General features: G+C 71.5%; 30 protein-coding genes, 2 tRNA genes, 1 pseudogene and 1 riboswitch. Of the genes and pseudogenes, 15 read left to right on the top strand and 18 right to left on the bottom strand.

All coding sequences use genetic code 11. The annotated features are described in order from the left end of the window. Positions 1-425 precede the first annotated feature (425 nt). Positions 426-971 (bottom strand): MarR family winged helix-turn-helix transcriptional regulator, encoded by a 546-nt coding sequence (locus tag ACZ7NC_RS17315; RefSeq protein ID WP_471489058.1) that lies wholly within the window; start codon positions 969-971, stop codon positions 426-428. A 134-nt stretch (positions 972-1105) separates the two neighbouring features. On the opposite strand from ACZ7NC_RS17315, the gene ACZ7NC_RS17310 reads away from it, so the two are divergent. After that, on the top strand, positions 1106-2374 hold the full coding sequence (locus ACZ7NC_RS17310) for an MFS transporter (RefSeq protein WP_471489083.1): 1269 nt from the start codon (positions 1106-1108) through the stop codon (positions 2372-2374). 93 nt (positions 2375-2467) lie between these two features. Here ACZ7NC_RS17310 and ACZ7NC_RS17305 read toward each other — a convergent pair whose 3' ends face one another. Both ACZ7NC_RS17305 and ACZ7NC_RS17300 read right to left on the bottom strand, forming a co-directional pair. Then, entirely contained in the window at positions 2468-4126 is a 1659-nt protein-coding gene (locus ACZ7NC_RS17305; protein ID WP_471489056.1) for an ATP-binding SpoIIE family protein phosphatase, read from the bottom strand. A 247-nt stretch (positions 4127-4373) separates the two neighbouring features. Next, complete coding sequence (locus ACZ7NC_RS17300; RefSeq protein ID WP_471489054.1) at positions 4374-5753, bottom strand: NAD(P)/FAD-dependent oxidoreductase; 1380 nt, start codon at positions 5751-5753, stop codon at positions 4374-4376. 385 nt (positions 5754-6138) lie between these two features. Here ACZ7NC_RS17300 and ACZ7NC_RS17295 point away from each other — a divergent pair, with 385 nt between their 5' ends. Together ACZ7NC_RS17295 and ACZ7NC_RS17290 are read left to right on the top strand one after the other, a co-directional pair. Next, a complete protein-coding gene (locus tag ACZ7NC_RS17295; protein ID WP_471489052.1) occupies positions 6139-6915 on the top strand; it encodes a TetR/AcrR family transcriptional regulator in 777 nt (258 codons plus the stop codon). A gap of 353 nt (positions 6916-7268) precedes the next feature. Next, positions 7269-9287 carry a sigma-70 family RNA polymerase sigma factor gene (locus ACZ7NC_RS17290; protein WP_471489050.1) on the top strand — a complete coding sequence of 673 codons (2019 nt, stop codon included), beginning with the start codon at positions 7269-7271 and terminating at the stop codon, positions 9285-9287. Between the two features lie 56 nt (positions 9288-9343). On the opposite strand, the gene ACZ7NC_RS17285 is transcribed toward ACZ7NC_RS17290, so the two are convergent. Continuing rightward, positions 9344-12694 (bottom strand): ATP-binding protein, encoded by a 3351-nt coding sequence (locus tag ACZ7NC_RS17285; protein ID WP_471489048.1) that lies wholly within the window; start codon positions 12692-12694, stop codon positions 9344-9346. 642 nt (positions 12695-13336) lie between these two features. Next, positions 13337-15430, bottom strand: coding sequence for an asparagine synthase-related protein (locus ACZ7NC_RS17280; RefSeq protein ID WP_471489046.1), 2094 nt, complete (start codon positions 15428-15430; stop codon positions 13337-13339). Positions 15431-16188: 758 nt separating this feature from the next. On the opposite strand from ACZ7NC_RS17280, the gene ACZ7NC_RS17275 reads away from it, so the two are divergent. Further along, complete coding sequence (locus ACZ7NC_RS17275; RefSeq protein WP_471489044.1) at positions 16189-17613, top strand: MFS transporter; 1425 nt, start codon at positions 16189-16191, stop codon at positions 17611-17613. Positions 17614-17694: 81 nt separating this feature from the next. Here the strand turns inward: ACZ7NC_RS17275 and ACZ7NC_RS17270 are convergent, their stop codons facing one another. Then, a complete protein-coding gene (locus ACZ7NC_RS17270; protein WP_471489042.1) occupies positions 17695-17847 on the bottom strand; it encodes a hypothetical protein in 153 nt (50 codons plus the stop codon). Between the two features lie 174 nt (positions 17848-18021). Between ACZ7NC_RS17270 and lhgO the strand changes: the two genes are divergently transcribed. From lhgO to ACZ7NC_RS17255, 3 genes are all read left to right on the top strand, one after another. Further along, the gene (gene lhgO / locus ACZ7NC_RS17265) at positions 18022-19230 is read left to right on the top strand and encodes an L-2-hydroxyglutarate oxidase (protein WP_471489040.1); all 1209 of its coding nucleotides are present in this window, start codon (positions 18022-18024) and stop codon (positions 19228-19230) included. A 165-nt stretch (positions 19231-19395) separates the two neighbouring features. Further along, complete coding sequence (gene trmB, locus ACZ7NC_RS17260; protein WP_471489038.1) at positions 19396-20247, top strand: tRNA (guanosine(46)-N7)-methyltransferase TrmB; 852 nt, start codon at positions 19396-19398, stop codon at positions 20245-20247. Between the two features lie 100 nt (positions 20248-20347). Then, a complete protein-coding gene (locus tag ACZ7NC_RS17255; RefSeq protein ID WP_471489036.1) occupies positions 20348-21736 on the top strand; it encodes a PrsW family intramembrane metalloprotease in 1389 nt (462 codons plus the stop codon). 28 nt (positions 21737-21764) lie between these two features. Here ACZ7NC_RS17255 and ACZ7NC_RS17250 read toward each other — a convergent pair whose 3' ends face one another. The 4 genes from ACZ7NC_RS17250 to ACZ7NC_RS17235 all read right to left on the bottom strand — a co-directional run bounded on the left by ACZ7NC_RS17250 (position 21765) and on the right by ACZ7NC_RS17235 (position 25823). Next, positions 21765-22709: an aldo/keto reductase gene (locus ACZ7NC_RS17250; RefSeq protein WP_471489034.1), complete on the bottom strand. Its 945-nt coding sequence runs from the start codon at positions 22707-22709 to the stop codon at positions 21765-21767. A gap of 203 nt (positions 22710-22912) precedes the next feature. Beyond that, positions 22913-23941 carry a M23 family metallopeptidase gene (locus tag ACZ7NC_RS17245; protein ID WP_471489032.1) on the bottom strand — a complete coding sequence of 343 codons (1029 nt, stop codon included), beginning with the start codon at positions 23939-23941 and terminating at the stop codon, positions 22913-22915. Positions 23942-23952: 11 nt separating this feature from the next. Next, a riboswitch (cyclic di-AMP (ydaO/yuaA leader) is annotated at positions 23953-24110 on the bottom strand. A gap of 371 nt (positions 24111-24481) precedes the next feature. Beyond that, positions 24482-24555, bottom strand: a tRNA-Met gene (locus tag ACZ7NC_RS17240). Positions 24556-24689: 134 nt separating this feature from the next. Beyond that, the gene (locus ACZ7NC_RS17235) at positions 24690-25823 is read right to left on the bottom strand and encodes a dihydrofolate reductase family protein (RefSeq protein ID WP_471489031.1); all 1134 of its coding nucleotides are present in this window, start codon (positions 25821-25823) and stop codon (positions 24690-24692) included. Positions 25824-25902: 79 nt separating this feature from the next. Between ACZ7NC_RS17235 and ACZ7NC_RS17230 the strand changes: the two genes are divergently transcribed. After that, complete coding sequence (locus tag ACZ7NC_RS17230) at positions 25903-26418, top strand: MarR family winged helix-turn-helix transcriptional regulator (RefSeq protein ID WP_471489029.1); 516 nt, start codon at positions 25903-25905, stop codon at positions 26416-26418. A gap of 110 nt (positions 26419-26528) precedes the next feature. Continuing rightward, the gene (locus ACZ7NC_RS17225) at positions 26529-27173 is read left to right on the top strand and encodes a GTP cyclohydrolase II (protein ID WP_471489027.1); all 645 of its coding nucleotides are present in this window, start codon (positions 26529-26531) and stop codon (positions 27171-27173) included. Positions 27174-27324: 151 nt separating this feature from the next. On the opposite strand, the gene ACZ7NC_RS17220 is transcribed toward ACZ7NC_RS17225, so the two are convergent. Next, positions 27325-27669, bottom strand: coding sequence for a hypothetical protein (locus tag ACZ7NC_RS17220; protein WP_471489025.1), 345 nt, complete (start codon positions 27667-27669; stop codon positions 27325-27327). 612 nt (positions 27670-28281) lie between these two features. Between ACZ7NC_RS17220 and ACZ7NC_RS17215 the strand changes: the two genes are divergently transcribed. Next, entirely contained in the window at positions 28282-28608 is a 327-nt protein-coding gene (locus ACZ7NC_RS17215) for a DUF5994 family protein (RefSeq protein ID WP_471489023.1), read from the top strand. Between the two features lie 82 nt (positions 28609-28690). On the opposite strand, the gene ACZ7NC_RS17210 is transcribed toward ACZ7NC_RS17215, so the two are convergent. Then, a complete protein-coding gene (locus ACZ7NC_RS17210; RefSeq protein WP_471489021.1) occupies positions 28691-29917 on the bottom strand; it encodes a PP2C family protein-serine/threonine phosphatase in 1227 nt (408 codons plus the stop codon). Positions 29918-30832: 915 nt separating this feature from the next. On the opposite strand from ACZ7NC_RS17210, the gene ACZ7NC_RS17205 reads away from it, so the two are divergent. Further along, positions 30833-31249: a DUF5994 family protein gene (locus tag ACZ7NC_RS17205; protein WP_471489019.1), complete on the top strand. Its 417-nt coding sequence runs from the start codon at positions 30833-30835 to the stop codon at positions 31247-31249. Positions 31250-31385: 136 nt separating this feature from the next. Here ACZ7NC_RS17205 and ACZ7NC_RS17200 read toward each other — a convergent pair whose 3' ends face one another. After that, on the bottom strand, positions 31386-31850 hold the full coding sequence (locus ACZ7NC_RS17200; protein WP_471489017.1) for a DUF5994 family protein: 465 nt from the start codon (positions 31848-31850) through the stop codon (positions 31386-31388). A 103-nt stretch (positions 31851-31953) separates the two neighbouring features. After that, the gene (locus ACZ7NC_RS17195) at positions 31954-32961 is read right to left on the bottom strand and encodes an STAS domain-containing protein (protein WP_471489015.1); all 1008 of its coding nucleotides are present in this window, start codon (positions 32959-32961) and stop codon (positions 31954-31956) included. A gap of 618 nt (positions 32962-33579) precedes the next feature. Here ACZ7NC_RS17195 and ACZ7NC_RS17190 point away from each other — a divergent pair. From ACZ7NC_RS17190 to ACZ7NC_RS17175, 4 genes are all read left to right on the top strand, one after another. Continuing rightward, complete coding sequence (locus ACZ7NC_RS17190; RefSeq protein WP_471489013.1) at positions 33580-33978, top strand: PepSY domain-containing protein; 399 nt, start codon at positions 33580-33582, stop codon at positions 33976-33978. Positions 33979-34007: 29 nt separating this feature from the next. Further along, complete coding sequence (locus tag ACZ7NC_RS17185; RefSeq protein WP_471489011.1) at positions 34008-34643, top strand: hypothetical protein; 636 nt, start codon at positions 34008-34010, stop codon at positions 34641-34643. Between the two features lie 135 nt (positions 34644-34778). Further along, positions 34779-35507 carry a response regulator transcription factor gene (locus tag ACZ7NC_RS17180; RefSeq protein ID WP_471489009.1) on the top strand — a complete coding sequence of 243 codons (729 nt, stop codon included), beginning with the start codon at positions 34779-34781 and terminating at the stop codon, positions 35505-35507. Further along, positions 35504-36940 (top strand): sensor histidine kinase, encoded by a 1437-nt coding sequence (locus ACZ7NC_RS17175; RefSeq protein ID WP_471489007.1) that lies wholly within the window; start codon positions 35504-35506, stop codon positions 36938-36940. The genes ACZ7NC_RS17180 and ACZ7NC_RS17175 overlap by 4 nt, the downstream gene beginning before the upstream one ends. A 253-nt stretch (positions 36941-37193) precedes the next feature. On the opposite strand, the gene ACZ7NC_RS17170 is transcribed toward ACZ7NC_RS17175, so the two are convergent. The 4 genes and pseudogenes from ACZ7NC_RS17170 to ACZ7NC_RS17155 form a co-directional block, all read right to left on the bottom strand. Then, positions 37194-37266 (bottom strand) — tRNA-Lys (locus ACZ7NC_RS17170). A 130-nt stretch (positions 37267-37396) separates the two neighbouring features. Beyond that, positions 37397-38947: an amino acid permease gene (locus tag ACZ7NC_RS17165; RefSeq protein ID WP_471489005.1), complete on the bottom strand. Its 1551-nt coding sequence runs from the start codon at positions 38945-38947 to the stop codon at positions 37397-37399. A gap of 48 nt (positions 38948-38995) precedes the next feature. After that, positions 38996-41086: an FG-GAP repeat domain-containing protein gene (locus ACZ7NC_RS17160; protein ID WP_471489003.1), complete on the bottom strand. Its 2091-nt coding sequence runs from the start codon at positions 41084-41086 to the stop codon at positions 38996-38998. A gap of 224 nt (positions 41087-41310) precedes the next feature. Further along, positions 41311-41657, bottom strand: a pseudogene (locus ACZ7NC_RS17155) (DEAD/DEAH box helicase); the annotation flags it as partial.

The raw sequence follows: 41657 nt of genomic DNA, 5'->3' as shown, positions 1-41657 counted from the left end.
TCGGTCTTGCGTTTCCGACTCTATCAGATCCTTTTCCGATCCGATTTCCTCGGTGCTTTCCAGGTTCCCGCTCTCGCGTTTCCCTTTCCGGCGGTCCCGACTTTATCAGATCCTTTCGGGCCTGACCCCCAGTCAGCGGGGCTTGTCCTCGCGGCCGTTGGGCCGTTCCGACGTCTCAAACCTTAGCGGATCCTCTCGGCGATTCCCAATCGGGCTGCCGAGCCCCAATTCGAATTGAATTCGGGCATGCCGAAATCAACCCGGTTGGGAGATCGTGCTGGTGGTTTGGGTTGCCGCTCTCGCGGCGGGAGTTGCTGTCGCAGAACCGTTACGGCTCGGCGGCAACCCGAAGAACTTTACGGATCGGGGAAGGGGCTGTCAAGCACCCTCTGTCAAGATCTTTTCCCGAGGCGCCTGAGCTTGCGTCAGTCCAGATCGCTGAGGCGCCCGCCGGCGTCCGGCTGGGCGTGTTCCACCCTACGGAGCAGGCGGGTGAGGACATCGCCGAGGGTGGTGCGCTCTGTCGGCGAGAGGTCCTGGAGCAGGTCCTCCTCGAAGACCGACGCGAGCCGCATCGCCTCGAGCCACTTCTCGCGGCCCCCAGCGGTCAGCTCCACGATCACGCGGACGCGGTTGGACTCGTCGCGCTCCCGGGTCACCAGACCCTCGGCGACCATCCGGTCGATGCGGTGGGTCATGGCGGCCGGGGTGAGACCGAGGCGCTTGGCGAGGTCGCTGGGGCCCATGCGGTACGGGGCGCCGGAGAGGACGAGGGCCTTGAGGACTTCCCAGTCGGCGTTGCTGATGCCGAGGGCGGCGGTCTGGCGGCCGTAGGCGACGTTCATGCGTCGGTTCAGGCGGGACAGCGCCGAGACGATCTTCTCGACCTGGGGGTCGAGGTCCTGGAACTCGCGCTGGTAGGCGGCGATCTGTTCCTCGAGTGTCGGTTCGCTGATGCCGGGGTCACCCATGGGCCGAGTATGGCACGGGCTTGCTTGGCGTTGAAGTCCTTCCATGTGTACTCTTTAGCTTCGAAGTTTAGCTTTGAAGTCTTCAGGTCTGCATAAGAGGAGAGGTGAACGTGACCAGGGCGATGGGCGTAGCGATGCGCCGGATCCACGTGGGCAATGCACTCAGCGCGTTCGGGCTCGGTTTCACCGTCCCCTACCTGTACGTCTATGTGGCGCAGGTGCGGGGACTGGGTGCCATGACGGCGGGGCTCGTGCTCGCCGTCTTCGCCGTGGCCGCGCTGGTCGTGCTGCCGTTCGCCGGGCGAGCGATCGTCCGGCGGGGCCCGCTCCCGGTGCTGCTCACCGCCCTGGTCACCGCCGCGCTCGGCGCACTGAGCCTGGGGCTCGCGGGGAATGCGGCGGCCGTACTGCTGTCGGCGGTGGCGCTCGGGGCGGGGCAGGCCGTGATGCAGCCGGCGCTCGCGACGATGATCGTTGACTGCTCGACCACGGAGACCCGGTCGCGGGCGTTCGCGATGCAGTTCTTTCTGCAGAACCTCGGGCTCGGGGTCGGCGGGCTGATCGGTGGGCATCTCGTGGACGCCTCGAGTGTCTCGTCGTTCACTCTGCTGTTCGCGATCGAGGCGGCGATGTTCCTGCTGCTCGTCGTGGTGATGTCGACGGTGCGGGTGCCGCATGCGCCGCGGATGGACGGGGCGCCGGGGGAGATTTCGGCGAAGGGGAGCTGGAAGCAGCTGCTCGGGAACCGGGCGATGGTGCAGCTGTGTGTGCTGGGCTTTGTGCTGTTCTTCGCCTGCTACGGGCAGTTCGAGTCGGGGCTCAGTGCGTACGGGGTCGAGGCCGCCGGGGTCTCCACCTCGGGGCTGGGGACCGCGCTGGCCGCGAACACCGCGATGATCGTGGTGGCGCAGTTCGCCGTGCTGCGGTTCGTGGAGCGGCGGAGGCGGACTCGGGTGATCGCGGCCGTGGGGTTGATCTGGGCCGTGGCTTGGGTTGCGGCGGGGTACGCCGGGCTGGGGCACGGGAGTCAGGAGATGGCCACGGCGGCCTTCATCTCCACTTATGCGCTGTTCGGGCTGGGTGAGGCGATGTTGTCGCCCACCGTTGCTCCGCTGGTGGCGGATCTGGCGCCGAGTGGGATGGCTGGGCAGTACAACTCCGCGTTCGCCCTGGTGAAGCAGTTGGCGTTGGCTGTTGGGCCGGCTGTGGGTGGGCCCATGGGGGCGTCGCTGCATGGGCCGTATGTCGTGATGTTTCTGCTGTTCTCGCTGGGGATCACGTATCTCGCGTTGCGGTTGGGGCGGCAGCTCAGTGCGGTGCAGGATCGGCCGTGGGTGGGGAGGAGTCGGGTGGTGGCGCAGGGGGCGGCCACGGGTGCGGGGCAGTCTCAGGCGCGCGCCTGAGTTTTCGCCCCGCCACCGGCGCTGAAGGGCCTCGTCCTCAAACGCCGGACGGGCTGGAGGGTGCCGGTCGGCGCTGAGAGGCGGCCGGGTGCTTCAGTGGCCCGTTCCCTTCGGTAGTGCGAACTCGCACCACACCGCCTTGCCGCCTCCGGGGGTTCTGCGTGAGCCCCATGCGGAGGCGATCGTGGCGACGATGGCGATTCCTCGGCCCGATTCGTCGGCCGGTTCGGCTCGGCGGCGGCGTGGGAGATGGTCGTCGCCGTCGGTGACCTCGACGATCAGGCGGCGATCGGTGCGGCGGAGGCGCAGGCGCATGGGTGGGGTGCCGTGCTGGAGGGAGTTGGCGACCAGTTCGCTGGTCGCCAGGACGCCCAGGTCGTGCAGGTCTGTGGGGAAGCGCCAGCTCGTCAGGACGCCTGAGGCGAAGGCACGCGCGCGTGGGGCCGCCTCCACGCCGCCGAGGAGCTCCAGGGCGGCGTTGCGGAAGAGGTCGCTGTCGGGGCCCGTGCGGGCCGGGTGCTGGAGGACCAGGACCGCGACGTCGTCGTCGTGGTCCGCGGTGACGCCCGCGCTGCGGACCAGGCGGTCGCAGATGACCTGGGGCGTGCCGGTCGCGCCGGCCAGGGCGCGTTCGAGGGAGGCGATTCCCTCGTCCAGGTCCTCGTCCCGGCGTTCCACCAGGCCGTCGGTGTACAGGACCGCCGTGGAACCGGGGCTCAGGGCGATGGAGCCGGACGCGTGAATCCAGCCGCCGGTGCCGAGGGGCGGGCCGGTGGGTTCGTCGGCGCGTTGGACGTCGCCGTTCTCGTCTCGGACCAGGATCGGGAGGTGGCCGGCGGAGGCGTACACCAGGCGGCCCTCGTTCGGGTCGTGGACGGCGTAGACGCAGGTGGCGATCTGGTTGGCGTCGATCTCCGTGGCCAGGCCGTCGAGGAGTTGCAGTACCTCGTGCGGGGGGAGGTCCAGGCGGGCGTAGGCCCTCACCGCCGTACGGAGTTGGCCCATCACCGCCGCCGCGCGTACTCCTCTGCCCATGACGTCGCCGATGACCAGGGCCGTGCGGCCGCCGCCGAGGGTGATCACGTCGTACCAGTCGCCGCCGACCGCGGCCTCGGTGCCGCCGGGGTGGTAGGTGGCGGCGATGCGCAGGTCGTCCGGTTCTTCGAGCTCCTGGGGGAGGAGGGAGCGCTGGAGGGTGACGGCCGTTTCGCGCTGGCGGCGTTCGCTTGCGCGCAGGCGTTCGGCCGCTTCCGCGTGGTCGGTGACGTCGGTGGCGAAGACGAGGACCCCGCCGTCGCCCTCGGCCACGGGGCTGCAGGTGAAGGTGTAGGAGCGGCCGTCGGGGGTCTTGCGGGACTTGAGGGTGCGGGGCTTGCCGCTGCGCAGGACCTGGTCCAGGAGGGGGAGCAGGCCCAGTTCGGCCAGTTCGGGCAGGGCCTCGCGGGCCGGTTCCCCCGGGGGGCGTGCGCCGAAGGCGGTCGCGTAGGCGTCGTTGACGTAGGCGAGGCGGTGGTCGGTGCCGTGGACGAGGGCGACCAGGCCCGGGACACGGTCGAGGACCTCGCGGACCGGCAGCTCGTCCACGGCGGGGATCGGACCCGCCCCGTCGGTGAGTTGTTCGACGCGGGCCGCGGGGACGGGGCTCGGGCTCTCTCCCCGGCGGTCCTGGGCGACCGCCGCCGCGGTTTCGGTCCGCGCTGCGGCGCGGCGCTGCGTTCCGGGGAGCCGGGCGCTCCAGCGCGTGAAGTTCACGAATCCTTGCCTCGTGTCGTCGTCTTCGGCCAGCTCCGGACCCGGCCGGAGATCTGAGGGGCGGCGGCACCCCGGGGTTGCGGCGGTGTGGGGAGAGCCTCGTGGGTGGAAGGGCGGGCCGGTGCCCGTCCAGGTTCGTCCAAGGGTCGTCCAGGGTCGGGATCGGTTCGGGATCAGTCTGGCAGTGCGGCCGACCTGGCCGACACCCGTCAGACGCCTGCCCTGTCGATGGAGTTCCTGGGTCCGGTCAGGACGACCCCTTCGTGTCGTCTCCCGGGTTGAGGTGATGCTTTCCACCGGCCGCGAGTTCGAACTCCGCTCGGGGATGTTCGAGTGAACCGAGGGAGACGACCTCCCTCTTGAACAGCCCCGACAGTGTCCATTCGGCCAGGACACGGGCCTTGCGGTTGAAGGTCGGGACCCTGCTGAGGTGGTAGACGCGGTGCATGAACCAGGCAGGGTAGCCCTTCAGCCTGCGCCCGTAGACCTGGGCGACGCCCTTGTGGAAGCCGAGGGAGGCGACCGAGCCCGCGTATTTGTGGGCGTATGTCTCCAGGGGTTCGCCGCGCAGCGCGTGGGCGATGTTGTCGCCGAGCACCTTCGCCTGGCGCAGGGCGTGCTGGGCGTTGGGGGCGCAGTCCGTGCCGGGTTCGCCCGCGGTGACGTCGGGGACGGCGGCGGCGTCTCCCGCGGCCCACGCGTGCGTGGCGCCGTCGATCGTCAGCTCGGGGGTGCACTTCAGCCTGCCGCGCGCATTAAGGGGCAGGTCGGTCGCGGCGAGGATCGGATGGGGTTTGACGCCGGCCGTCCACACGACCGTACGGGTCGGGAAACGGGCGCCGTCGCTGAGGACGGCGACGCGGTCGGCGCAGGACTCCAGGCGGGTGTGCAGACGTACGTCGATGTTGCGGCGGCGCAGCTCGGTGACGGTGTAGCGGCCCATGTCCTCGCCGACCTCGGGCAGGATGCGGTCGGAGGCCTCGACCAGGATCCACCTCATGTCCTCGGGCCGGACGTTGTGGTAGTAGCGCGTGGCGTAGCGGGCCATGTCCTCGAGTTCGCCGAGCGCCTCCACGCCCGCGTAGCCGCCTCCCACGAAGACGAAGGTGAGGGCCGCGTCGCGGATGGCGGGGTCGCGGGTGGAGGAGGCGATGTCCATCTGCTCGATGACGTGGTTGCGCAGTCCGATGGCCTCCTCGACGGTCTTGAAACCGATGCCGTGCTCGGCGAGGCCGGGGACGGGGAGGGCGCGCGAGATGGAGCCGGGGGCGAGGACGAGTTCGTCGTACGACAGCTTCTCGGTGCCCGTGCCCTCCTCCTCCGTGGCGAGGGTGGCCAGCGTCGCGGTGCGCCCGGCGTGGTCGATGGCGGTGGCCTCGCCGATGATGACCCGACACCGGGGCAGGACGCGGCGCAGCGGTACGACCACATGGCGCGGGGAGATGGAGCCGGCCGCCGCTTCGGGGAGGAACGGCTGATACGTCATGTACGGGTCGGGAGTGACGACGGTGATCTCGGCCTCGCCCCGTTCGAGTTCCGGTTTGAGCCTCCGCTGCAGACGCAGGGCCGTGTACATCCCGACGTAGCCGCCGCCGACAACGAGAATGCGCGCACGTTCCTTCACCATCCCATGACGCACCCGACGCTTGCGTTTGTCCACAGGCTCGACAATTTGTGTGACCGGAGGCCGACGGCGCCGCGATTTGGCCGAATTGCCGGAGTGCGCAGAAACGGCGCAGGTCAAAGGGTGTGCGCCGGGGGATCGCGGGTGGCGCAATCCGGACCTAAACGACCCGTACTCCGATCGAGGGGCGCTCCGTGCGGAACCTGCCCCTTCTGAATTGACTCCCGCTCAACTATGTTCGTGTGTCGACGGGGTGTAGGGGGATGCGCTCTTCGGTTCCGCGAGTCGCACTGACCGGACTCGTGGTCCGGGCTTGTTCCGCGACGCTCCGGCTTTGCATTGACGGGGAGAGTCTCCGGGGGGAGACGTCATTACCGGGGGATCGCTTATGCATGTTCAGGATTCTCGATGGTCTTCTGCGTCCGCCATCGCACCGGGCGGCGCGATGGGCGGCACGATGAGCGCGGCTGCGAGCAACGGACGCGGGAACAGCTCGCGTACGACGCCGCTGCGCGTGGACGCACAGCGCAATCTGGAGCACGTGCTGCGTGCGGCGCGTGAGGTCTTCGGCGAGCTGGGGTACGGCGCGCCGATGGAGGACGTGGCGCGGCGCGCGCGGGTCGGCGTCGGCACCGTGTACCGGCGCTTCCCGAGCAAGGACGTCCTGGTGCGGCGGATAGCCGAGGAGGAGACCTCCCGGCTGACCGACCAGGCGCGTGCGGCGCTCGGCCAGGAGGACGAGCCGTGGTCGGCGCTCTCGCGCTTCCTGCGCACATCGGTGGCCTCGGGCGCGGGCCGGCTGCTGCCGCCGCAGGTGCTGCGGGTCGGAGTCGCCGAGGACGGCGCCGGATTCGACGAGGCGCGGGTGCCGCAGCAGCGGATGCAGCCGGGCGCCGGTGAGCTGCGGTTGGTGCCCGAGCATCCGCCGGCGGCCGCGACCGACCCGGTGGAGGACGCGGGCGCGGCGCTGCTCGACGTGGTGGGTCAGCTCGTGGAGCGGGCGCGCGCGGCGGGTGAGCTGCGGGCCGACGTCTCGGTGTCGGACGTGCTGCTGGTGATCGCGACGGCGGCGCCCTCGCTGCCGGACCCGGCACAGCAGGCGGCGGCCTCGGCTCGGTTGCTGGACATCCTGCTGGAGGGGTTGCGGTCGCGGCCTCAGGCGTGAGTCGACCGTGACACCGAAGGGGTGACGGTGACGTATGGGCGGCGGGTGAGGTGACCGAGAGGCGGGGGTGCCGCGCCACCTCGCCTCGCCTCACCTCGCCTCGCCTTGCGTCGCCTTGCGTCGCCTTGCGTCGAACATCGTCGCGGAACATGCCCGGCATTTCGGGCTTGACGTCGAACCCCCGCCCGGCGAGGGCTGATTGAGCTTTCCCCTGCGGGCGGGGCCAGTACTGAGTCGCGGGAAGTCCCCACGGACGAGTGGATGTCCCTACGCGTGGGTCCTGACCAAAAGCCAATGTGGCACCCTGACCCGGTGTCCGGGACTGGTGGAGCTGGCGGCGGGGGCTTTCCGCAATGAGCGTTGACGGGTGGGACGAGTCGCGCGGTGACGATGGTCCGGCGGCTCCGCAGGTGCCGAGTCAGGGCGGACGCGCGGACCTGCCGCCGGGCGGTGACCCGTCCGGGACCCCGTCTCAGGGCCGTGCCGCGGGCGGCGCGGAGGGCAGCGTCCCGGCACAGCGCGACCGGCGCGAGGACGGCGTACTGCCGCCCGCGCGCGAGCTGCCGCCGTCGGACGTCGATCTGATCGGCCGGATGCGCTCCGGCGACGACAGTGCCTACGAGGAGCTGTACCGGCGCCACGCGGAGGCGGTGCGCCGGTACGCGCGCACCTGCTGCCGCGACACCCACACCGCGGACGACCTCACCGCCGAGGTCTTCGCCCGCATGCTCCAGGCCGTACGCGGCGGTTCCGGTCCCGAGCACGCCGTACGCGCCTATCTGCTCACCTCGATCCGGCGGGCCGCCGCGGACTGGACGAAGTCGGCGCGACGGGAGCAACTGGTCGACGACTTCGCGGTGTTCGCCGCACAGTCCACGCGGGTGTCCGAGGGGTCCGACGACACCGCGTCCGTCGGCTCCTTCGGAGCGGGTCTCGACCTCGGCGCGGATGTGCGGGCGATGCACGAGGCCGAGCAGTCCATGGCCATGCAGGCCTTCCGGTCACTGCCGGAGCGCTGGCAGGCCGTGCTGTGGCACACCGAGGTCGAGGACGAGTCGCCCAGCGAGGTCGCCACGCTCTTCGGGCTGGACGCCAACGGCACGCGCGTGCTCGCCAGCCGCGCCCGCGAGGGCCTCAAGCAGGCCTACCTCCAGGCCCATGTCAGCGCCAGCCTCGCCGGCGACGAGGAGTGCGCCCGCTACGCCGACCGGCTCGGCGCCTACGCCCGCGGCAGCCTGCGTACCCGCGCCGAACGAGGCCTGCGCAAGCACCTGGACGAGTGCGCCAAGTGCCGGCTGGCCGCGGGCCAGATCAAGGAAGTCGCCGGCGGTATCCCCGCCGTCGTCCCGGTCGCGGTCATCGGCTGGTTCGGTGCCGCCGGGTACGCCAAGGCGGCCGGGCTCATCGCCGGCGGCGCCGGGGCGGGTGCCGCCGGGGCGGCCGCCGCGGCGAGCGGCGGTTCGTCGAGTGGTGCCGCGGGCGGGGCCGCGGCGGGCGGAAGTTCGTCCGGCGGGGCGGGCGCCGGGGGCGGTGCGGCGGCCTCCGAGGGGCTGGGCGCGCCCCTGAAGGCCGGTATCGCGGCCGGTGTGGTCGCTGTGGGCGTCGCGGCGGCGATCGTGCTCGCGCTGGCCGGCAACGACCAGCCCGCCCCGAAGACGGACGCGAAGCAGCCCCCCGTCCCCTCCCCCATCGTCGAGGAGACACCGACCCCGCGGCCGCCGAAGCAGGAGCCGACCCCGCAGCCACCGGCGCCCGTCCCGGCCGTGGAGCCCGAGTCGACCCCCACACCGACACCGACACCGACGCCGCCCTCTACGCCCACCCCCGCCCCCACGCGCACGCCCAGCCCGGCGCCCACGCCTTCGGCGACGCCTACTGCGCCCCCCGCCCCGACACCGACGCCCACACCCACGCCGACACCGACGCCCCCACCCGCCCCGGCCGACTACCAGTGGAGCGAGCTGTCGTACGACCTCTCCGGCGACGGCACCGAGCCCGAGATGCGGCTGTATCAGAGCAGTTGGGTGTGGCAGCGAAACGATGTGTCGATCGCCGGCAAGCAGTACGCACACGGCGTCACCGTGCACGGCCGGTCCTCCGTCACCATCGACCTCAACCGCGAGTGCTCCGCCTATCGCGCGCTGGTCGGCGTCGACGACTCGAACCTGGGGCTCGGCCGGTTCTCCTTCTCGGTCTACGCCGACGGCGTCCGGCTGTGGCGGTCCGCGGTCGTCAATGCCGGGGACGCGGCGGTGCCCGTCCAGGTGAACCTCACCGGGCGCGAGACCGTCCGTCTGGTGGTCGAGCCGCGCGGCACCCTCAACAACCTGCTGCTGGCGGACTGGGCGGAGTCGAAGTTCAGCTGCCGGTAGGGACGTTCGAACGGTCCGCTGCCGATCGGGCGGGCCGTTCCGCCGTGCTTACGGGCTTACGGCGTCCGCTCGGCGGGGTGGTGAAGGCCGCGGACGGCCTCGGCGAGTTCGTGCACCACGTCGTCGTGGGTGAGGGCGCCGCCGCCGGTGTGCGCGGCCGTGAAGCGCTCGGCGCCCAGCGCCGCACGGGCTTCGACCTCGGCCCGCTCGGCGTGTGCGCGCTCCGGCAGACGGCGCGGGTGGCCTCGCCGCCAGTGCTCCGAGGCGGCGAGCAGACGGGCCGCGCGCTTATGGTCGCCGAGCCGGGTCAGCAGATCCGCCGCGGCGTCCGTGAGGGTCGCCGTGATCACTTCGGCGCACCGGTTCTCCACGGCCATGCGCAAGGTGTCGGCCAGGAGGGGCAGTCCGTGCTCCGGGCTCGACTCGACCGTCACGACCAGGGCCTCCACCGTGTGCAGCATCACGATGAACTGGGGCGGCACCGTGGCCCGCTCGGTCTCCGCGCGGACCGCCTCACACAGCTCACGCGCGCGTGCGGTGTCCTTGTCGTCCAGCGCCAGCTGCGCCCGCATCAGCAGCACGAACGCCCGTGAGTCCGCCACGCCGTACCGGTCGGCCGCGGCGCCCGCCTCGTCCAGCGCGGTCAGAGCGGCTTCGCGGTCACCCGAGCGATAGGCGATCTCGGCGAGCCGGGCGACGAGGAAGGGCGTCTCGGCGTACGCGCCCACCTCGTGGGCGAGGCGCAGCGCCTCCTCGTACTCCTCCTCGGCCTCCTCGTAGCGGCCCCGTGACATCGCCGCCTCGCCCGCCGCGCTGCACACCTGGGCCCGCACCCAGCGGTCGCCGGCCCGGCGGCTGAGGATCCGCAACTCCGCGAGGTCGTCGTCCACGCCCGCCAGGTCGCCCGGTGCGTCGACGAGCATGTGCGTGCGGAACTTCAGGAGGCAGCCGACCGCCCAGTCGCCCCCGTGCGCACGGCAGTTGGCCAAGGCGGCGTCCATGACAGCCGCGGTGTTCGCCGTATCGCCCAGGATGTAGTGGGTCAACGGCCAGGCCAGGCCCGGCATACGGGCCGCGTCGGGGCCGCCGCGCGCGAAGTGGGCCCGCACCCGGTCGATGTACCGCCTCCATCGCTCGTCCTGCCAATGCTCCGCCGGCTCGAACTCGATCGCGAGGAAGAGATGCTGCATACGAAGGCTCATCCGGGCCGCGTGCCGTGGGTGCCGGGCTTCCGCCTCCGGGGAGGCGAGGAAGGCGTCCACCGGGTCGGCGGCGGGCGGGGCACCGGAGCCTGTGGCGTCCAGGGCAGCGCACAGGCGCAGCACGCGCTCGGCCCAGGCCGCGCCCTCGACACGGTAGTTGCGCAGCCACCAGAACCAGCCCATGGCCAGGGTGATGGCCGTGGCGTCCGCTTCGTCGCCCGCTGTCAGGGCGCGGTCGAGGGCCGCGCGGATGTTGTCCAGCTCGGTCTCCAGGCGGGAGATCCAAGGGAGTTGAGCGGCGGAACGCAGTAGCGAGTCGGCCTCCACCACGAGTGCGCGGATCCACGCGCGGTGTCGGCGCTCGGCCGTGAGCCGCTGCTCGGGGACCTCGGCGGCGCGCTCGACGGCGTACTCGTGGATGGTCTCCAGCATGCGGTAACGCATGCCGTCGGTACCTTCGGTGCTGACGGTGCCGTTGGTGCCGTCCCGGTCGTACGGGGTGGCCGCGATCAGGGACTTGTCGACGAGCGCGCCGAGGATGTCCGCGACCGGCGCCGTGCACACCGCTTCCGCCGCCGTGAGGTCCCAGCCGCCCGCGAAGACGGACACCTCGCACAGCACCGTGCGCTCCCGCTCGTCGAGCAGTTCCCAGGACCAGTCGACGACGGCGCGCAGGGTCTGCTGGCGGGGCAGGACCGTACGGCTTCCGGAGGTGAGGAGGCGGAAGCGGTCGTCGAGGCGGTCGGCGATCTGCCGGGGGGTGAGCAGCCGTAGCCGGGCCGCCGCCAGCTCGATGGCGAGCGGCAGTCCGTCGAGACGGCGGCAGATCTCCTCGACGGCCTCCTGGTCGCGGCCGTCGCGCAGCGCGGCGGCGTCGGGGCGGACGGCCGCCGCTCGGTCCGCGAAGAGGCGGTGCGCCTGATCGGGGAGCAGGGGCTCGACCGGGCGTACCGACTCACCGGGGACGCCCAGGGGTTCACGGCTGGTGGCGAGGATCGTGAGGCCCGGGCAGTGGGTGAGGAGGGTCTCGGCGAGGGTGGCGGTGGCGCCGATGACATGTTCGCAGTTGTCAAGGATCAGGAGTTGGCTGCGCGGGGCGCAGTACTCGATCAGCAGGGCGAGCGGGTCGTCCTGCGGGGTCGTCAGCTCGTTGGTCATGAGCACGGTCTCGCGCAGACCGAGCGCGTTGACCACCGCGCCTGGCACCGCCTCCGGCCGGTCGAGCGGGGCGAGCTCGACGAGCCATGCCTGGGGGAGGCCGGCGGCGGCTTCCTCGGCGAGGCGGGTCTTTCCAGAGCCGCCCGGTCCGGTGAGCGTTACCAGTCGGGCCCTGTGCAATTCGGAACGGATGGCGTCGAGTTCGAGTTCCCGGCCCACGAAAGAGGTAAGGCGGGGACGGAGGTTGCCGGTGCGTTCGGGGTACGGGGGCGATGGACTGGGCTTGGGCTGGTTGTGCCCCGGGGTGTTCTCCGTCTTGTGCTCAGGTGCCGTCGGTTTCAGCAGTTCCGTGTGCAGGGCGCGGAGTTCTAGGCCGGGGTCGGTGCCCAGGCCGTCGGCCAGGGCGCGGCGGGCCGTCTCGTACGCGGCCAGGGCGTCGGCGGGGCGGGCCGTGTCGCGCAGGGCTCGGATGAGGAGGGCGTGCAGCGGTTCGTCGTACGGGTGCGCTGTGGTCAGTTCCTTGAGTTCGGGTACGGCGTTGTGGGCGCGGCCGAGCCGTAGGTGCGCCTCGATACGGGCTCGGGTCGCCTCCAGGCGCAGGGCCTCCGGGCGGGTGGCGGCGGTGCGGTCGGGGAGGTCGGTCAGGGCCGGGCCGCGCCACAGGGCGAGGGCGGTGGTGAGGGTCCGGGCGGCGGTGTCCGGGTCGTTTCGGGCGAGGGCTGAGGTGCCTTCGTGTACGAGGCGTTCGAAGACGAAGAGGTCTACGTCGTCCTTTGTCGCCGTGAGCCGATAGCCGCCGGGGGCGGAGGTGACGGTGTCCCTGCCGAGGGTGCGGCGCAGGCGGGCGATCAGGGCCTGGAGGGCGGCGGGGGCGTCCTGGGGCGGGGCCTCGGCCCAGATCTCGTCGATCAGGGTGTGGGGGGTGGTGAGGTGGCCGGGGCGTAGGGCGAGGGCTGTGAGCAGGGCGCGCAGGCGGGGGCCGCCGACGGGTATGACGGTGCCCTGGTCGTTCTCTGCCTGGGTGACGCCCAGGATTCTGTACCGCACCGGGTCATTGTCGCGGGGGTGGGTGGTGGGGGCGCGGGGTTTTGTCGGCGTGGGGGGTTGTGGGGGCGGTGGTTGGGCGGGTGCGGGTTGGGAGGGTGCGGGTTGGGAGGGTGCGGGTTGGGAGGGTGCGGGTTGGGAGGGTTTTCGCCCCCGCCGCCCCTACCCGTCCCATCCTGAAGGGGCTCCGCCCCTTCGACCCCGCCAAGGGGCTCCGCCCCCTGGACCCCCAATCGGCCCCGAAAGGGCCTCGTCCTCAAACGCCGGACGGGCTGGGGGGTGTGAAGCCCCCAGCGGGTGGGCGGGGGCCAGGGGCGGTGTGGCCTCGCCCACCCACGCCGGACCGGCTGAAGGGTGCGAAGCCCCAACGGGTGCGCGCGGGCCACGAGTGGTGCGGCCTCGCCCCCCCCAACGCCGGACCGACTGAGGGGTGTGAAGCCCCCAGCGCGTGCGCGCGAGCCAGGGGCGGTGTGACCTCGCCCTCCCACGCCGGACCAGCTGAGGGGTGTGAAGCCCCCAGCAGGTGCGCGCGGGCCACGGGTGGTGTCGTCTCGCCCTCCCACACCGGACCGGCTGAGATGCGCCGACCGGCGTTCAGAGGGCTGCCGGCAAGGAGAGTGAGCAGCCCGGCGCGGTGAGTGACGGCTAAGGGCGCCGCGCCCCCGCGCCCGCCCCCAGCGCCCCCCGCTGCGGCGTGATCCCCGCCGGTACCGCCCGTTGGCGCGCGGGTGTTCCCGTCCAGCAGGTGCCTCGGCGGGCCAGGAGGCGGACCAGCCAGAGTTCTAGGGAGACCAGGTCGGCCAGGCCGTCCAGGGGGAGCGGTTCGCCCTGCGAGGCCGCGCGGAGGGCTTTGCGGACCACTCTGGCCTCCACCAGGCCCGCCTGGGCGAGGAGGGGGGTGCCGAACAGGGCCATCAGGGGATCGGTGGCCACCCTCAGTCCCGTTCGTGCCGCGGCCGCGGCCGGCGCGTGGGACGGGGCGCCCCAGCCGGGCGGGAGGTCGGTCACGCCGGCGCCCTCCAGGACCGTACGGAGGATCGCGGCGCGGGCACCGGGCTGGACGCGCAGGGCTTCCGGAAGGGCTCGGCAGGCGCGGACGACCTGGTTGTCGAGGAAGGGGGTGTGCAGGCGTTGGGAGCGGATTTCGGCGGCCTGCTCCAGGATGCGGATGTCCGCGGCGTGGCGGGCCAGGGCCGCACGCGCGCGGTAGTCGCCGGGGCGTTGGCCGGGGCCGACGCCGTTGCGGCTCGTCGCCGTCTGCAGGCGAACCGATACTTCAGCCAGTGCCTCGCCCGTCAGCCAGCGTGCCGCCGGGCCCGGTCTGGCCCAGGTGAGCGCCGCGAGCGACGCCCCCACGGCACCTCCGGGTTCGTCGAAGCGGCGGTCCATCAGACGGGCGGCCAGGGACTCCAGACCGGTGCGGTACGGCGTGCGGGCCAGCTTGCGTGCCGCGCCGTACACGCGCGCGGGGACCAGCACCGAGCCGTCCGCCTTCGCCAGGGCCGCGACCGGGCGGACCAGATGGCGCCGTTTACGGTCCATCAGGAGGTCCGCGAGGCGCGCCGGGTGGGCGTCCAGGACCTGGCGGGCGCCGTAGCCCGTGAAGTGGTCCGCGCTGCCGGATGCCAGGCGTGCGCGGTGCCTCGCCGCGATCACCAGGCTCGGGGCCGGCTCGTCCGTCAGCGGGCCGTCCAAATCGGCGTACGGCAGTGTCTCCTCGCCGCCGGTCACCACCACGTGGTGCAGGCGCGGGTTGGCCGCCAGGGCGCCGGCGCGTTCCAGCTCGGCCTCGCGGCCGCCTACCGCCAGATCGTTGAAGGTGACCGCCAGAAGGCGTTCCCCCGCGCCCGTACCGTGTCCCAGCACCGTGCCCGGCATGCCGGGGAGGCCCGCGGCGAGGAGAGCCAGGGTGCCCGACGCGGGGCCCCCGGACAGGTCCGCGCCGATGCCCGGAACCGGCATCCCGCGCGCGGCCCGCCGCTCGGCCGGCCCCATCCCCGGCACCGGGCCGGGGTCGATGTCGGGGACGTGGCGGGGCGCGGACAGACGCGCGCGTACCGCCTCCACCAGCGCGTCGCGCACCGCGTCCACCGCGCTGTCCGGGTCGGCGGTCGGCGCCGCCACCGCCAGCGAGGCGACCGGCTCGTACCCGGCGATCTCACGCGCCCCGGCGCGCAGGATCAGCGCATGCCCCGGCGGAATGCGCCGTACGCCGTCGTACGGGGTGGAGTCGTGCAGGGCCGCCGGTACGTCGGGGGCGGCGAGCAGCGCGGCGAGGTGCCCGAAGTCGAGGTTGGCCTCGATGAGGTCGGCGAGGGGGAGCGCGGCGGTCGCATACGCCGTACCGGCCGCCCAGGGGGTGTAGAACACCGGCCGTGCGCCCGCCAGATCGCCGCACACGGTGATCCTGCGGCCGACCTGGACGACGGCCGTGTAGCTGCCGGACCAGGCCGTCAGATGCCGAAGTGCCCCTCCGCGCGCGGCGAACAGACCGAGGCGCAGCTGTTCGTCGCTCGCGCCGCAGGTGCCGAGGACCGCGATCCGGTTCTGTGCGTCGGCCTTGATCACCCGCACCTCGTCAGGGCGCCAGTCGCCGACCGCCCACAGCGGATCGGGGTCGCCCCACACGAGTTGGGACCCCACCGGGTGCACGGTCTCGCCGTCGCTGCCGGTGGCCCCCGCGGAGCCGATTTGGGCGGCAACCGCGGCGGTGCTGCTCCATCCCACCAACCACCGCATGGACGCCTCCACAGGCTGTGGACAACCAGTGCACCGTACGAACCGGTCACCATGCTGCCATGAAGGACGCGCACCGGAGGGGCGGCGGAGCCGCTCGGGGTCGGGCAATCACGCCCGCGCGGTCGCCCTCGCGGCGCGGCGGGCGGGCACCGAACACCCGGACAGGACAAGGAGATCAACGCCTGCGGAGCGAAGAGATCCAGGCACCCGGTCAGGGTGGCGAAAGGACGTCCGCGGCGCGAATGCGCCCCCGAAGCGCTCCCCAAAAACTCCCTTCGCGCCCTCAAGTCCCGTGGTAGGAGCGGCAATCACCCGTGAAGGGCGGGGTCGATTTTCGGCCAAATCAGCGTCGTAGGGACAGGCTCGCGCACGCTCCGTGCAAGCCCTCCGCACTACTCGCCGTGCTCATCGCGTGCGCAGTCCGGGGAACGGAGTGCGCCCCCCGGACCGTTCCGCCGCCCGCGGGGATGTAGGCGGCGGAATCCCCCAGCCCACTGGATCCAGTACAGCGGGCCGACCCACGCAGAAGCCATGGAACCGCTCCCCCGGTGGCCGGAGAAGAGCGCACGGACGGGCGCACAGCCACACAGCGGGAGCACATCACAACTGTGCGTAGGGGGTGCGCACTTGAGTACGGACCACAATCCCGCCAACCGGAACAATGCCCCTTAACGCTTGGGATCCGGCGAACTACGCTGGGTTTACGAATGCCGCATGGTTATGCCAGCGCGGCAGCCGTCTGTGTCGAGGGGTGGCGCATGTCCAGGGAGCAACGCGGGCCGAACGAAAAACTCGGCACCGTTCTCGCCCTCGCGGGAATCAGCAACGCAGGACTCGCTCGACGCGTCAACGACCTTGGCGCTCAACGGGGACTGACTCTTCGCTACGACAAGACCTCGGTGGCGCGCTGGGTGTCGAAAGGCATGGTGCCGCAGGGTGCCGCGCCGCACCTCATCGCCGCCGCGATCGGCCAGAAGCTGGGCCGCCCGGTGCCGCTCCACGAGATCGGCCTGGCGGACGCGGACCCCGCACCCGAAGTGGGCCTCGCCTTCCCCCGGGACGTCGGACAGGCGGTGAAGTCGGCGACGGAGCTGTACCGTCTCGACCTCGCCGGACGCCGTGCCGGCTCCGGCGGCATCTGGCAGTCGCTGGCCGGTTCATTCGCGGTAAGCGCATACGCAACGCCTGCCTCACGGTGGCTGATAACCCCGGCCGACAGTTCGGTGGCGCGCGAGGTGAACTCCGCGGAGGACTCCGGCGCACCGCTCAAAGTCGGCCACAGCGATGTGCAGAAGCTGCGGGAGGCCGCCGAGGACGCCAGGCGCTGGGACTCCAAGTACGGAGGCGGCGACTGGCGTTCGTCCATGGTGCCCGAGTGCCTGCGAGTGGAGGCGGCACCACTGCTGCTCGGCTCGTACTCCGACGAGGTGGGCCGGGCGCTGTTCGGGGCGAGCGCCGAACTCACCCGGCTCGCCGGCTGGATGGCCTTCGACACCGGGCAGCAGGAGGCCGCGCAGCGGTACTACATCCAGGCGCTACGGCTCGCGCGCGCTGCAGCCGACGTACCCCTGGGCGGGTACGTCCTGGCGTCGATGTCGCTCCAGGCGACCTACCGGGGCTTCGGCGACGAGGGCGTCGACCTCGCGCAGGCCGCGCTGGAGCGCAACCGTGGCCTCGCCACGGCCCGCACCATGAGCTTCTTCCGCCTGGTCGAGGCACGCGCGCACGCGCGCGCTGGTGACGCGCAGGCGGCCGGCGCCGCCCTGAAGGCGGCGGAGGGCTGGCTGGAGCGGTCCCGGGAGGGCGACCACGACCCGTCCTGGCTCGGCTTCTACTCCTACGACCGCTTCGCCGCGGACGCCGCGGAGTGCTACCGGGACCTCAAGGCGCCGCGCCAGGTACGGCGGTTCACCGAGCAGGCGCTGTCGAAGCCGACGGAGGAGTTCGTACGCTCGCACGGGCTGCGCCTCGTCGTCTCGGCGGTCGCCGAACTGGAGTCGGGCAATCTCGACGCCGCATGCGAGCAGGGCGTGCGGGCGGTGGAGGTCGCGGGGCGGATATCGTCCGCGCGCACCACGGAGTACGTGAAGGATCTGCTGCACCGCCTGGAGCCGTACGGCGACGAGCCCCGGGTGGTCGAACTGCGGGAGAGGGCGCGGCCGCTGCTCATGGCACCGGCCTGAGCGTGCCCTCCCCCGCGCACGGTGCGCGGCGGCCCGGCGGACCCGGGCCGCCGCCGACTCCGTCCTGCCCGCACCGGGCCGCTACGACGCGCTGTCCGTGCGCCCCAAGCAGCGCTCCAGCTCGTCGAGGGCGTAGCAGCACCTGCCCTCGGCGATCGGACGGCAGCCGTCCTTGAAGGCGGCCTCCTGCTCGTCTTCAGGGTGCTCGCGAGCCGCTGCGCATGAACTCGCCATGGCTGGATCACGGCGGACGAGTGGCCGGGTCTCCCGCCCTTGCCGAAGCTTCCCCGTCGGAATCTCCCCGCCGAGGTGCGCGGCTCCCGCACTCCCTTCGGGACGCGGCGGCGCGGAGGGTTTGAGTGCGTTGTCAGTGGCGCAGTGCATTATCGAAACCGGGAGGTGGAGCAGGTGCGGACGCTCGCTTACGACTGTGACGTGCTGGTCATCGGCGGTGGGATCGTCGGGCTGGCCACGGCGTATGCGATCACGCGTGCCGCGCCGGGCACGCGGGTGACCGTGCTGGAGAAGGAGCCGGGCCCCGCCCGGCACCAGACGGGGCGCAACAGCGGGGTCATCCACAGCGGGATCTACTACCGGCCGGGGTCCCTGAAGGCGCGGTACGCGGTGCGGGGTGCCGCCGAGATGGTCAAGTTCTGCGCGGAGTACGGCATCGCGCACGCCGTCACCGGCAAGCTGATCGTCGCGACCGAGCGCGAGGAGCTGCCACGGCTGCACGCACTGGTGCAGCGCGGACGGGAGAACGGCATTCCGGTACGGGAGCTGCGCGCCGCGCAGATCGCGGAGTACGAGCCCGAGGTGCGCGGACTCGCCGCGATACACGTCGGGACGACGGGCGTGTGCGACTTCGTCGGGGTGGCACGGCAGCTGGCCGAGGCGTCGGGGGCGGAGATCCGGTACGGCGCGCGGGTGGACCGGGTCGATCGGCGGCCGGAGCTGGGGGTCGCCGTACGGACGACGCGTGGCGACGTCGTGCGGGGCCGGGTGCTGGTGAACTGTGCCGGGCTGTACTGCGACGACGTGGCCCGGATGACCGGCGACGAGCCGGAGGTGCGGATCGTGCCGTTCCGGGGGGAGTACTACTCGCTGGCGCGACCCGAGCTGGTGCGGGGGCTGGTGTATCCAGTGCCGGATCCGGCGTTTCCGTTCCTCGGCGTGCATCTCACGCGCGGGATCGACGGGGGCGTGCACATCGGGCCGAACGCGGTGCCGGCGCTGGCCCGGGAGGGGTACGGGTGGGGGGTCGTACGGCCGAGGGAGGTCGGGGCGACGGTTTCCTGGCCGGGGGCATGGCGGATGGCTCGGCGGCATTGGCGCTACGGGGCGGGGGAGCTGCGGCGGTCGGTGTCCAAGCGGGCGTTCACGGGGGCGGTGCGGAGGTTGCTGCCCGCGGTGACGGCCGATGATCTGGTGCGGGCGGCCGCGGGGGTGCGGGCGCAGGCCGTTTTGCGGGACGGGGGGCTGGTGGATGACTTTCTGATTCGGGAGGGGCCTCGGGCGGTGCATGTGCTCAATGCGCCGAGTCCCGCGGCCACCGCTTCGCTGCCGATCGGGCGGGAGGTGGCTCGGAGGGCGTTGGCGGTGTTGGAGGGGGTGTGATCAGGCGCCGGTGTGATCGGGCCGGGTGCAGGCACCGGGTTTTGCTCTTCCGGGGGCTGCCGCCCCGGGCCGGGATTGGCTGGACCGGCGCTGAAAGGTGCTGGCCCGCCCGGGGAAGTGGCCGTGGGTCCGCCCCATCGCGCTCCCCGTAAAATCGACCCCACTGTGTCTGACTCCCTAAACGCCCCCGAAGCCCCCCAGCTCGCCGTCCCCGGTCCGACCGAGACCGGAGGCGGGCTCGCGCCTCACGTGCCCGGTGTGTCCGTTCGGCATACCCGGGCCAAGGGGCAGCCGCGGTTCCCCGACGGGCCCAAGGCCGATCCTGCCGGGTCGCACTTCGAGCGGCGGATTCGGAGTTTCCAGCCGCGGCGGAGCAGGGTGACCGCGGGGCAGGCGGACGCCTTGCAGCGGCTGTGGCCCAAGTGGGGCCTGGACATCGACGGGCAGTGCGTCGTCGATCTCGGTGAGCTGTTCGGGAACGAGAACCCGGTCGTCCTGGAGATCGGGTTCGGCATGGGGGAGGCGACCGCGCAGATGGCCGCCGGCGACCCCGGCACCAACATCCTCGCCGTCGACGTCCACACCCCCGGGCAGGGAAACCTCCTCAACCTCGCCGACCACCACGGGCTCAGCAACATCCGCGTGGGCAACGGCGACGCCATCATCCTGCTGCGCGAGATGCTCACCCCCGACTCGCTCGACGGGCTGCGCGTCTACTTCCCCGACCCCTGGCCCAAGAAGCGCCACCACAAGCGGCGGCTCATCCAGCCCGAGTTCCTCAGCCTCGCCGCGACCCGGCTGAGACCCGGCGCCCTGGTGCACTGCGCCACCGACTGGGAACCGTACGCCGAACAGATGCTCGATGTGCTGACCGCGCACCCCGACTTCGAGAACACCCGGTCCGACGGCGGTTTCGCGCCCCGTCCCGAGTTCCGGCCGCTGACCCGTTTCGAGGGCCAGGGACTGGACAAGGGTCATGTCGTGAACGACCTGCTCTTCCGCCGCGTACAGCGGTAGGAGCAGCCGGAAGAACAGCACCGACAGCAGCCCCCCACCGGCGCCCGAGCCCCACTCGCGCTGCTGCGGGCGGCGCCCCTGCCTCGTTAGGGTCAATGCCGTGGCCACCTGTCCCCCGTACCCGACGCACCCCACCGGTCCCACCGGCGGCGCAGTGCGGCACGCGCACTGGTGGCACAAGCGCTGGGTGCGTTACGGCGCGCTCAGCACCCTGCTCGCGCTCTCCGGGCTGGTCATCCTCGCCCTGGTGCGCGAGCAGACCGGCACCGAGGGGTTCCTGGTCGGGCTCGGGCTCGCCGTCCTGCCCGTGCCGCTGCTCGTGGCAGCGTTCCGGTGGCTGGACCGGGTCGAGCCGGGGCCCTGGCGCAATCTGCTGTTCTCCTTCGCCTGGGGTGCCTGCGCGGCGGCGCTGATAGCGATCGTCGCCAACAGTTTCGCGACCAGATGGATAGCGACCGCGACGGCCGATCCGTCGCAGGCGGACACCCTCGGCGCGACCGTCATAGCGCCCGTCGTGGAGGAGCTGGCGAAGGCCGCGGCCGTCCTGCTCGTGTTCCTCTTCCGCCGACGCGACTTCACCGGGATCGTCGACGGTGTGGTGATAGCCGGGGTCACCGCGACCGGTTTCGCCTTCACCGAGAACATCCTCTACCTCGGCACCGCCTTCGGTACCGACCAGCTCACCGGCGACAGCGGCATCGCCTCCGTCACGGCGGCGACCTTCTTCGTCCGCGTGATCATGTCGCCCTTCGCGCACCCGCTCTTCACCGTCCTGACCGGCATCGGCTTCGGCATCGCCGCGCTGTCCGGCGAACGTCAGCACGTACGGCGCGTGCTTCTGCCCCTCTTCGGCCTGCTGCTCGCCATGGGCATGCACGCCCTGTGGAACGGCTCCTCGACCTTCGGCGAGTACGGCTTCTTCGCCGTGTACGCGACCCTGATGGTGCCCGTGTTCGGGCTGCTGACCTGGCTGGTGATCTGGACCCGCCAGCGTGAGCTGAGGACCGTGCGCGAGGAACTGCCCGCCTACGTCGTCGCCGGGTGGCTGTCCCCGAGCGAGCCGTTCGCGCTGGGCTCCATGCGGGACCGCCGGGTGGCCCGGCAGTACGCGCGCCGCCGAGGGGGCCGGCCGGCGGCGCGGACCGTGGCACGGTACGAGGCCTACGCCACGTCGCTGGCGTTCCTACGGCACCGGGGCCGCCGCGGACGGGCCGGCGCGGACTACGTCGTACGGGAACACGAGTTGCTGCACGAGCTGTGGGCGCGGCGGGAGTTCGCACGGCCGGCGCTGGAGCACGCGGTGGCCGCGCAGGCATGGACGGGGTACGGGTACGGGTACGCGGGCCCCGAGCCCGTCCACTGGCAGCCGTACGGGCAGGTGAACGGGCCTGGGTACGCGTCCGGGTACGCGCCCGAGTACGGGTCTGGGTACGGGCCCGGGTACGGGCCGACGGCGCCGTACCCCAGCTACAACCCGTACCGGACGTAGCGGTGGTGGTCGAGGAGGAGAGGCGGATTCAGGCCGACGCCTCCGTGAGCCTCGCCACTTCCTCCTCCGTCAGCCTCAGCTCCGCCACCCCCAGCAGCGCCGGAAGCTGTTCCACCGTCCGCGCCGAGGCGATGGGCGTCGCGACCGTCGGCTGGTTCGCGAGCCAGGCCAGCGCGACCGTCGCCACCGGCACCTCGTGGGACCCGGCCACCTCGTCCAGGGCGGCCAGCACCCGTCGGCCCCGCTCGGTCTCGGCGTGCCGGCCGGCACCCTGGGCGCGGGCACTGTCCACGGTCGTACCGGGGCGGTACTTGCCCGTGAGGAAACCGGACGCGAGGGCGTAGTACGGGACCGCCGCCACACCCTCCCGCTCGGCGAGGTTCTGCAGGTCGCCTTCGTAGGTGTCGCGGGAGACCAGGTTGTAGTGCGGCTGGAGGGCCACGTATCGGGCGAGGCCCTCGCGGTCGGAGAAGGCGAGGGAGGCCGCGAGGCGCTCGGCGGAGATGTTGGACGCGGCGATGTGCCGCACCTTGCCCGCCCGCACCAGCTCGTCAAGGGCGCCGATGATCTCCTCGACCGGCACTTCCGGCTGGTCGTAGTGGGTGTAGTAGAGGTCGATGTGATCGGTGCCCAGGCGACGCAGGGAGGCGTCGGCGGCCGCCTTGATGTTGGCCGCGCTCAGGCCCCGGAAATCGGGGTGCTGGCTGACCTTGGTGGCGATCACGACATCGTCCCGGTTGCCGCGTGCCGTCAGCCAGTTGCCGATGACCGTCTCGGACTCGCCGCCCGCGTTGCCCTCGACCCACGCCGAGTAGACGTCGGCCGTGTCGATGAAGTTGCCGCCCGCCTCTGTGTACGCGTCGAGGACGGCGAAGGACTGGGTCTCGTCGGCGGTCCAGCCGAAGACGTTGCCGCCGAGGCAGAGCGGGTGGACCTCGAGGTCGGAGGAGCCGAGCTTGCGAAGAGAAGTCATGTTCTACGTCAACTGCCGTGCCGGAGCCGATCATTCCGAGCTTGCGACAAAGTCCCGGTAAACACTCCTGGCACACCGAAAACCGGCAGCCCTGACGTCGGGGGGACGCCGTCAGGACTGCCGGGGGTTCAGAAGTGGACGCCTCTCAAGGACCTCAAGGGACTCAGGACCTCAGGGTCTCGTGGCCTCAGGACCTCACGACCTCAGGGCGTGAGGCCCTTGCCCTGCAGCCACGCCATCGGGTCGATGCCGTTCGTGGCGCCGTCGGGGTGCACCTCGAGGTGCAGGTGGGCGCCGGTCACATTGCCCGTGGCACCAACGCGGCCGATGACGTCGCCCGTGTTGACCTTCTGGCCCACGCTGACGCTGATCGAGGACTGGTGCGCGAACCAGAGCTCGGTGCCGTCGTCGAGGGTGATCTCGGTCTTGTAGCCGTACGAGCCGTCCCAGCCGGCGAAGGTGACCGTGCCGGAGTGGATCGCCTTGATCAGCGTGCCGGTGGGGGCGGCGAAGTCGAGGCCGGTGTGGTACCCGGAGGACCAGTAGGCGCCGGCCTGACCGAAGGTCGAGGTGATGGTGTACGAGGAGGTCGGCAGCGTGTACTGCTTGGCCAGCTCGGCGAGGCGCTCGGCCTCGGCCTTCTTGCGGGCCTCCTCCTCGGCGGCGGCCTTCGCGGCGGCGGCCTTCTCCTTGGCCTCCTGCTCCGCCTTGGCGGCGGCCGCGGCGGCCTCCTTCTCGGCGGCGGCAACGGCAGCGGCGGCGGCCTTGCTGTCGATCTGGTCCTGCTGGAGCTCGGCCTGCGCGATGATCCGGCTGCGCAGCGCCTCGCCGGCGTCGGAGCCGCTCTGAGCGGTCTGCTCGGTGGCCTCGCCCATGGTGCTGAGGGCGGTGGCCGTGTCCTCGGCGGCCTCGGAGGAGTCGTCGTCGGAGATCAGCGGCAGGTCGGGCATGGTGATGGCGACCGGCGGCTTGCCGCTGTTCGCGCTGGCCATGCCGCCCGCGCCGACGGCGGCTATGACGCCTACGCCGAGAACCGTGGAGCTGCGGGCGAGTCCCCCGCCGCGCTGCTTGGAGACGCGGTGCCTGCCACGAACGGGACGAATGGACTCCGCGGTGGGGTTCCACTCCTCGAACGGGCCCTCGTCGGTGCGGTAGCTGTCGTAGCCGAAGGTGTCGGTGGTGCGCTGGCTCGGCACGAACGGGGCTTGCGGAGCAGGCCGGTTTGACGCCACGTGGGCGTACTCCTTTCCTTCCTTCTCGCCTACCGGGTTAGCTGACGGGTTCGGAGCAGGAAGGTCTCCTACGCGCGTATACCAACCGTGCTTCCACGGCGGAATCCGTGCGATTCACCCCAGGGTGGTGGTTCCCCGGCTCCCTTGCGGGACTCGGCGCGTGCGCACGGAGCCGCCTCTTGTGACGGCTGGGACGACCGCGCTGCGTTATCGAACGTTAATAGACGCGGGGTGCGGATTCCAAGCTGTTCCACTTGATCATTAACGATTCTCGCCTGGACTTACGGGTCATCAGTGGCCCAAATCGGGCGAGTTGGCCAAGGCTCAGGAATCACACAGGTATTGACGGTATGTCAGTTGTTATGCGGAGGGCGCTCGCCCGATCACATCTGGTGACAACGATCAAGGTCACCTGCAGAAGGGGGCGCCGGTGAAGTCCGTGGGCGTGAGGTGGTCGTACACGGCAGCCGGACGGCCGGGCGTGCCGGCCGGGAAAACACTCAGGGCCGGAACTGATCAGTTCCGGCCCTGAGCCTTCAGTAGCGGGGACAGGATTTGAACCTGCGACCTCTGGGTTATGAGCCCAGCGAGCTACCGAGCTGCTCCACCCCGCGTCGTTGAATCCATAGTACGCCATCCGCAGGACCCGAAGCACACGCCTTTCTTTCAGGGCCGGAGCGGGGGTCTGGGGGCGCGGCCCCCAGGGACGGGACGGGCAAGGGCGGCGGGGGCGAGAAGAAGCCCGGCCTCAGCCCAGCAGATGCCCGTTCGGTGCCATCGCCCGCTCCTCGTACTCCGCGAGCACCACCACATCCACGCCCTCCCCCGCCAGCACCCCGCTCCCATCGGCTCCGACCACGAACGTGTCCGGCTCCCGCCAAGCCGTCACCACCCTGCGCACCCCCGCCTCAAGAATCAGCCGCGCACACGGCACCGGCCGCGACGCACGCCGCGTACAAGGCTCCAGGCTGCTGTACACCGTCGCCGACGCCAGCCTCGGATCCCCCGCCGGGATCTTCGCCAGCGCCGCCTCCTCCGCATGCACCACGGGATCACCGCCCTCCCTGGAGTACCCGCGCGCCAGTTCCGTCCCGTCGGCCGCCACCACCACCGCCCCGACGCTGAACGCCGTCTTTGAGGGCGGGCACTGCGCCGCCAGCTCGCACGCCAGCCCCAGCCAGTGCCGATCCGCGGCGGAGGGAAGCTCACCGGCACCCGGCGCCGTCGGCTCGTAACGCATCAGCACCACGTCCTCGATCCGCCGCGTCTCGACCAGTCGCAGCCGTCCACCCTGATACCCACCCGGCCCGAACAGCCGCGGCGCCCGCGCATCCCCCACGAACAGCGGCGCCAGCACCAGCTGCAACTCGTCCGCCAGCCCCTGCTGGATCAGCTGGGTGTGGATCTTGCCGCCCCCCTCGACCATCAGCCGCTCGACGCCGCGCACCTCACGCAGATGCGCCAGCAGGGGCCGCCAGTCCAGTTCATCGCCCAGCGCGACGACGTCCGCTTCGACCGGCGCCCGCCGCAGCCGCTCCGCGCCCTTCGCCGTCGTATAGACGATCTTGTCGCCGCCCGTGTGCCAGAAGTTCGCGGCCGGATCCAGCTCGCCCGTCGCGCTGACCGTGACCTTCAACGGATACTCCGGCTTCCCCGCCGCCACCCGCGCGGCCCGCCGTTCGGCCGAGTTCACCAGCAGCCGCGGGTTGTCCGCCCGGATCGTGCCGGCACCGATCAGAATCGCGTCCACGGAGGCCCGCACCTCGTCGACCCGGTCGAAGTCGGCCGGGCTGGACAGCAGCAGGCGGTCGGGAGTCGTGTCGTCGAGGTAGCCGTCCAGGGAGACGGCGGCGGACAGCAGGACGTAGGGGTACGACGGCATGGGCGCGCTCTCCGACTCTACGGTCTGGCTATACGGTCTGGGTCTTGGTTCAACTTTGAAACAAACCTACACTGGTCCTATGACGACTCGCTGGCTCACCCCCGAGGAGCAGCGCGCCTGGCGCGCGTACATCGCCGCCGCCGCGCTCGTGGAGGACGCGCTGGACCGGCAGCTCCAGCAGGAGGCCGGCATGCCTCACGTGTATTACTCCATCCTCGCCACGCTCTCCGAAAGCCCGGAGCGCCGACTGCGCATGACCGACCTCGCGGAGGGGCTGAAGATCACCCGTAGCCGGCTGACCTACGCCGTCACCCGCCTGGAGAAGGACGGCCTGGTGCGGCGCGAGGACTGCCGCTGGGACAAGCGGGGCAGCATCGCGGCCCTCACCGACCAGGGGATGCGGGTCCTGGAGCAGGCGGCCCCGGGTCATGTCGAGACCGTACGGTCGCTGCTCTTCGACCGACTGTCCCCGGAGCAGGTCGGCCAGCTGGAGGAGATCTTCACGGCGATCGGCGAGGGGTTCCACGGGGAGGACGCGCATGCCGCCCCGGACGACGTGCCCTGGCGCAGGCGCTCCAACAAGCCCTGTTCGTGATCCGCGCGACAAATCTGTTGCTTCAAATTTAAAGCATGGGGTAGGGTCCTGGCCGAGCTGCTGATTCAAATCTGAAGCAGATGGCCACGCACGGAACCCGGAGACCCCGCATGCCCGACTTCCCCGCCGCCGCCACCCAGCGCGCCCGCGTCCGGGTCCCGCTGCGCTTCCAGGACGGCTACCGCGTCGACGCCGAACTCGTCACCTTCCACGGCCTGGCGGACGGCCTGGAGCATGTGGCCGTCGTCCTCGGCGCCCCGGCCCCCGGCACCACCCCGCTGGTCCGCCTGCACTCCGAGTGCCTGACCGGCGATGTCTTCGGCTCGGCCCGCTGCGACTGCGGCCCCCAGCTGCGTGAGGCCGTCGAGCGCATCGCCGAGCGCGGCGGAGTGCTGCTGTACCTGCGTCAGGAGGGCCGCGGCATCGGCCTCTACAACAAGCTCGACGCGTACGCCCTCCAGGACCAGGGCCTCGACACCTACGCCGCGAACGCCGCCCTGGGCCTGCCCGAGGACGACCGCGACTACACGGCCGCCGCCCAGATGCTCACTGCCCTCGGCGTCGGCGAACTGGACCTGCTGTCCAACAACCCCGACAAGGCCGACCAGCTGCGCGGCCTCGGCATCGAGGTCAAGGACCGCGTCCCCACCGGCGTCTTCGCCACCCCGGACAACGTCCGCTATCTGCGCGCGAAGGTCCTCCAGACCCAGCACACGCTCCCGCTGGGAGACCTCACGAAGCTCAGCGTGGGCTGAGCTAGGCAGCGAGCACCGGGCAGGACAGGAGGGGGCGGGCGCATCGGACGCCCGCCCCACCGTCGTCGTATGCACGTGTACGACGACTCATCTTCACCAGCCGTACCTCACCGAAGAGTTGCCGCCTAGAACTAGAACGACCTGGTGTCGTTCACAGGCGGAGCAGTCGTTGGGTGATCTCCCGGTACTGCCTCAGCGCGAGATGGAGTTCGGCGGCCTGCGTTTCGGGGTCCTGGTTCTCCCAGCCCTCGCGGAGGGCACGCCGCTGCTCGGCGAGGGCGCCCATGAGCTGGGCGGTGGCCTCGTCGAAGGCGCCTTCGGCCTCCTCCAGTGACTCACGCGGAGCGTCGGGGAACGTGTTGAGGGCCCGCCCGAGGCGCCGGACGATCTTGTCCCGCTCGTCCGCCGGGAGCAGCGGTGCCGGGCCGGGGGCGCGGCGTCCCGTGGCGCCGCGGGGCTGGTCCGCGGGCTGTTGAGCGCGTGTCTGGTCGTACATCGAGTGCCGCTTTCCTATGCGTTGTGCCGGATTTCCGGAGCGGCGCGGCGCTGGGCCGTGCCGTCTGTCGACGTCCGGCGTCGACCCGTGTCAGCAGGATGCCGCTTGCGAAGCAGACGCGGTTGTTACACAGCCGAGAGTACGGTGGAGCAAGCGAGGCCCTTTCGTATGCCGGAACTCGAACCGGCTCCGGACCGCCCACTCGTGTTCCAGCCCTCGTGTTCCGGCCCTCGCGTTCCAGCTCTCGTGTTCCAGTGAGTCCACCAGACCACATTCCCTCTACAGCACGCCACCCGTCCTAGGGGCAGCCCCTGACTCCGGCCGCGCCATCCGCATCAAGGCCGAGGAGTCCCGTATGCCGCTCAGCCCGGCCCTCCCGACGGCGGTCCCGCCCGCGCGCGACGGTGGTGAAGGGCTGTACGCCACGGTGACAGCGGTGACAGCGGTGACCGTCGTCCCGCCGCTCCTGCCTCTCCTTGCGCTCGGCGGCACGCAGAACATCAGCCACTCGTCCACGTACGTCAGTTGGCAGGAGCTCTCATGCCCACCGCAGTGCAACCCCCGCTTCCCTCCCATCCTCTCCTGCGCCTGCGACTGGCACCTCATGGCGCCATGCCCCGTCCCATCGACGGAGCGTGGTGGCCCCGTTCGTACGACCTGCTCGCCGAACTCCCCTGGCTGCTCGCCGGGTTGCCGCGCGCGTGGGGCCACATCACCAGCGTCACCGTCAACGGGGCGGTGTGGTCCGTGACGCCCCGCCGGATGCTCGTCGCCAACCAGGTCGTACGACTGCGCAGGAGCCTCACGGCATCCGCCCCGCACACCATCGTCCTGCTCACCCCCGGCCGGGGACGCTGGGACCTGCTGGTCGTGCCTCCGGACACGCCCGAGGAGGCCGCGGAACCGATCATGGCGGCCGCGGCGGACGACCACGCGTGACGCGACCCACCGCGTGCCGGCCTCCGGGCCTGCGGGGCGGGCCCGTTCCGCGATCCCGTCCCGCGGGCCGCGCGGCGCGGGCTTAGTCAAGGACCGCGAGGTGATCTGCGGCGCCACCGTGCCACTCGAGCATGAAGAGGGTGGCGTCGTCGCTGGTGTGCCCGCCCCGTTCCCGCTCCAGCGCGTGGGAGAGACGCCGCAGATCGCCCCGTACCCCCTGCGACGGCTCTTCTCCCAGGCGGTTGACGCAGTGGATGAGGCGGTCCTCGCCGAACGGCTCGCCGCCGGCGACGTGCTCCTCGATGATGCCGTCGGTGTAGCACAGCAGCCGGTCGCCCGGCTGGAGCAGGTCTTCTCGGATCCGGGGCTCCTCGCCGCCGAAGCCGACGGGCAGCGTCGTCGCGCTCTCCAGCTGCCGCTCGACCCGGCCTTCGCGGATCAGTAGCGGCGCGGGGTGGCCCGCGTTGACCAGTTCCAGCTCACCGGTGGCGATGTTGAGGTGCATCAGCTGGGCGGTGGCGAAGTGGTCGGGTCCGAACTGCTGGGAGATGGCGTCGTCCATGTACGCGTACTTCTCGGCCAGGCTGACGAACATACGCCGGGCATGCCGGTAGGCGCCGATGGCCACCGTCGCCATGGTGGCGGCGTCCAGGCCGTGGCCCATGGCGTCGATCACGGCGATGTGCAGGATGTCGTCGTTGAGGGCGTAGTCGAAGCTGTCACCGGCGACGCGGTAGGCGGGCTCCAGGATGCCCGCCACCTCGACCTGCGGCACGGTCATCGACAGCGGCGGCAGCAGGCTCCACTGGATCTCCGCCGACACGCTCATCGGCTCCCGGCGCCGGGCCAGGAAGAACAGGTCGGTGTAGGCGTTCTTGGTGACCAGCATGTCGGCGACCACGCCGGCGAACCGCAGCAGCAGGCGCCGGTCCTCATCGCGGACAGCGTCCAGGGTCAGGGCCAGCACCCCCACCTGGTCATTGCCGTCCAGCAGCGGCAGATACATCCGCACGCCGCCGTGGACCTGCGGAACCTCGACGACGTCCACGCGCAGGAACGCGCGGCCCGCGGGCGAGTCGACCACCGGCTGGGGCCGGCCGACGTGCAGCCCGCTGCCCGCGAGCGGCACCAGCAGCTCCTGCGCGTAGTCCAGGAGCAGGATGGAGACGTCACGGCCGCCGATCCTGGCCACTTCCTCCGCGACCACGGGGGCGACCAGCTTTGGCTGCATCAGTCGTGCCCTGTCCAGCAGCGGGCCGATCAGCCACTCGCCGAGCCCCTCCGACCGGTCCACGTTCTCGTCGCCCATGACCCGCCTCGCCACCTCCCTCCCCCTGCGACCGCCTCCGCACAACGTGACCTTGGACCGCCGCCGGAGCGGCTCATTACTCCATGCGCGGCATGTCGTCCCGACCCGCGCCGGCCGCGCATACGGAACGAGCCCTGTGGCGAGGACAGTTCGGCCTGGCGGCCGTTCAAGGCCAAGCCGGACGCCGGCGACAGCATGGAGCCCGCCCGCACCCGCACACCGACGGTCCGCTGTGCCGGGGGTGTGGACGTACGGTCCCGCCGCGGTACGCCACGGGTCCACGGGTGCGGTCCCCGCCGCCCATGGGCCCATTCGTCCCCGGTTTCGGCGGGAGGCGGATGACCGGGTCGTACCCGGTCCGGCGGGCATACGGTGGGGACAGGCACTGAGCGCAGTCGCGCAGCTGTCCGTACACCGTCGACGCAAAGCATCGGCGGTCGGCGCACGGGGTCCCGCACCCCGCATCGCGCCGATGGACAGTCTTCACACCGCAGCCCTAGGACCTGCGGGGCATCATGCGAACGACCGCGTCGGCACCAGCCGGGGTCAGAAGTCAGGTTCGGTCAATGAGCCCCGGCCGGTTTCCGCCCCGTGTTCCGCCGGGACGTCTCTCACGCCCGTCCCGGTCATCGGAGGGATTTCGTGCCGAGACGGAGGCTCCCCGCCCCGCCCGGGGCCGGACGAGCCGGGCCGCCGGGCGCCGTGACGGTACGCCCCGGCGGCCTTCGACGTGTCCGGCGTCCAAGATGCCACGGCGATGCTCGGACGCGCTGATGCCGCGAGGTACCCGGAGTAGCGTGGTCACAGCGAGGCGAATCGCGTGTTCGCACCGGATCCGGAACGAGGGTGGTCTCTGTGACCCACTCCGAGTCAGCCCCTGGTCCTCGGAACTTGCCGAGTGGTGTGCACCATGCCGTGCGGCCGGGGACTGTACTGCTCCGGCTGGAGACGACGGCATCGCGCGAAGGCATCCTCGACGGCGCGTGGTGGCCGCGATCGCGTGACATCGGTGCGGAGTTGCCCGCGCTGCTGAGCGCACTCACTCCGCAACTCGGCCCGCTGACCCGTGTCGGGCTGGACGCCGCGGCCTGGGACGGGCTCCCGACGAGGATCGTTGTGGACGAGCGGGTGGTGCACATCGACTCCTTCCCGGTGGGTGACGGCACTGTCCTGATCACCCGTGGCGAGACAGACGTGTTCTCGCTGCTGGTGGTCCCGCCGGACGCGACCCCCGAGGCCGCCCACGCGGCGATGGCCCAGGCTGCCCGAGCCGACAATCTCAGCGCGGCGGAGCAGATCCTCATCGACACGGGCACCAGGCAGACGCCGTAGCAGTGACGGGCGGACCGAGCCGTCCCACGGCCGAGACCGCGGTGCGCACACGGGCGGCTGGGTCGGCCGGTGAAGAACCGCCCGTCGGCGAAAGAGCTGCCCGTCCCCTCACTCCCTCAGGTGCGCTCAGGTGCCCTCAGGTGCCCTCAGCACGCGCCAGGATGCGCTCGGCCGACAACGAGTTCCACGGATCGGCGGCGTCGGTCAGCAGCCGCTCGGCCGTTCCGACCGGCTCGTCGGGGGGGATGACCAGGAGTTCCCACCGCCCCACGGTGCCGCAGTCCAGGACGATGGCGTGCTCCTCCTCGGCGGCGTAGCTCAGGACGACCTCGATCAGGTGGTCCGGCGCCGACATCGTCCGCGGGGAGTCGGCCCATGTCGCGGCACCCACCGTGACGCGGGTGACCGTGCCGTGGCCGGGGTCCAACGAGCCCACGAGGGCAGGCAGTTCCAGTTCCAGGGCGTCACAGCGTGGCCACCATGCTCCGTCCAGCGGACCGTGGCTGGCCTCCGGCGTGAGGCTCAGTCGGGACAGCGGCATCCGGTACGTGTGCGCGTCACCCGGTGGGGTGCTTCCGGCGGGCGTCGTGGGGGAGTCCATCGCGCGGTCCCGTCCCGGGCAGCCTCGGACCGCCCTCGTTCGTCACTCGCCGGGAACGGCGCCTCGTGATCGTGCGCCCGACGTGTTCTCGGTCCCTCCCAGGCTACGCCCGGCGCGGCCGGGCGGCCCGAGGCGCAGGCACCGCAGGTCCGCTCCCCCGGGACAGGGTCAGCACCCGAGGCGCGCCCAGGCCCGGCAGCCCGACCAGCTCTCCGTGGTCCCGCCAGCCCCAGGACTCGTAGGCGGACCGCCCGGCCCGGTCGGCGGGGTGAAGCAGGGCGACCCCGACGGTGGCGTGCCGGTCGGCCAGCAGGCGTTGTTGCAGGAGGCGGCCGATGTCGCGGTGCTGGGCATGGTGCTGCGCCACGACCTGGGTGAGGAGCAGGAACCCGGTGCCGCCGGTGAGCCGACCGATGCACTCCTGCAGCCCCAGCTCGGAGCGGCCGCCGGGGCTCACCGGAAATCCGAAGGCACATCCCACCAGCACCGTCGTCTCGGCGAGCAGCAAGGCGAAGCCGGGCCGTCGTGCGCTGCCGGCAAGCCGCCGCAGGAAGTCGACCCGCGCTCGGTGCGCCTGGCCGGAGGAGCCCGCGGCGGGTGCCACGGCCAGGTCGGCGATGTCCTCGCTCATCGCCTCGGCCTGCCAGCGAGTCAGCCGGCGCAGACGAATACCGTCCTTGATCACCGGCGTATCACCGCGGTCGCCGGACGCGCGTGTCCCTCCGGCCGACGAAGCCGACGAAACCGAAGAAGACGTGTCCAGCAGGCCGTGAAGCAGTTCGGGTGGCACCGGGCTGGCGGGGGCCGCGAGAAGCAGGGGAGCGGAGCCGGTGACGGCGAGGAGCCGGGTGATCTGGGCGCACGGATGGTGCAGCCGCAGCGCGGCGTGCACCCGGTCGGCACGCCGTGACGCCGTCAGGAACACGTCCAGGCCCTTGGCGTCGCAGGAGCCGACGGTGGTGAGATCGACGTCGATGACGGTCATGCCGTCGCGCAGGCACTGCTCCAGCGCGGCCCGCAGCAGCGGCGCCGTGGCCGGCCCCACCTCGCCCAGGAGCGTGACCAGGGCCCGCTCCCCCTTGTCACGCCGGTGGATGTCCAGTCGCCGCACCGCGATCACCCCGCCCCCTGGCAGGGATGCACAACGACCAGAGAAGGGCGCGGAGTTGCAGTCATCGCGGCGTACATGATGCCGACCCGTCTCCGCACCGTCCGCTCGGGCGGCCCGGGGTTCGTCTCGCGCCGAGGGCGACCCGGCAGACGGCCGGAATGCGCGATGCCCTCGGTATCTCCACCGTACGCCGCCGACGGCCCCGACCCGCAGTATCAGACGGGCTCGTCCGAACCGAGCGCACCGCCTGCCTACCGGCTCATGAAGACATCCGGGGGCAGACGGCCCACTCGTGGGGCACACTGCCTGGCTCCACGCCCATCTCGGGTACCCGCTGAGCCGGGCCACACACAATCCGCCGCGGCCACGCACACTCCCCGCCCACACATCGCTCACGCACGGGCCCGAGAACGAATCAGCGCCCAACCCGACCGAAGCCGACTCAGGGGCTACGTAGCAGGTCAGAGGCCTAGCGGCGGTGGCGAAAGATTGGGCGTTTGCTGGTCTGCTGCTGTCGCTTCGCTGGGCTTGCTCTGGAAGGCGTGTTTCTAGGGTCGTTGACGTTCCCCCGGAGTTCCGGCCCCGGACTCCGCACCTCGACTGCTCTGGAGACACCTGATGCGTGCAGTGCCCCGTCGCGCCCTGGTCGCCGTTCCCTCCGCCGTGCTGATGTTCGCGCTCGTCGCCTGTGGCGGCGGATCCGACTCCGGTGATTCCGCCGCCGGCGCGAGCAATACGCAGACTGCCGCTCCCGCCGAGGACGAAGCCGCGGAAGCCGGAGGCGGCGATGCGGTGGAGACGCCGCTGACCGGCGAGGCGAAGGAGAAAGCAGAGGCGGCGGCGCTGGCGGCCTATCCCGGCACGGTGGTCAAGTCCGAGAAGGACGCGGAGAACCCCGGGATGTACGCGGTGGAGATCAAGAAGGCCGACGGCAGTGAGGTCGAGGTCTACCTCGACCCCGCGACGTACAAGGTCGTCAAGACCAAGGACGAGGAGGCGGACGAGGCCGGCAGCTGACCCCTGGCCCGCCCGAAGGGAGGAGCGCCATGCCCACCGACCCCGCACCGGCCCCGGAGCCGGAGATCGACGCGACGGCGGCGCTCACCGCGCACGCCCTCGGCTCGGCGGAGGGTGGCTGTGGAGACCGGTACGGGGAGGACGCTTTCGACTACCCCGACCCTCCCTCGCCCGCTCCGGCGCAGTCGTGGTCGGCGGATGAACCGCCGCCCGGCTTCGCGTCGACGACAGCCCCCGCCGATGAGGAGCCGGACAGCGCGGCCGTGAGGCGGCGGCACGCGGATGGAGACCGTGCGCGCCTGGCGGGCCGGTGGCAGCAAACGGCCGCCCGGCCCGGGCGGGCCCTGATGGTCACCGCCGCGCTGGTGGCGATGGGCGGCTTCGGTGCCGCTCTGTCGATGGTGAGTGACACGGTCTCCTCCGATTCGGTGCCCAGCGACTCCGGCGGTACCCCTCAGGTCTCCGCGCCGAAGTCGCCCGCCGAGCCGTCTCTTCCTCCGGATGCCACGGCCTCCGCCTCGCCCCCCGCCGCTGGTGGAGCCGGCGGAGACGGTGTCTCTGCTACTCCGCCCCCGACCGGCCTCCGGCCCGGTGCCGGCGAACAGGGCGACGACGAGCACGACGAGGACGGGCGGGAGGACGGCGACCGCGCCGACGACGGCTGACTCCCCTCGGCGGCCGGCGCTGTCACTGCCTCGGTATGCCGCCGACGTCGCGGCGCATCATCCGTTTCCCCAGGTCCCAGGCGGGTTCTCGTGAACACCCCAACTCCCGTGACACAGCTGTGCGAGCCTGTCGCCATGCGGCTGCTGTTGATCGAAGACGACGACCGGATCGCCCAACCGCTCACCGAGGGACTGGGCCGCTACGGCTTCACCGTGGACCGGGTGCGCACCGGCGCCGCCGGGCTCACCTCCGACGGCTCACCCGATCTGGTCCTGCTCGACCTCGGGCTGCCGGACATGGACGGCCTGGATGTGTGCCGCGGCCTGCGGGCCCGCTCCCCCATCCCGATCATCATGATCACCGCCCGGGGCGAGGAGGCCGACCGGGTGGCAGGGCTGGAGCTCGGCGCGGACGACTACATGGCCAAGCCGTTCGGCGTACGGGAGTTGGTGGCCCGTATCCGCGCGGTCACCCGCCGCACCGGTGCCCTGCCCGCGGTCCCGACGGCACCGGATGCGACCTCCGCGATACCCGCGGCGGCACCCGCGCCCCAACAGCTCGGCCCGCTGCAGATCGACCGGCGCACCCGCCAGATACATCTCGACGGCAGCGAAGTCGCATTGTCCCCGAGGGAGTTCGACCTGCTCGCGTACCTCGCCCAGGACCCCGGCGCGGTCCACTCCCGTCAGCAGATCATGGACGCGGTGTGGGACCCGCACTTCTTCGGCCCCACCAAGACCCTCGACGCCCACGTCGCCGCCCTGCGCCGCAAACTCGGCGATCCGGGCTGGGTCACGACCGCGCGCGGCGTCGGTTTCCGCCTGACCGTGCCCGGGGATCCGCCGCCCGAGGTCACTCGATGACCCGGCGCCTGCTGTACAGCTACCTCGGCCTGGCCCTGCTCGTGCTGGCCGGCCTGGAGATCCCGCTCGGCTACCTCTACGCCCGTGGGGAGACCGACCGCTTCGCCCAGACCGTCGAGCGGGACGCGACGATGCTCGCCGAGGTCACCGAGGAGAACATCGAAGAGGGCAACACCGCGGAACTGCCCACCTTGATCAACGACTACACCGCCCGCACCGGCGGCCAGGTCATCGTGGTCGATCGCGCGGGCGTGGTGCTGGCCGCCTCCGGTGCTGCCGTCCCCGCCGGAACGAACCTGTCCGCCGAGCCGGACATCGCCACCGCACTGAACAACCAGCCCACCACCGGCACCCGCACCGGCGCCGACGGCGGCGAGGCGCTCTACGCCACCCAGCCCGGCACCTCGGGCACCACGATCCGCGGGGCGCTCCGGGTGACGTACCCGATGACGATGGTCACCGACCGCAACCACACCATCTGGCTCGCCCTCGCGCTGGCCGGGGCCTCCATCCTGGCCGCGGTCGCCCTGGTCGCCTTCACCCTGGCCCACTGGATCACCCGGCCGCTGCGCACCCTGCACCGCGCCACCACTCAGCTCGCCGACGGCCGCCTGACCAACCCGCCCGACGCCACCAGCGGCCCACCCGAACTACGCGAACTGGCCGCCTCGTTCACCCACACCGCCACCCGCCTGCAACAACTACTCGACTCTCAGCAGGCGTTCGCCGGAGAGGCCTCCCACCAGCTCAAGACCCCGCTGACCGCGCTGCGACTGCGGCTGGAGAACCTCGAGCCCTACCTCGACCCGCGCGCCCACGACAGCCTGGACGAAGCCGTGGGCGAGGTCGAACGGCTCGGGCGCATGGTGCACGGGCTGCTCGCCCTGGCCCGCCTGGAGAACACGGCCACCACACCGGAGGCCACCGACCTGGACGCCGTACTGGCCGACCGTGCCGCGATGTGGGAGTCGCTCGCCGCCGAACAGCACGTCACACTCGCCGTCACCGGAACGCCGGCGGGCCGGGTCTGGGCGATCCCCGGGGCACTGGAACAGGTCATCGACAACCTGGTCGCCAACGCGCTGCGAGTCTCCCCGCCCGGCACCACGCTCACCCTCACCCGCGCACCCGGCGCGGAACTCCACATCATCGACCAGGGCCCCGGCATGCCGCCGGCGGACCGGGAGCGGGCTTTCGACCGATTCTGGCGGGCCTCGGACTCCCACCACGACGGCACCGGCCTGGGCCTGCCCATCGTGCGCCACCTGATCCGTGCCTCCGGCGGCGAGATCACCCTGCACTCCGCCCCCGGCAGCGGCCTGGACGCACACGTCCGCCTCCAACCCGCTCCACCACCAGGCGCGTTCGCCGGCGCTCGGCGCACCGCCAGGGGCTCGTCCCGCTCGGCCGGGGCGGCGGCGACCACGCGGTGACAGCGGCGGCCCGGGAGCCGGCCGCGGATGCCGGCCGCGGTGTGGTGAATGAGGTGGATCAGGGGCGGTCCTTGCGGGGGTGGAGAAGTCGGAGGCGGACCTGGAGCGGGCCAAAGCCGATCCGCAGGCCACGGGCCCACACGCTCACGCATCGCCACGCACGATCCCGAAAACGAAGCAGCGCCCAACCCGACCAAAGTCGACTCAGGCGCTGCGTAGCAGGTCAGAGGCCATATCCCCCGCCTACCACCGGTAGGCCCTGTGGGACTCGAACCCACAACCAATGGATTAAAAGTCCACTGCTCTGCCAATTGAGCTAAGGGCCCAGGCGATGTTGCCACCCCGAGCATAGCCCGACGTGGCCGTGTCTCCGATCGGGTATCGGGGTCACGGCCGCGTCGGCGGTGGTGCAGGAGGTGGAGAGGGGGGTGGAATGAGCGCGCACGTGCCGACGTGCTACGGATCCGCCGGTTCGGGCGCCCCCGCGCGAGCGGCCTCGCGGGCGAGGGTGCGCTCGTGGTCGGGGTTCAGGAACCAGTGCCGGGCCGAGGCCAGCCACCAGATCCAGGCGAAGCCGAGGACGACCAGGACGGCGACCGGGGCGTAGTTGAAGGTCTCCCAGGTCACCGGCGACACCTGCGGCAGCATGAACAGCACCGTGATCACGCCGACCCAGACCACCGCCACCACCCCCACGGCGCCCGACCAGCGGCCCAGATGCCAGGGCCCGCGCTCGAAGGTGTCCCCCTTGCGCACCCGGAGCAGCGTCGGGATGACGTACGCGATGTACAGGCCGATGACCGCGATCGAGGTCACCGCCGCGTAAGCCGTGACGTTGATCAGATACGGCAGGCCGAGGACCAGCGCCCCACCCGCCGCCAGCCACACGGCGGCCACCGGCGTCCTGGTGCGCGGGCTGACCGTGTGCCAGATGTGCGAGAACGGCAGGGCGCCGTCGCGTGAGAAGGCGTAGATCATGCGGCTGTTGGCCGTCACGGACGCCATTCCGCAGAACAGCTGCGCCCCGATGACGACCAGCAGCAGCAGTTTGCCCGCCGTCACGCCCAGCGCGTCCAGCAGGATCTGCGCCGGCGGCGCCCCCGTCGGGGACGTGAGGGCACCCTCGTAGGACTGGATCGCGAAGGTGAAGCCGAGCAGGAGGACGAAGCCCGCTATCCATGACGTCCAGATCGACCGCACGATGCCCTTCAGGCCCGCCGTCGAGGCGTCATGCGTCTCCTCGGTCATATGGGCCGAGGCGTCGTAGCCGGTGAAGGTGTACTGGGCCATCAGCAGACCCACCAGAACCACGTACACCCCACTGCCCCAGCCCGTGTTGTTCACGAACTCGCCGAACACGAAGGACGCCGACTGGTGCCGGTCCGGTACGAAGGCCAGCGCGCCGACGATCACCGCGACGCCCAGCACATGCCACCACACGCTGATGGTGTTGAGCAGGGCCACGATCCGCACGCCGAAGGTGTTCAGCAGGCCGTGCAGCACGAGGATGCCCGCGAAGAGCAGGATCGTCCTGCCGGGGGTCACCTCGAAGTCGAACTGCAGGTTCAGATACGCGCCCAGGAACGAGGCGGCCCCGAAGTCGATGCCCGCCGTCACCGCCACCTGGCCGAGCACGTTGAACCAGCCCGTGAACCACGCCCAGGCCGCGGCGGTCCGCTTCGGCGCCAGCCGGTGCGCCCAGAAGTACAGGCCGGCCGAGGTCGGGTACGCCGAGCAGATCTCGGCCATCGACAGTCCCACGAACAGCGTCATCAGGCCGACGGCCACCCAGCCCCAGGTGATCACCGCCGGGCCGCCCGTGTTCATGCCGAACAGATACAGCGTCAGACAGCCCGACAGCACCGAGATGATCGTGAAGGAGACCGCGTAGTTGGAGAACGCCGACATGCGGCGGGCGAGAACCTGCGTGTAGCCGAGCTGGGCCAGCCGCTCTTCGTCGGAGAGTCTTCCGTCCGACGGCCCGCTCGCTATGGCGTCATCTGTCATGTCCCCAGCGATTCCCTCGCTGGGGACATGACATGCGTCACAACATGGCTAAAAGATGCCCTTGTAGCCCTGCCAGCCGCTCGCGATCTTCACGCGCGGCCCGAACGTCCCGTTCCCGGTCCCGGGATTGCGGTACAGGTTGCCCGCGGTGTCCCGCGCGACCAGGTCGTTCTTCCCGTCCCCGGTGATGTCGCCGACGCCGACCACGACGTTGTACGACGCCCCCCACCCGGACGCGATCTTCACCCGCGCCTTCAGCTTCCCGTCGCCCGCCCCGTCGAGCCGGTACAGCGCCCCGTACTTGTCGTGCGCCAGCACATCGCCGTACCCGTCGCCGGTCAGATCCCCGGCGCCGACCATCCGCGTGTAGCCCTTCCAGGCCGAGGCGATCTTCACGCGCGCCCTCAGCTTCCCGGCGCCGTCGTTCGCGAACACGAAGACGTCACCCGTGGACTTCTGACGCGCCAGCAGATCGGTACGGCCGTCCCCGGTGAGATCGCCGGGCGCGGTGAGGACGTCGTACGCGTTCCAGCCCGTCCCGAGCGAGGTGTGACTGCTCGACGGGCTGTACGACGACCCGCACTTGCCCGCGTACCGGCGCAGCTCCCCGCCGGGCGTCCGCACCAGCATCTCCGCGCACCGGTCGCCGCCCATGTCGCCGAACGGCACGGCCACCGTCCCGGCGGGCCAGCCGGAGGCGGACTGCTTCCAGTCGAACGTCCCCTTGCCCTCGGTGTAGTGCAGGGTCAGACCGCCCGAGGAATTGAGGGTGACCAGCTCCCCGTAGCTGTAGCCGCCCTGGTCGTGATGGCCCTGGCGGCCGCCGGAGAGCCCGATGGTGCCGCTGGTCGTGTAGGTGCCGCCGCCCTCGATCGCGGAGGCGGTCAGGGTCCAGGAGTAGCGGCCGTTGAAGGCGTACGTCCCCGCGTTCGTCTTCCCGGTCCAGCCGACCTCGGCCTGGGCTCCGGTCCCGGTGCTGGTGTACGCGACACGGCCGACGGAGTCCTTCGCCGTGTACTTCCAGGACGCCGGCTTGTTGAACTGCCAGGTGCTGAGCCAGGAGTCGTCCTTGGCGTTCAGGTAGGGGTCGTCCTGGTCCGCCTCGATCACCGCCAGCGCCGACGAGGGCACACCGCTCGGCACGATCCGGATCGCCTTGTCCTGGCCGACGTACGCGATGTCGCCGCCGAACTTGTCCACGGCCCAGGTCAGCCGCCGCTGATCGGCGGTGTTCCCGGCCGGCAGGTCCGCGATCTCGCGCGCCGTGGCGGCCGTTCCGGTGTGGAAGTCGGTGAGCAGCAGCTTCCCGGCCGTCCGGTCATGCCGGACGAGGTAGCCGTCGCCCACGAGGACCGGGCCGGACGGAATGGTGATCTTCTTCTCCGCCGCACGGTCGTACACGCCTGCCGCGCCCGTGGACCCGCAGTTCCAGTAGACCCAGCGGCCCACCACCTGAAGCTCCTTGACCGTGCAGGGTGCGCCCGTGGCGAGCGTCTCGACGGTCTTCTTCTGCTCCAGGTCGTACGCGGTGACGGTGCCGGCACCCGTGCCCGGCGTCCACAACCGCGAGCCCCACACGGAGGCGGCGGTGACGGAGCGGGTGAGGCGGACGTCCTGGTACCGGAAGGCGCTGGTGGCGTCGGCGTACTGCTTGCCGGTGGATGCCGCGTCGTAGACGAAGTAGCGGCCCGTGATGTCCGCGAACCTGCCGCCGGTCACTGCGGGTTCGTCCGCCGCGTGGAAGCTGTTGGGGCCCGTCAGGATCTGCGCGTACTCCTTGCCGTCGTCGACGAGGAAGGTGCCGATGTTTCCGTTCCCGGCCGCCCGCAGCACCACACAGGAGCCGGCGTCGCACGGCACCCTCTTCAGGTGGCTGCCGTCCACGAACGTGCCGGCATTGCCCCAGAAGCTCAGGTCGCCCGCAGAGGCGCCGTCCGCGGAGATCGGGCGGCTCATGACGAACTGTTCACCGTTCGGGACACTCTCGACCGTCGTCAGGACGCCGCCCGCGAAATCGATGCCCCACACGCCGTCCACCGTCCGGACGGGCGTGGGTGTGTCCGCGGCAGCCGGTACCGCGGTGGTCAGCGAACCGGCGCTCAAGGCTGCCAGGCCGACCAGGAAAGAGCGTGCGCGCACGCGCCGGGCCAAGGGTCCCTCCCCAGGGAAATGAGAGCGAGGCAGGCGCGCCCGCGTCGAATCCCCCCGGCCGCGCACCTCAAGAAAGTCAGCGGATGCTAACAACCGCCGCACAGGCAGCGGTAGTCGAAAAGAGAACGGCTGCCCCCAGTGCCGTCCCACGACACGCGAAGGGCCCGTACGACCGGAGTCGTACGGGCCCTTCAGGATCGGTTCAGCAGGCGTCAGCCGTTGCGCTTCCAGCGCGGCTTGTCCTCGCGGCGCCCGAAGGAGCCGCCGCCACGGTGGTCGTCACGGCGGGCGGCCGGGCGCTCGTGGCCGCCGGAGCGGAAACCGGGACGGTCGTCGCGACGGTCACGGTTGAAGGGACGGTCGCTGCCACGGTGACCGCCGCGCTCGTCCCGGCGCTCGAAGGAGCGACCGGCCGGCCGGTCGTCCCGGCGGAAGCCGCCACGGTCGTCACGGCGCTCGAAGGGACGGCCACCACGGTCACGGTCGAAGGAACGGCCGCCACGGTCGTCGCGACGGTCATCGCGACGGAAGCCGCCACGGTCGTTGTCCCGACGCTCGA

This window comes from Streptomyces sp. NPDC111802 (genome assembly GCF_055634335.1).
The sequence above is the reverse complement of the archived record's forward strand: the minus strand, read 5'-3'. Positions and strand labels throughout refer to the sequence as shown.

Bases quoted from the DNA above. Each gene is read 5' to 3' on its own strand.
- ACZ7NC_RS17315 (WP_471489058.1), bottom strand. From the start codon at position 971: ATGGGTGACCCCGGCATCAGCGAACCGACACTCGAGGAACAGATCGCC.
- ACZ7NC_RS17310 (WP_471489083.1), top strand. From the start codon at position 1,106: ATGCGCCGGATCCACGTGGGCAATGCACTCAGCGCGTTCGGGCTCGGT.
- ACZ7NC_RS17300 (WP_471489054.1), bottom strand. From the start codon at position 5,753: ATGGTGAAGGAACGTGCGCGCATTCTCGTTGTCGGCGGCGGCTACGTC.
- ACZ7NC_RS17295 (WP_471489052.1), top strand. From the start codon at position 6,139: ATGCATGTTCAGGATTCTCGATGGTCTTCTGCGTCCGCCATCGCACCG.
- ACZ7NC_RS17290 (WP_471489050.1), top strand. From the start codon at position 7,269: ATGAGCGTTGACGGGTGGGACGAGTCGCGCGGTGACGATGGTCCGGCG.
- ACZ7NC_RS17280 (WP_471489046.1), bottom strand. From the start codon at position 15,430: ATGCGGTGGTTGGTGGGATGGAGCAGCACCGCCGCGGTTGCCGCCCAA.
- ACZ7NC_RS17275 (WP_471489044.1), top strand. From the start codon at position 16,189: ATGTCCAGGGAGCAACGCGGGCCGAACGAAAAACTCGGCACCGTTCTC.
- ACZ7NC_RS17270 (WP_471489042.1), bottom strand. From the start codon at position 17,847: ATGGCGAGTTCATGCGCAGCGGCTCGCGAGCACCCTGAAGACGAGCAG.
- ACZ7NC_RS17250 (WP_471489034.1), bottom strand. From the start codon at position 22,709: ATGACTTCTCTTCGCAAGCTCGGCTCCTCCGACCTCGAGGTCCACCCG.
- ACZ7NC_RS17235 (WP_471489031.1), bottom strand. From the start codon at position 25,823: ATGCCGTCGTACCCCTACGTCCTGCTGTCCGCCGCCGTCTCCCTGGAC.
- ACZ7NC_RS17230 (WP_471489029.1), top strand. From the start codon at position 25,903: ATGACGACTCGCTGGCTCACCCCCGAGGAGCAGCGCGCCTGGCGCGCG.
- ACZ7NC_RS17225 (WP_471489027.1), top strand. From the start codon at position 26,529: ATGCCCGACTTCCCCGCCGCCGCCACCCAGCGCGCCCGCGTCCGGGTC.
- ACZ7NC_RS17220 (WP_471489025.1), bottom strand. From the start codon at position 27,669: ATGTACGACCAGACACGCGCTCAACAGCCCGCGGACCAGCCCCGCGGC.
- ACZ7NC_RS17215 (WP_471489023.1), top strand. From the start codon at position 28,282: ATGCCCCGTCCCATCGACGGAGCGTGGTGGCCCCGTTCGTACGACCTG.
- ACZ7NC_RS17210 (WP_471489021.1), bottom strand. From the start codon at position 29,917: ATGGGCGACGAGAACGTGGACCGGTCGGAGGGGCTCGGCGAGTGGCTG.
- ACZ7NC_RS17200 (WP_471489017.1), bottom strand. From the start codon at position 31,850: ATGGACTCCCCCACGACGCCCGCCGGAAGCACCCCACCGGGTGACGCG.
- ACZ7NC_RS17190 (WP_471489013.1), top strand. From the start codon at position 33,580: ATGCGTGCAGTGCCCCGTCGCGCCCTGGTCGCCGTTCCCTCCGCCGTG.
- ACZ7NC_RS17185 (WP_471489011.1), top strand. From the start codon at position 34,008: ATGCCCACCGACCCCGCACCGGCCCCGGAGCCGGAGATCGACGCGACG.
- ACZ7NC_RS17180 (WP_471489009.1), top strand. From the start codon at position 34,779: ATGCGGCTGCTGTTGATCGAAGACGACGACCGGATCGCCCAACCGCTC.
- ACZ7NC_RS17175 (WP_471489007.1), top strand. From the start codon at position 35,504: ATGACCCGGCGCCTGCTGTACAGCTACCTCGGCCTGGCCCTGCTCGTG.
- ACZ7NC_RS17165 (WP_471489005.1), bottom strand. From the start codon at position 38,947: ATGACAGATGACGCCATAGCGAGCGGGCCGTCGGACGGAAGACTCTCC.